The organism is Pseudoalteromonas agarivorans (assembly GCF_024518735.1).
GTDB classification, from domain to species: Bacteria; Pseudomonadota; Gammaproteobacteria; order Enterobacterales; family Alteromonadaceae; genus Pseudoalteromonas; species Pseudoalteromonas atlantica.
In genome coordinates this window covers 403700-461370 of record NZ_JANIGJ010000001.1, presented here as the reverse complement: position 1 = coordinate 461370, position 57671 = coordinate 403700, and the positions used below count along the sequence as shown (strand labels likewise).

Annotated in this window: 48 protein-coding genes and 2 tRNA genes (2 of these 50 running past the window's edge); 13 read left to right on the top strand and 37 right to left on the bottom strand. The window is 40.0% G+C overall.

What is annotated here, in order from left to right:
• Window positions 1-449, top strand: partial view of a flavodoxin FldA gene (gene fldA / locus NQT65_RS02015; protein ID WP_004586674.1) — the 3' portion only. The gene continues 79 nt to the left of window position 1, outside the view; only the last 449 of its 528 coding nucleotides appear in the window; its start codon lies beyond the left edge, outside the window; it ends in the stop codon at window positions 447-449.
• Window positions 450-636: 187 nt separating this feature from the next.
• The gene (fur, locus tag NQT65_RS02010; RefSeq protein WP_004586675.1) at window positions 637-1080 is read left to right on the top strand and encodes a ferric iron uptake transcriptional regulator; all 444 of its coding nucleotides are present in this window, start codon (window positions 637-639) and stop codon (window positions 1078-1080) included.
• A gap of 127 nt (window positions 1081-1207) precedes the next feature.
• On the opposite strand, the gene glnS is transcribed toward fur, so the two are convergent.
• On the bottom strand, window positions 1208-2872 hold the full coding sequence (glnS, locus tag NQT65_RS02005) for a glutamine--tRNA ligase (RefSeq protein WP_256850368.1): 1665 nt from the start codon (window positions 2870-2872) through the stop codon (window positions 1208-1210).
• Window positions 2873-3080: 208 nt separating this feature from the next.
• Between glnS and NQT65_RS02000 the strand changes: the two genes are divergently transcribed.
• Window positions 3081-4151 carry a DUF3083 family protein gene (locus NQT65_RS02000; protein WP_256850367.1) on the top strand — a complete coding sequence of 357 codons (1071 nt, stop codon included), beginning with the start codon at window positions 3081-3083 and terminating at the stop codon, window positions 4149-4151.
• Between the two features lie 62 nt (window positions 4152-4213).
• On the opposite strand, the gene sucD is transcribed toward NQT65_RS02000, so the two are convergent.
• The 8 genes from sucD to sdhC all read right to left on the bottom strand — a co-directional run bounded on the left by sucD (window position 4214) and on the right by sdhC (window position 14081).
• Complete coding sequence (gene sucD / locus NQT65_RS01995; RefSeq protein WP_004586678.1) at window positions 4214-5086, bottom strand: succinate--CoA ligase subunit alpha; 873 nt, start codon at window positions 5084-5086, stop codon at window positions 4214-4216.
• Entirely contained in the window at window positions 5086-6252 is a 1167-nt protein-coding gene (gene sucC / locus NQT65_RS01990; protein ID WP_004586679.1) for an ADP-forming succinate--CoA ligase subunit beta, read from the bottom strand. The genes sucD and sucC overlap by 1 nt, the downstream gene beginning before the upstream one ends.
• A gap of 177 nt (window positions 6253-6429) precedes the next feature.
• Window positions 6430-7953: a 2-oxoglutarate dehydrogenase complex dihydrolipoyllysine-residue succinyltransferase gene (gene odhB / locus NQT65_RS01985; protein ID WP_024033546.1), complete on the bottom strand. Its 1524-nt coding sequence runs from the start codon at window positions 7951-7953 to the stop codon at window positions 6430-6432.
• A 3-nt stretch (window positions 7954-7956) separates the two neighbouring features.
• Window positions 7957-10776, bottom strand: a complete 2820-nt coding sequence (locus NQT65_RS01980) for a 2-oxoglutarate dehydrogenase E1 component (RefSeq protein ID WP_004586681.1) — start codon at window positions 10774-10776, stop codon at window positions 7957-7959.
• Between the two features lie 89 nt (window positions 10777-10865).
• Complete coding sequence (locus NQT65_RS01975) at window positions 10866-11582, bottom strand: succinate dehydrogenase iron-sulfur subunit (RefSeq protein WP_004586682.1); 717 nt, start codon at window positions 11580-11582, stop codon at window positions 10866-10868.
• A 10-nt stretch (window positions 11583-11592) separates the two neighbouring features.
• Window positions 11593-13365, bottom strand: a complete 1773-nt coding sequence (gene sdhA, locus NQT65_RS01970) for a succinate dehydrogenase flavoprotein subunit (protein ID WP_004586683.1) — start codon at window positions 13363-13365, stop codon at window positions 11593-11595.
• Complete coding sequence (sdhD, locus tag NQT65_RS01965; protein ID WP_004586684.1) at window positions 13366-13713, bottom strand: succinate dehydrogenase, hydrophobic membrane anchor protein; 348 nt, start codon at window positions 13711-13713, stop codon at window positions 13366-13368.
• Window positions 13704-14081 carry a succinate dehydrogenase, cytochrome b556 subunit gene (gene sdhC / locus NQT65_RS01960; protein ID WP_084554498.1) on the bottom strand — a complete coding sequence of 126 codons (378 nt, stop codon included), beginning with the start codon at window positions 14079-14081 and terminating at the stop codon, window positions 13704-13706. Before sdhC ends, sdhD begins: the two co-directional genes overlap by 10 nt.
• Window positions 14082-14497: 416 nt before the next feature.
• Here sdhC and NQT65_RS01955 point away from each other — a divergent pair, with 416 nt between their 5' ends.
• From NQT65_RS01955 to NQT65_RS01945, 3 genes are all read left to right on the top strand, one after another.
• Window positions 14498-15784 carry a citrate synthase gene (locus NQT65_RS01955; protein WP_126007169.1) on the top strand — a complete coding sequence of 429 codons (1287 nt, stop codon included), beginning with the start codon at window positions 14498-14500 and terminating at the stop codon, window positions 15782-15784.
• Between the two features lie 110 nt (window positions 15785-15894).
• Window positions 15895-17121 carry an aminotransferase class V-fold PLP-dependent enzyme gene (locus NQT65_RS01950; protein WP_256850366.1) on the top strand — a complete coding sequence of 409 codons (1227 nt, stop codon included), beginning with the start codon at window positions 15895-15897 and terminating at the stop codon, window positions 17119-17121.
• Window positions 17122-17134: 13 nt separating this feature from the next.
• Complete coding sequence (locus NQT65_RS01945) at window positions 17135-17551, top strand: SufE family protein (protein ID WP_004586688.1); 417 nt, start codon at window positions 17135-17137, stop codon at window positions 17549-17551.
• A 1-nt stretch (window position 17552) separates the two neighbouring features.
• Here NQT65_RS01945 and tcdA read toward each other — a convergent pair whose 3' ends face one another.
• The 7 genes from tcdA to NQT65_RS01910 are packed head-to-tail and all read right to left on the bottom strand — an operon-like array spanning window position 17553 to window position 25014.
• Window positions 17553-18356 carry a tRNA cyclic N6-threonylcarbamoyladenosine(37) synthase TcdA gene (tcdA, locus tag NQT65_RS01940; RefSeq protein ID WP_004586689.1) on the bottom strand — a complete coding sequence of 268 codons (804 nt, stop codon included), beginning with the start codon at window positions 18354-18356 and terminating at the stop codon, window positions 17553-17555.
• Window positions 18357-19028: a TIGR01621 family pseudouridine synthase gene (locus NQT65_RS01935; protein WP_256850365.1), complete on the bottom strand. Its 672-nt coding sequence runs from the start codon at window positions 19026-19028 to the stop codon at window positions 18357-18359.
• 2 nt (window positions 19029-19030) lie between these two features.
• Complete coding sequence (gene kdsB / locus NQT65_RS01930) at window positions 19031-19792, bottom strand: 3-deoxy-manno-octulosonate cytidylyltransferase (RefSeq protein ID WP_256850364.1); 762 nt, start codon at window positions 19790-19792, stop codon at window positions 19031-19033.
• The gene (locus NQT65_RS01925) at window positions 19780-19977 is read right to left on the bottom strand and encodes a Trm112 family protein (protein WP_004586692.1); all 198 of its coding nucleotides are present in this window, start codon (window positions 19975-19977) and stop codon (window positions 19780-19782) included. The genes kdsB and NQT65_RS01925 overlap by 13 nt, the downstream gene beginning before the upstream one ends.
• Entirely contained in the window at window positions 19967-20947 is a 981-nt protein-coding gene (gene lpxK / locus NQT65_RS01920) for a tetraacyldisaccharide 4'-kinase (RefSeq protein ID WP_256850363.1), read from the bottom strand. The genes NQT65_RS01925 and lpxK overlap by 11 nt, the downstream gene beginning before the upstream one ends.
• Window positions 20944-22689: a lipid A export permease/ATP-binding protein MsbA gene (gene msbA / locus NQT65_RS01915; protein ID WP_004586694.1), complete on the bottom strand. Its 1746-nt coding sequence runs from the start codon at window positions 22687-22689 to the stop codon at window positions 20944-20946. Before msbA ends, lpxK begins: the two co-directional genes overlap by 4 nt.
• Window positions 22690-22749: 60 nt before the next feature.
• Entirely contained in the window at window positions 22750-25014 is a 2265-nt protein-coding gene (locus NQT65_RS01910; protein WP_256850362.1) for a DNA internalization-related competence protein ComEC/Rec2, read from the bottom strand.
• On the opposite strand from NQT65_RS01910, the gene NQT65_RS01905 reads away from it, so the two are divergent.
• The gene (locus NQT65_RS01905) at window positions 24994-25506 is read left to right on the top strand and encodes a DUF2062 domain-containing protein (RefSeq protein ID WP_024033538.1); all 513 of its coding nucleotides are present in this window, start codon (window positions 24994-24996) and stop codon (window positions 25504-25506) included. The genes NQT65_RS01910 and NQT65_RS01905 overlap by 21 nt on opposite strands.
• A gap of 137 nt (window positions 25507-25643) precedes the next feature.
• On the opposite strand, the gene NQT65_RS01900 is transcribed toward NQT65_RS01905, so the two are convergent.
• The 21 genes from NQT65_RS01900 to NQT65_RS01800 form a co-directional block, all read right to left on the bottom strand.
• Entirely contained in the window at window positions 25644-27380 is a 1737-nt protein-coding gene (locus NQT65_RS01900; protein ID WP_256845019.1) for a DUF3466 family protein, read from the bottom strand.
• Window positions 27381-27391: 11 nt separating this feature from the next.
• Window positions 27392-29302, bottom strand: coding sequence for an ATP-binding cassette ATPase Uup (gene uup / locus NQT65_RS01895; RefSeq protein WP_256850361.1), 1911 nt, complete (start codon window positions 29300-29302; stop codon window positions 27392-27394).
• Between the two features lie 13 nt (window positions 29303-29315).
• Window positions 29316-29552: a glutaredoxin family protein gene (locus NQT65_RS01890; protein WP_004586699.1), complete on the bottom strand. Its 237-nt coding sequence runs from the start codon at window positions 29550-29552 to the stop codon at window positions 29316-29318.
• On the bottom strand, window positions 29545-31662 hold the full coding sequence (gene rlmKL / locus NQT65_RS01885) for a bifunctional 23S rRNA (guanine(2069)-N(7))-methyltransferase RlmK/23S rRNA (guanine(2445)-N(2))-methyltransferase RlmL (protein ID WP_256850360.1): 2118 nt from the start codon (window positions 31660-31662) through the stop codon (window positions 29545-29547). Before rlmKL ends, NQT65_RS01890 begins: the two co-directional genes overlap by 8 nt.
• Window positions 31663-31751: 89 nt before the next feature.
• Window positions 31752-32282 (bottom strand): cell division protein ZapC, encoded by a 531-nt coding sequence (locus NQT65_RS01880; RefSeq protein ID WP_024033533.1) that lies wholly within the window; start codon window positions 32280-32282, stop codon window positions 31752-31754.
• 130 nt (window positions 32283-32412) lie between these two features.
• Window positions 32413-33423 carry a quinone-dependent dihydroorotate dehydrogenase gene (gene pyrD / locus NQT65_RS01875; RefSeq protein ID WP_138685646.1) on the bottom strand — a complete coding sequence of 337 codons (1011 nt, stop codon included), beginning with the start codon at window positions 33421-33423 and terminating at the stop codon, window positions 32413-32415.
• 117 nt (window positions 33424-33540) lie between these two features.
• Entirely contained in the window at window positions 33541-38382 is a 4842-nt protein-coding gene (locus NQT65_RS01870) for an NAD-glutamate dehydrogenase (RefSeq protein WP_256850359.1), read from the bottom strand.
• A gap of 213 nt (window positions 38383-38595) precedes the next feature.
• Window positions 38596-40917 (bottom strand): efflux RND transporter permease subunit, encoded by a 2322-nt coding sequence (locus tag NQT65_RS01865; RefSeq protein WP_256850358.1) that lies wholly within the window; start codon window positions 40915-40917, stop codon window positions 38596-38598.
• Window positions 40917-41912 (bottom strand): WD40/YVTN/BNR-like repeat-containing protein, encoded by a 996-nt coding sequence (locus tag NQT65_RS01860; protein ID WP_256850357.1) that lies wholly within the window; start codon window positions 41910-41912, stop codon window positions 40917-40919. Before NQT65_RS01860 ends, NQT65_RS01865 begins: the two co-directional genes overlap by 1 nt.
• 127 nt (window positions 41913-42039) lie before the next feature.
• On the bottom strand, window positions 42040-43404 hold the full coding sequence (locus NQT65_RS01855; RefSeq protein WP_024033529.1) for a DUF1329 domain-containing protein: 1365 nt from the start codon (window positions 43402-43404) through the stop codon (window positions 42040-42042).
• A gap of 13 nt (window positions 43405-43417) precedes the next feature.
• Window positions 43418-45511: a DUF1302 domain-containing protein gene (locus tag NQT65_RS01850; RefSeq protein ID WP_138685642.1), complete on the bottom strand. Its 2094-nt coding sequence runs from the start codon at window positions 45509-45511 to the stop codon at window positions 43418-43420.
• A 250-nt stretch (window positions 45512-45761) separates the two neighbouring features.
• Complete coding sequence (locus tag NQT65_RS01845; protein ID WP_024033528.1) at window positions 45762-45983, bottom strand: DUF2835 domain-containing protein; 222 nt, start codon at window positions 45981-45983, stop codon at window positions 45762-45764.
• Window positions 45984-48578 (bottom strand): aminopeptidase N, encoded by a 2595-nt coding sequence (gene pepN / locus NQT65_RS01840; protein ID WP_256850356.1) that lies wholly within the window; start codon window positions 48576-48578, stop codon window positions 45984-45986.
• A gap of 42 nt (window positions 48579-48620) precedes the next feature.
• Complete coding sequence (gene nhaC, locus NQT65_RS01835) at window positions 48621-50081, bottom strand: Na+/H+ antiporter NhaC (RefSeq protein ID WP_256850355.1); 1461 nt, start codon at window positions 50079-50081, stop codon at window positions 48621-48623.
• Window positions 50082-50262: 181 nt separating this feature from the next.
• The gene (prc, locus tag NQT65_RS01830) at window positions 50263-52287 is read right to left on the bottom strand and encodes a carboxy terminal-processing peptidase (RefSeq protein WP_256850354.1); all 2025 of its coding nucleotides are present in this window, start codon (window positions 52285-52287) and stop codon (window positions 50263-50265) included.
• 26 nt (window positions 52288-52313) lie between these two features.
• On the bottom strand, window positions 52314-52952 hold the full coding sequence (gene proQ / locus NQT65_RS01825; RefSeq protein WP_004586712.1) for an RNA chaperone ProQ: 639 nt from the start codon (window positions 52950-52952) through the stop codon (window positions 52314-52316).
• A gap of 15 nt (window positions 52953-52967) precedes the next feature.
• Complete coding sequence (locus tag NQT65_RS01820) at window positions 52968-53246, bottom strand: hypothetical protein (RefSeq protein ID WP_004586713.1); 279 nt, start codon at window positions 53244-53246, stop codon at window positions 52968-52970.
• Window positions 53246-53704, bottom strand: a complete 459-nt coding sequence (locus tag NQT65_RS01815; protein ID WP_004586714.1) for a free L-methionine (R)-S-oxide reductase MsrC — start codon at window positions 53702-53704, stop codon at window positions 53246-53248. The genes NQT65_RS01820 and NQT65_RS01815 overlap by 1 nt, the downstream gene beginning before the upstream one ends.
• A gap of 128 nt (window positions 53705-53832) precedes the next feature.
• Window positions 53833-54213, bottom strand: coding sequence for a hypothetical protein (locus tag NQT65_RS01810; protein ID WP_024033524.1), 381 nt, complete (start codon window positions 54211-54213; stop codon window positions 53833-53835).
• 779 nt (window positions 54214-54992) lie between these two features.
• Window positions 54993-55083 (bottom strand) — tRNA-Ser (locus tag NQT65_RS01805).
• A gap of 52 nt (window positions 55084-55135) precedes the next feature.
• Window positions 55136-55226: transfer RNA gene (locus NQT65_RS01800), tRNA-Ser, on the bottom strand.
• Window positions 55227-55477: 251 nt separating this feature from the next.
• Between NQT65_RS01800 and NQT65_RS01795 the strand changes: the two genes are divergently transcribed.
• The 6 genes in view from NQT65_RS01795 to NQT65_RS01770 are tightly spaced (at most 55 nt apart) and all read left to right on the top strand, a layout consistent with a single transcriptional unit that may run on beyond the window.
• Window positions 55478-56143, top strand: a complete 666-nt coding sequence (locus tag NQT65_RS01795; RefSeq protein WP_004586716.1) for a Bax inhibitor-1/YccA family protein — start codon at window positions 55478-55480, stop codon at window positions 56141-56143.
• 55 nt (window positions 56144-56198) lie between these two features.
• Window positions 56199-56552 (top strand): sulfurtransferase complex subunit TusD, encoded by a 354-nt coding sequence (gene tusD / locus NQT65_RS01790; protein ID WP_004586717.1) that lies wholly within the window; start codon window positions 56199-56201, stop codon window positions 56550-56552.
• Window positions 56549-56905: a sulfurtransferase complex subunit TusC gene (gene tusC / locus NQT65_RS01785; RefSeq protein WP_256845025.1), complete on the top strand. Its 357-nt coding sequence runs from the start codon at window positions 56549-56551 to the stop codon at window positions 56903-56905. The genes tusD and tusC overlap by 4 nt, the downstream gene beginning before the upstream one ends.
• The gene (tusB, locus tag NQT65_RS01780) at window positions 56902-57168 is read left to right on the top strand and encodes a sulfurtransferase complex subunit TusB (protein ID WP_054982589.1); all 267 of its coding nucleotides are present in this window, start codon (window positions 56902-56904) and stop codon (window positions 57166-57168) included. Before tusC ends, tusB begins: the two co-directional genes overlap by 4 nt.
• A 3-nt stretch (window positions 57169-57171) precedes the next feature.
• On the top strand, window positions 57172-57501 hold the full coding sequence (locus tag NQT65_RS01775) for a TusE/DsrC/DsvC family sulfur relay protein (RefSeq protein WP_004586720.1): 330 nt from the start codon (window positions 57172-57174) through the stop codon (window positions 57499-57501).
• On the top strand, window positions 57501-57671 hold the beginning of the coding sequence (locus NQT65_RS01770; protein ID WP_256850353.1) for a pseudouridine synthase. The gene runs 516 nt beyond the window's last position; only the first 171 of its 687 coding nucleotides appear in the window; it begins with the start codon at window positions 57501-57503; its stop codon lies off the right edge, out of view. The genes NQT65_RS01775 and NQT65_RS01770 overlap by 1 nt, the downstream gene beginning before the upstream one ends.

The following is a 57671-nucleotide window of genomic DNA, read 5'->3' as shown; positions in this document are numbered from 1 at the left end:
GTAAAAAGCTTGTGGCTGTACACGACATTGCAAAAAGCTCTAAAGAAGAGATTGCAGAGTTCGATTTAATCTTATTCGGTATTCCTACTTGGTACTACGGTGAAGCACAATGTGATTGGGATGACTTTTTCCCTGAGCTTGAAGAAGTAGACTTTGAAGGTAAGCTAGTGGCTATTTTTGGTTGTGGCGACCAAGAAGACTACGCAGAATACTTTTTAGACGCTATGGGTATGATCAACGATATCGTTACCGAGCGCGGTGCTATTGTGGTTGGCCATTGGTCTAGTGAAGGCTACGACTTTGAAGCATCTAAAGGTATGGCTGATGACACGCACTTTGTAGGCTTAGGTATTGATGAAGACCGCCAACCTGAATTAACAGAGCAACGTGTTAAAGCATGGTGCGCACAAGTATATGATGAAATGTGCTTAAGTGAACTAGCAGACTAACCTCCCCCCTTTTATCGCTAACTGTTTAAATAATTATCAAACAGTTAGCGACTTTAGAATTAATAGCAAAATTGATCAATTGTTCTTTGCACTCAGTGCTTAGGCGCGTTATCCTTGTTATTGCTAATGTGTCGTGTGCATCTGTAAGAGATGTCTAGTATAACCAAACAAATTTGAGACAGATTTAATGACTGATCATAACTTGGAACTTAAAAAAGCCGGTTTAAAAGTAACTTTACCGCGTATTAAAATCTTAGAAATTCTACAATCTCCAGATAACCAACACATCAGCGCTGAAGATGTATACAAAATTCTTTTAGATTTAGGTGAAGAAATTGGTCTTGCGACTGTTTACCGTGTATTAAACCAATTTGATGACGCAGGTATTGTAAGCCGTCACCATTTTGAAGGTGGAAAGTCAGTATTTGAACTTTCTGGCAGCACTCACCACGACCACCTAGTGTGTTTAAAATGTGGCAAAGTTGTTGAATTTGAAGATGACTTAATTGAACGTCGCCAGTTAGAAATAGCCGAAGAAAACGGTATTACACTAACAAATCACTCTTTATACCTATACGGTGAGTGTCAAGACAAAGCAGCGTGTAAAGCATTTAGCGATTCAAATAGCTAATAACGCGCTATGGTAATAAAAAAACCTGCTGTTGCAGGTTTTTTTGTGTTTAAAATTAAGCATTTAAACTCTGTTTAATACCAATTTGCAATAATAATATATTATGCAAACTGGTATTTTAAAAGCGTTACTGCTTCTCGATTTTAGCCCATGAATCTCTAAGACCAACCGTTTGGTTGAATACTAAATTTTCTGACTTTGTATCACGTGAGAAATAGCCAGTACGCTCAAACTGGAAGCCTTGAGCCGGTTCGGCTTTAGCAAGCGATGCTTCTAGTTTTGCATTTTCTAATACAACTAACGAATCAGGATTAAGTGTCGATTCGAACTCTTCAGCTGCACCTGGGTTTGATACATTAAATAAACGGTCATACAATCTAACTTCTGCATTAACCGACTCAGGCGCAGAAACCCAATGAATAACCCCTTTTACTTTACGACCGTCACTTGGGTTTTTACCTAGTGTCTCGTTGTCGTAAGTACAGTAAATAGTGGTAATTTCACCATTTTCATCTTTTTCTACACGCTGGGCTTTAATTACATAAGCACCACGTAAGCGTACTTCTTTATCAAGTACTAAGCGTTTAAATTTATTATTCGCTTCTTCGCGGAAATCTTCACGCTCAATGAAAAGCTCACGAGTAAACGGTACTTCACGACGCCCCATTTCTTCTTTATTAGGGTGGTTAGCTACCGACAATGTTTCTACTTTATCTGCATCAAAGTTTTCTATTACCACTTTAACTGGATCGAGTACTGCCATTGCACGTGGTGCGTTTTCATTTAAGTCTTCACGGATACACGCTTCAAGCATGCCCATTTCAACCATGTTTTCTTGCTTAGTCACACCGATACGTAAACAGAACTCACGTATTGAAGCCGGTGTATAACCACGACGACGTAAACCAGCAATAGTTGGCATACGTGGGTCATCCCACCCTTCTACATAGTTATTTACAACTAAGTCGTTTAGCTTACGCTTAGACATAATTGTGTATTCAAGATTTAAGCGCGAAAACTCAATTTGCTGTGGGTGGCATTCAAGGCTGATGTTATCAAGTACCCAGTCGTATAAACGACGGTTATCTTGAAACTCAAGTGTACACAATGAATGGGTTATCCCTTCAAGCGCATCAGAAATACAATGTGTGAAGTCATACATTGGGTAAATGCACCACTTGTCACCTGTTTGATGGTGATGAGCAAAACGAACGCGATAAATAATTGGATCGCGAAGCACCATAAATGAGCTTGCCATATCAATTTTAGCGCGTAGAACACACTCACCTTCTTTGAATTCACCCGCGCGCATTTTTTCAAACAAGGCGAGGTTTTCTTCTACTGAGGTGTCTCTGTATGGGCTGTTTTTACCCGGCTCTTTTAACGTACCGCGAAACTCGCGTGCTTGATCGGCCGTTAAAAAACAAACGTACGCTAAGCCTTTTTCAATAAGCTCTACTGCATAGCCGTATAGGGTATCAAAATAGTTTGACGAATATTTTATCTCACCACTCCAGTTGAAGCCTAACCACTGCACGTCTTCTTTGATAGAATTAACGTAGTTAATATCTTCTTTTTCTGGGTTTGTATCATCAAAACGTAGGTTACATAAACCATCGTAATCTTTTGCAATGCCAAAATTCAAACAAATTGATTTTGCATGGCCAATATGTAAAAAGCCATTTGGTTCAGGTGGAAAACGTGTATGCGTAGTTGCATGTTTGCCACTTGCTAAATCTTCATCAATTCGAGTTCTTATAAAGTTACTTGGGCGATTCTCAATTTCCGCCATAGGAGTGCGATCCTCTGAATATTCGTGATAACAAAACTAATGCATTATTACAAAAACAAACACTAACATACAGCAATAGATGCGGGTTTATTCTAGTTATTATGGCAATGGTGCATTAGTTTATTACTTAAATTTGTTTTAGCGCAATATTTGAGTCATGAAAGGCATTTATAGTACCTAAACTTAAGCTCCTTAAAAGGATTCAAAGATGGCCAGTTCTACACAACACAGAGTTTATATTCCAACAAATGCGCGAGCTAATCACTATTTACTCGCTGAAATAACACCCACTGATGACTTTTACACTAGTTTTAGCGATATCGATAGTTGCTATACCCGCATTGCCAAGCAACTATTTGCAAGCTGTGATGAATACGAGTTACATAATGTACATCTACTCGCTAACGACAAATTACCCGTTGTCAGATTTCATGATGAGTCGTATCAATTAGAAACAGCAAAGCAAATGTTGTTTTTTTACAACCCGCGTTACCACGAAGCGCACAAACTACACTACACCCCTACTTTTAAAAGTAAAAAAATTCGCTTGTTATTTTTAGCTACCGGTGATGATTTACGCGCAAGCTCGGCACAATTTCACAGCAGGGTGCAAAAAGTGTTAGATAATTTACAAACACAATTATTTATTGAACAACCCCAGTTTAAGCTTCGCGATCATCAGCATTTAACCTATGACTTATTTGCCAAGAGCAAAGGCTGTAACCAAAGTTACGGCTACAAACTTAGAAGCCTATACCCTCGTTATTTAGCTCGCCAATGTAAAATACCCGCCGAGCATGCAGAAATGACCTATGCAACCTTTTCTATACAGGTTTCGCGCGGCATTAAAACGCAATTTCAAAGCTTAATAAATAAAAATAATTACACTGAGTTTTATAACTACTTTGCCCAATCATTTAAAGGGTGCTGCGAGCGATACGAATTATCTCACGGCGCTATGGTTGCTAATGGTGCAAGGCCCATAGTGCGTAATAGCCAAATAGATAAAAATGATGGGAATGCAGAATTACAAAAAATAAGTTTTGATGTGAATGGCACAGCCACGCAAATACATATTTTTTTCAATGCTGAAAAATTAGTTGAGTCACTACATTTTGTGATTGTTGCCACCCATAAAGATAAACATGAAATGGGCTATGGCCGCTTTATGAATCAAGTAGAAAAAACAATACACGCTATGTGCTCAGAGCTGGCAATAAATAAAGAACGTCAAGATTTATCAGTACGGTTTTTTCAACACATTAGTTACCCATACTAATTTTTAAGCCAATAACAAAAAGGCTCGCAAATGCGAGCCTTTTTAAAGATTAAGCAAACTGATTACCAGCCTGTTTTCTCTTTAAGTGCTTTACCGATATCAGCAAGTGAACGTACAGTTTGTACGCCAGCAGCTTCTAGTGCAGCAAATTTCTCATCAGCAGTACCTTTACCGCCTGCGATGATTGCGCCAGCGTGACCCATACGCTTACCTTCTGGTGCAGTTACACCAGCAATGTAAGAAACAACAGGCTTAGTTACGTTAGCTTTAATGTACTCTGCAGCTTCTTCTTCTGCAGTACCACCAATTTCACCAATCATTACGATTGCTTCAGTTTGTGGATCTTTTTCGAACATTTCTAGCACGTCGATAAAGTTAGTACCTGGGATTGGGTCGCCACCAATACCAACACACGTAGACTGACCAAAACCAGCGTCTGTAGTTTGTTTAACTGCTTCGTACGTTAAAGTACCAGAGCGAGAAACAATACCTACTTTACCAGGCTTGTGGATGTGACCAGGCATGATACCAATCTTAGTCTCACCAGGAGTGATAACACCTGGACAGTTAGGACCGATCATACGAACACCAGAGTTATCAAGCTTAACTTTAACGTCAACCATGTCTAGTGTTGGGATACCTTCAGTGATACAAACAATTAGCTCGATGCCCGCATCGATAGCTTCTAAGATTGCATCTTTACAGAACGGTGCTGGTACGTAGATAACTGACGCTGTTGCGCCTGTTTCTTTAACTGCATCGCGTACTGTGTTGAATACTGGAAGACCAAGGTGCGTTTGACCGCCTTTACCTGGGCTTACACCACCAACCATTTGTGTACCGTACTCAAGCGCTTGCTCAGAGTGGAAAGTACCTTGACCACCAGTGAAACCTTGACAGATAACTTTTGTATCTTTATTGATTAATACAGACATTATTTGCCCTCCGCAGCAGCTACAACTTTCTCAGCAGCGTCTGTTAGTGATTCAGCAGCGATGATATCTAGGCCAGAGTTCTTAAGAACGTCACGACCTAATTCAGCGTTAGTACCTTCTAAACGTACAACTACAGGCACGTTTACACCTACTTCTTTAACTGCGCCAATGATACCTTCAGCAATCATGTCACAACGTACGATACCACCAAAGATGTTAACTAAAACAGCTTTTACGTTATCGTCAGAAAGGATGATTTTGAATGCTTCAGAAACACGCTCTTTAGTCGCGCCGCCACCAACATCTAGGAAGTTAGCTGGCTTGCCGCCGTGTAGGTTTACGATGTCCATAGTACCCATCGCTAGGCCTGCACCGTTAACCATACAACCTACGTTACCATCTAGTGCTACGTAGTTAAGCTCGAAGCTTGCTGCGTGAGCTTCACGTGCATCTTCTTGAGATGGATCGTGCATTTCACGGATTTTTGGTTGACGGTAAAGTGCATTACCATCGATACCGATTTTGCCGTCAAGACAGTGAAGGTTACCTTCGTCTGTGATTACTAACGGGTTGATTTCAAGAAGAGCGAAATCAAAATCGTTGAACATGTTGCCAAGACCCATAAAGATCTTAACGAACTGCTTCATTTGTGTAGGGTTAAGACCCAATTTAAAACCTAACTCACGTGCTTGGTAAGCTTGAGGACCCACTAATGGATCGATCTCTGCTTTGTGGATAAGCTCTGGAGTTTCTTCAGCAACAGTTTCAATTTCAACACCGCCTTCAGTAGACGCCATGAAAACAACTTTGCGAGAAGCACGGTCAACAACTGCACCTAAGTACAATTCGTTAGCGATATCTGTACAGCTTTCTACTAAAATTTTAGCAACAGGCTGACCATTTTCGTCTGTTTGGTAAGTAACTAAGTTTTTACCTAACCAGTTTGCAGCGAATTCTTTTACTTCTTCGATTGTTTTAACTAGCTTAACACCGCCAGCTTTACCACGGCCACCTGCGTGAACCTGAGTTTTAACAACCCACATATCACCGCCAATTTTTTCGGCAGCTGCTGCAGCTTCTTCAGGTGTATCGCAAGCGAAACCTTGAGAAACTGGTAAACCATATTCGGCAAAAAGTTGTTTTGCCTGATACTCATGCAAATTCATGATGCTTTATCCAATTTTTTATACTAAAAGAGCTGAATATTTATGCAAATAAACAGCTATCCCAAATTGCGCACCTAGTATAGATCCCAAGGCTTAACATGAAAACCCCAGTAACACCAAAGGCGCAAAAAAAAAGCTGTGAATTGTCATTCACAGCTTATATTTCATACTACTCGATTAAACATCCAGTAATAAGCGAGTTGGATCTTCAAGTAACTCTTTAATAGTCACTAAGAAACCAACAGATTCTTTACCATCGATTTGGCGGTGATCGTAAGATAGTGCCAAATACATCATAGGAAGAATTTCAACTTTACCATTTACAGCCATAGGACGCTCTTGGATTTTGTGCATACCCAAGATTGATGACTGTGGTAAGTTAATAATAGGCGTAGAAAGTAACGAACCAAATACACCACCGTTAGTAATGGTAAAGTTACCACCTGTCATATCGTCAAGTGTTAGTTTACCATCACGGCCTTTAAGGGCTAATTCACGAATACCTTTCTCGATTTCAGCAACAGATAGTTTGTCGCAATCTTTAAGTACTGGTGTAACTAAACCACGTGGTGTAGATACAGCGATGCTGATATCAAAGTAATTGTGGTAAACAATATCGTCACCATCAATTGATGCATTTACGTCAGGGAAACGCTTAAGTGCTTCAGTTACTGCTTTCACGTAGAAAGACATAAAGCCTAAACGAATACCGTGACGCTTCTCGAATACTTCTTGGTATTGCTTACGAAGGTCCATGATAGGTTTCATGTTTACTTCGTTAAATGTAGTTAACATTGCTGTTGAGTTTTTCGCTTCTAATAAACGATTAGCAATGGTTTTACGTAAGCGCGTCATTGGTACACGTTTTTGTGTACGGTCACCCATAGGTGCAGCAGGTGCTGAAGCAGCTTCTTTTTTAGCAGCTGGAGCAGGTGCTTTTAAGAAAGTATCAACGTCTTCTTTAGTTACACGGCCGTTTTTACCTGTGCCTTTAATTTTAGACGCATCAAGCCCTTTTTCAGCGATTAAACGACGTACAGACGGCGTTAACACATCTGAGCTATCGTTAGACTCACTTGCAGCAGGCGCTTCTTCTGCTTTAGCTGCAGGTGCCGCTGGAGCGCCGCCCGCTTTAACGTTACCAATAACTTGTTCGCCAAGTACAGTATCGCCTTCTGCGTTTAGTTGCTCGCCCATGATACCGTCTTCTTGAGCTACTACTTCAAGAACAACTTTATCAGTTTCAATATCTACCAAGTTTTGGTCGCGAGTTACCGCTTCACCTGGTTGTACATGCCATGTAGCAATTGTTGCGTCTGCAACTGATTCTGGAAGTACAGGTACTTTAATGTCCACTTCTTTACCTTCTGATGCTGGAGCTGATTGCGCCGCAGGCGCGTCTTCTGATTTTTCAGGTGCGGCTTCTTCTTTAGCCGGAGCACTGTCACTTGCTGGTGCTGCATCAGCATCACCAAGTAAACCGATAACTTGGTCGCCAAGTACCGTTGCACCTTCTTCTTGTGATATTTCAGTAATTACACCGTCATTTTGTGCAACCACTTCTAAAACCACTTTATCTGTTTCAATGTCTACTAAGTTTTGGTCACGGCTTACTTTGTCGCCTACACTTACATGCCATGTAGCAACGGTAGCATCTGCAACCGACTCAGGAAGAACAGGAACTTTAATTTCTGTGCTCATTGCTTATCCTTTCTTTTGTATAGTAAGCGCGTCTGCAACGAGCGCTTGTTGTTCTTTAGTATGTACTGACATGTAACCACACGCTGGAGATGCCGACGCCTTACGCCCTGCGTAAGTCAATTTAGCACCCTGTGGGATTGCATCAATAAAGTGATGTTGCGAACAGTACCAAGCACCTTGGTTTTGCGGCTCTTCTTGACACCAAACAAAATCAGTAACGTGTTGGTAACGTTCCATAATCGTGTCCATTTCTGCATGTGGGAACGGGTATAACTGCTCCACACGTACAATAGCAATGTTGTCTTGCTCAAGCTTACGACGCTCTTGTAATAGTTCGTAGTAAACTTTACCACTACAAAATACTACGCGTTCTACTTTCTCAGGGTTAATATCATCGATTTCGTCGATCATATTATGGAATACACCTTGTGAAAGTTCTTCAAGTGAAGATACCGCAAGTGGGTGACGAAGTAGTGATTTTGGTGTCATTACAATCAATGGACGACGAAGTGGTCTAACTGATTGACGACGAAGCATAGCGTAAACTTGTGCAGGTGTTGAAGGAACACATACTTGCATGTTGTGATCAGCACAAAGCTGTAAAAAACGCTCTAAACGTGCAGAACTATGCTCTGGACCTTGACCTTCATAACCATGCGGAAGCAAACATGTTAAGCCACATAAACGGCCCCACTTTTGCTCACCAGAGCTTAAGAACTGGTCAAATACGACTTGTGCACCATTTGCGAAGTCACCAAATTGGGCTTCCCAAAGGACTAATGATGTAGGTTCAGCTGTTGCATAACCATATTCAAAAGCAAGTACCGCTTCTTCTGATAAAACAGAATCAAATACTTCAAAAGTACCTTGGTCTTCACTTAAATTTTGAAGAGGGAGGTAAGTTGAACCATCTGACTGGCTATGTACTACAGCATGGCGGTGGAAGAAAGTACCACGCCCTGAGTCTTGGCCAGTTAAACGTATATCTGTGCCTTCAGAGGCAATTGTTGCATAAGCAAGTGTTTCTGCCATACCCCAATCTAGTGGTTTTTCGCCACTTGCCATAAGCTTACGGTCATCGTAAATCTTTTTAACACGAGACTGTGCTTTATATTGCTCAGGGAACTGCGCTACTTGTTCGCCAAGTGCTTTTAGCTTATCTACCGGTACGCTTGCGTCGTACTCAACATTCCACTCATGGCCAACATATTTTGCCCAATCAGATGAGTGCGAAGTTTCTGGCTGAATTTCTTCAACAACACAGTTACCTTCATCTAAGCCGTTACGGTATTCATCAGCTAATGCTTTAATTTCACTCTCAGTGAATGAGCCTTCAGACATAAGTTGATCAGCGTAAATTAAACGTGGAACCGCATGCTTTTTAATTTTTTGGTACATAAGAGGCTGTGTTGCATTAGGCTCATCAGCTTCGTTATGACCATGGCGGCGATAACATACTAAATCGATTACTACGTCACGTTTAAACTGGTTTCTAAAATCAAGTGCAAGTTGTGTAACAAATGCAACGGCTTCAGGGTCATCAGAGTTAACGTGGAAGATTGGTGACTGAACCATTTTAGCAATGTCAGTACAGTAATCTGTAGAACGTACGTCGTCTTGTTTTGAGGTTGTAAAACCAACTTGGTTATTTACAACAATACGGATACTACCACCACATGAGAAGGCATTTGTTTGCGACAAGTTAAATGTTTCTTGTACAACACCTTGGCCTGTAATCGCAGAATCACCGTGGATAGTAATAGGTAATGCTTTGCTACCTGAACTGTCACCTAAACGGTCTAAACGTGCTCTTACTGAGCCCATAACCACAGGGTTAACAATTTCTAGGTGAGAAGGGTTAAACGCAAGTGCCATATGAACATTGCCACCTTTGGTCGCAAAGTCAGATGAATAACCCATATGGTATTTAACGTCACCAGAGCTTAACGTGTCTTTGTGTTTACCAGCAAACTCATCGAATAACTCAGATGGGTTTTTACCTAACACATTAACTAATACGTTTAAGCGACCACGGTGGGCCATACCAATAACTGCTTCTTTTTGCCCGCTTTCGCCAGCACGGTGAATAAGTTCTTTAAGCATAGGAACTAACGCATCACCACCTTCAAGTGAGAAACGCTTAGCACCTGGGAACTTTGCACCTAAATATTTTTCAAGACCATCTGCTGCGGTTAATCCTTTAAGGATACGCAGTTTTTCTTCTTTAGAAAAAGTAGGTCGTGATTGAACAGATTCTAAACGCTGTTGTAACCAACGCTTTTCTTCTGTTGATGTGATGTGCATATACTCAGCACCAATAGAACCACAATAGGTGGTTTTAAGTGCCTGATATAGTTCACCTAAAGGCATAGTATCGCGGCCTACGGCAAACGATCCTACGTTAAATTCGCGGTCAAAATCAGCTTTAGATAAGTCGTGGTATTCTAGCTCTAAATCTCGAACACGCTCTCGTTGCCAAATGCCTAATGGATCTAGGTTAGCATTTTGGTGTCCTCGAAAGCGGAAAGCATTAATAAGTTGTAGTACTTTAACCTGTTTAAGGTCACCGCCACTACCCTCTGCTACCACTACCTCTCTATGCTTGTTTTTAGCAAGCGCCGCAAACTGTGAACGAACTTCTGAATGCTTTACTTCAACATCCACACCATCTACTTTTGGTAATTGTTCGAACACTTCTCGCCATTCTTCTGGCACAGAAGTCGCATCATCTAAATACGCTTCATAAAGCTCTTCTACATAAGCAACGTTGCCGCCGTTTAAATGTGAAGATTCTAGCCATGCCTTCATCACACCTTCGTGCATTTATAAGCCCTTTTCTTTAGCGCAGAAATTAATAGTTGTCATAACAAGATGGCTAATAAAAATATTAGCCATCTTACGTTACTAAGTGATTAAACCGCGCGGTTTAATAACATAGATTTAATTTGTCCAATTGCTTTGGTCGGGTTAAGACCCTTAGGACAAACGCTAACACAGTTCATGATACTGTGGCAACGGAACACACTGAACGCATCGTCTAAGTCTGCTAAACGTTCTTCAGTTGCCGTATCGCGGCTATCTGCCAAGAAACGGTAAGCATGAAGAAGGCCTGCTGGACCAATGAACTTGTCTGGATTCCACCAGAACGAAGGACACGATGTAGAACAACATGCACATAAAATACACTCGTAAAGTCCATCTAATTTATCACGTTCTTCAATAGATTGAAGACGCTCACCAGCCGCTGGCTGATCGTTAATTAGGTATGGTTTAACTTTTTCGTACTGAGTGTAGAACTGACTCATGTCAATAACAAGGTCACGTACCACAGGTAAGCCAGGTAAAGGACGAATTACAATAGTACCTTTGCCGCCTTTTTGCAGCGTAGATAATGGTGTAATACATGCTAAACCATTTTTACCATTCATGTTAACGCCATCAGAGCCACACACGCCTTCACGACATGAGCGACGGAATGATAATGTTGGATCTTGCTCTTTTAATAATAAAAGTGCATCCAATACCATCATGTCCTGACCTTCCTCTGTTTGCAAAGTATATTCTTGCATACGAGGTGCGTTATCAACATCCGGATTGTAACGATAAACTGAAAATTGTACTTGTGCCATCGTCTCGCTCCTAGTAGGTACGTGCTTTAGGTGGGAACGCTTCACGCGTCTTAGGCGCGTAGTTTACGTCACGCTTGCTCATTTCATCCGTTACCGGATTGAATACTGAGTGACATAACCAGTTTTCGTCATCACGATCTGGGTAGTCAAAGCGAGAGTGTGCACCACGGCTTTCAGTACGGAAGTTTGCAGCTACTGCAGTTGAGTAAGCTGTTTCCATTAAGTTGTCTAGTTCAAGACATTCGATACGCTGCGTGTTGAAGTCTGATGATTTATCATCAAGACGTGCATGCTGCAGACGTTCACGAATTTCTTTAAGCTCTTTTAGACCTGTCGCCATAGACTCACCTTCACGGAATACCGAGAAGTTAAGCTGCATACATTGTTGTAGGTCTTTTTTGATTTGAACTGGGTCTTCACCTTGGCCAGCCGTTGAATTTTCCCAACGGTTAAAGCGTGCAAGAGACGCGTCAATATCAGATGCTGTCGGTGCTTTAGTAATTTCAACTTCGTTTAGGTATTTACCTAGGAAGTTACCCGCAGCACGGCCAAATACAACTAAATCAAGTAATGAGTTACCACCTAGGCGGTTTGCACCATGTACAGATACACAGGCAATTTCACCTACTGCAAATAAGCCTTCTACTACTTTTTCGTTACCGTTAGCATCGATTTGTAGCGCTTGACCATTTACGTTAGTTGGAACACCACCCATCATGTAGTGACAAGTTGGTATTACTGGAATTGGCTCTTTAGCAGGGTCAACGTGTGCGAAAGTTTTAGCAAGGTCACATACGCCTGGTAGACGTAAGTTAAGCGTTTCTTCACCTAAGTGGTCAAGTTTCAGCTTAAGGTGTGGACCCCAAGGACCATCACAGCCACGGCCTTCACGGATTTCAGTCATCATTGAACGTGCTACAACGTCACGAGACGCTAAGTCTTTAGCGTTTGGTGCATAACGTTCCATGAAGCGTTCGCCATCTTTATTTAAAAGATAACCACCTTCACCACGACAACCTTCCGTTACAAGTGTACCAGCGCCTGCAATACCCGTTGGATGGAATTGCCACATTTCCATATCTTGCATAGCAACGCCTGCACGGGCTGCCATACCAACACCATCACCCGTATTAATGTGAGCATTGGTTGTTGATGCGAAAATACGACCAGCACCGCCGGTTGCAAGTACAACAGCTTTTGATTTGAAGAAAGTGATTTCACCTGTTTCAATCTCAATTGCTGTACAGCCTACTACATCGCCATTGTCGTTTTTAACTAAATCTAGTGCGTACCACTCAGAGAATACATTAGTTTGGTTTTTAACGTTTTGTTGGTATAGAAGGTGTAATAAAGCATGACCAGTACGGTCAGCTGCTGCTGCGGTACGTGCAGCTTGTTCACCACCAAAGTTTTTCGATTGACCACCGAAAGGACGTTGGTAAACACGGCCATTTTCAAAACGAGAAAATGGTAAACCCATGTTTTCTAATTCAGTAATAGCTTCTGGGCCTGTTTGACACATGTATTCGATAGCGTCTTGGTCACCGATAAAATCGGAACCTTTAACGGTATCGTACATATGCCATTCCCAGTTGTCTTCGTGTGAATTACCTAGCGCTACTGTAATACCACCCTGTGCAGATACAGTGTGTGAGCGTGTTGGGAATACTTTAGATATTAATGCACACGTTTTGCCAGATTCGGTAATGGCAAGAGCGGCGCGCATACCAGCACCACCTGCACCAATTACTACGGCGTCAAATTCACGAACAGAATATTTCACTTAAACACCCCATAAAACGATTAGACCAATAGCTACGTAAGCAACGGCCATCAGGTTTAATACAAAGCCTAAAACAGCGCGTAGTTTAGCGTTTTTAACGTAATCCGTTAAAACTTGCCAAAGGCCAATGCGGGTATGAACCATCATGCATACAAGAGTAATAAGTGTAAAACCCTTCATTGCTAGATTAGAGAATAGGCCTGTCCAGGCTTCGAAAGTGACTTCTGGCGTTGCTAAAAAATAGCCGATAATAAAAATCGCGTATGCGGTGATTACTAGTGCCGTGGTACGTAAAGATACGAAATCTTGTACACCATCACGTTTAAGAGTTGCTTGATTTAAGACCATATCCACACCCCTGCCAGTACGGCAAATACAACGCCAAGTGCCATTGCAATTTTAGCGCTAAGGTTACCTGATTCAAGTTCTTCCCAGTGGCCCATATCCATAATGATGTGACGGATACCACCAATAAGGTGATAACCCAATACAGAAAGTGTGCCCCAAGCTATGAATTTGGCAATGAATCCGCTAAACAGACCCTTGACGAATTCAAAACCTTCAGCTGAAGAAAGAGACTCAGACCAAGCCCAAATGACAAACGTTAAAGCAAAAAATAATGCAACACCGGTGACGCGGTGAAAGATTGATGCTTTAGCCGTTGCCGGCATAGATATAGTTGTTAGATCTAGATTTACAGGTCTTTGCTTTTTCACAGTTACTTGCCCATCTTGCTCACATTGGAGCTCATCTACTTGTTTTTCTAAAACCCACCAAAATTTCTGGTGGAACTATCAAAGTAAACGTGTCAATACAGCAAAAGTTCACAAATCTGCAAAAATTACGCTGTAAAAATATGTTTACCTAAATACAAAGCGGTTTAAAACCTCCGATAGTATATATACCCAAAGGTTGTTTTACAATTCTTGTTTAGTTAGAGACGTTTGCGAATTAGCCGATAGTATAATATTTAATTAATACCGAATATTTATTATACATATATGCATAATGTTTATAAAAATTGACTTTAACCCCCTCTTTCACGTTAAAATGCGAAGATGTGCTTAAAACAAGATTTCAGAACTTTAAAAATCTAAAAATCAGAATAGATATCTTAATAGGAGATACATAGATGGCAGATAAAAAAGCCACAGTCCATATTGATGGACTAGATCCAATCGAACTTCCAATTTATCAAGGCACTGCTGGCCAAGATGTGATCGACGTACGTACGTTAGGTTCACACGGTCACTTTACTTATGACCCAGGTTTCATGTCGACTGGCTCTTGTGAATCTGCAATCACCTACATTGATGGTGGTAAAGGTGTATTACTTCACCGTGGTTACCCAATTGAGCAATTAGCTGAAGACTCTAACTACATCGAGCTTTGTTACTTACTATTAAACGGTGAGTTACCAACTAAAGAGCAATACGATGTATTTGCAAAAGAAATCACGCATAACACCATGCTTGATGAGAAAATTGCTAACTTTTTCCAAGGTTTCCGCTTCGATGCTCACCCAATGGCAATGCTATGTGGTGTAGTAGGCGCATTATCTTCTTTTTACCACGAAGATCTTGATATTACTGATGCAAGCCAACGTAAAACAAGCGCGATTAAACTTGTCGCTAAATTACCGACTATTGCAGCTATGGCGTACAAAACAAACATTGGTCAACCGTTTGTTTACCCACGTAACGATTTAAGCTACGCAGAAAACTTCTTACACATGATGTTCTCTGTACCGGCTGAAGAATACAAAGTTAACCCTGTGACAGCTAAAGCAATGGATAAAATCTTCATGCTTCATGCTGATCATGAGCAAAACGCTTCAACGTCAACAGTTCGTTTAGCGGGTTCTTCAGGCGCTAACCCATATGCTTGTATTGCAGCGGGTATCGCATCTCTTTGGGGCCCTGCTCACGGCGGTGCTAACGAAGCATGTTTAAACATGTTAGAAGAGATTGGTTCTGTTGATCGTATTGATGAGTACGTAGCAAAAGCAAAAGATAAGTCTGATCCATTCCGTCTTATGGGCTTTGGTCACCGTGTTTACAAAAACTTCGACCCACGCGCTACAGTAATGCGTCAAACGTGTCACGAAGTATTAGAAGAGCTTAACATTCAAGATCCGCTTCTTGATATTGCAATGAAGCTTGAACAAATTGCCCTTGAAGACCCATACTTTGTAGAGAAGAAACTTTACCCTAACGTTGATTTCTACTCAGGTATTATCTTAAAAGCGATTGGTATTCCAACAAGCATGTTCACTGTAATTTTTGCAATGGCACGTACTGTTGGTTGGATCACTCACTGGGATGAGATGCTATCTCAACCTGGTCATAAGATCAGCCGCCCTCGTCAAATGTATACTGGTTACACTCAACGTGACTTCGTATCAACTGACAAGCGCTAAGCTTAGTTAGTTAAAAAAGGCCGCTTTTGCGGCCTTTTTTGTGCGCTTTGCTTGTCAATTTTATGAAACCGATTACAATCCCTGCCTAAATTTATAGATGTTGAATAGCCATGCCTTCTCAAGAGTTTGATATAACAAAAATTCGCAACGACTTCCCTACTTTAAACCAAACCCTTAATGGCAACCCTTTAGTTTATTTAGACTCTGGCGCAACCTCGCAAAAGCCACAGAGCGTTATTGATGCAACCACTCGCTTTTATAATTTAGGCAACGCAAACGTTCACAGAGGCCGCCACACTTTAAGCGAGCGCGCTACAGAGCAATATGAAGAAGCAAGATTAAAAACAGCGGATTACTTTAACGTAAATGCTAAAGAAATCGTCTGGACAAAAGGCGCAACGGAGGCGCTAAATTTACTTGCTCATGGCCTCCAAAGGCAAATTACTGGTGAAGATACGGTATTAATTACCCCCCTTGAGCACCACGCTAATATTGTTCCTTGGCAGGTATTAACGCAAAATACAGGGGCTACGCTATCTGCACTTCCCCTTGAGCAAAACGCGACGTTTAATATAGCGCGCTGTATAGACATGATCACACATACTAAAGCAAAGGTGCTGTGTATCAGCCAAGCGTCTAACGCATTAGGTAATATTACCAATTTAGCCCCATTAATAGCTGCAGCGAAAGCAGTCGGCACGTTAGTTGTTGTTGATGGCGCACAAGGAGCCATGCATTTACGCCCTAATTTAAAGCAGCTTGGATGCGATTTTTATGTATTCTCAGCGCATAAAATGCTTGGCCCTACGGGTGTAGGGGGCTTATATGGTCGCTATGAATTACTTAATGCGCTTACCCCGTATCAAACGGGTGGTGAGATGATAGATACTGTAACGCTTGAAAAAAGCACCTACAGAGACGCTCCTGCTAAATTTGAGACCGGCACCCCAAATATAGCCGGCGTCATTGGCTTCAGTGCAGCAATTGATTATTTATCAGCCCTAAACATACAACAGTTACAGCGCCATGAGCAGGCTATTTTTAATTATGCAGCTACACAGTTGAGTAAAATTAACGGTATTACTATTTATAGCGACCTAAACAACAATATTGGCACCCTTAGTTTTAATTATAAAAGTGAACACCCTTACGATTTGGCAACTTTGCTTGACGGATTTGGTATTGCAGTACGCAGTGGACACCATTGTACGCAACCATTAATGCACCATTTAGGGGTAAAAGGCACTGTTCGAGCAAGCTTTGCATTTTATAATACCCATCAAGATGTTGATAATTTGATCAATGCCTTGAAAGAAACGATTGAATTATTAGACTAATTTAGGATAACTCATGACAAATACGTTTAAAAACGTAGTAAAACCTATACAACAGGCGCAGTCTTGGCAGCAAAAATATCGCGAAATAATGCTTCTGGGCAAAACACTTCCCGCTTTAGCCGATGTACTTAAAACCGATGACGCGCTTGTGCCAGGGTGTGAGAGCAAAGTGTGGATGTTTATGGAGTTTGACGATAGCGAGAATCGTTTAGTAGTTATTGGCGACTCAGACACCCGCATTGTAAAAGGCTTATTAGCGATAATTTTAGCGCTTTATAATGGCTTAACACCTGAAGAAGTCGTGAATATTAATGCGTATGACGAATTTGAAAAGTTAGGCTTGATTAAACACCTTAGTGCATCACGAGGGAACGGAATAAAAGCCATGGTCGAGGCAATTCAAAGCATGGCAACTAACAAGCTCAATTAAACTATTGAGCTTGTTGTAAACGCTGTTTTTTATCTAAATATTTACGTACCGCTTTAGCCGCTACAAAAAAGCCAAAACTTCCGGTGATCATAGTTACCGAGCCAAACCCGTTATTACAATCCATATTCATTGTACCATCAGCATTTTGTTTAGCGTGGCATACACTGCCATCACTGCCTGGGTAAACAAGTTGCTCAGTTGAGTACACACAATCAATATTAAATTTGCGTTTAGGGTTGTTACTAAAATTATATTGTTTGCGTAAAATATAACGCACTTTAGCAAGTAGCGGATCTTGCGTGGTTTTAGCCACATCACCAAATGTTATTTGGCTAGGATCAGTTTGCCCACCCGCACCGCCAGTAGTAATAATAGGCATTTTATTGCGCTTACAATGAGCAATAAGCGCTGCTTTTTCTTTAACTGCATCAATACAGTCAATAACGTAATCAAAACCTTGAATATGCTCACGAATATTTTCAAGAGTAATAAAGTCATCTATCACAGTTACTTTACACTCGGGGTTTATCAGTTCGCAGCGACTTTTCATTGCATCTACTTTGGCTTGGCCAATACTGCCGCTAAGTGCATGAATTTGCCTATTTACGTTCGTCGCGCAAATATCATCTAAATCAATTAAAGTGATTTTACCCACGCCTGTACGTGCTAAAGCTTCGGCGGCCCAACTTCCTACACCGCCTATCCCTACTACACAAAAATGGGCTTGTTGTAGCCAGTCAAATTGTTGGTTACCGTATAGGCGTTTGATCCCGCCAAAACGAATATCTGTTACTTTTTCGCTCATTTACCAATCCAGTTGCCACGGCGATTGCCATGCTTGAAATTCTTGTTGATTAATTAATTGCTGGTACTCATCACCCGTAGTAGGTAGCAAAGAGCAATTAATTTGCTCCCCATGCCATAAAAAACTTAACGCATAGGCATGAAGATACGCCCGCTCAGCTGCGCTGCCACTATAAAGTGTATCGCCTAAAATTGGCGCCCCTAAACTTTTTAATGCTACTCTAAGTTGGTGGGTTTTACCCGAATACGGCTTTAAAATATACGCTCTAAACCCCGGCTTATAACTAAAAGAATAAAAGCGAGTAATAGCCGGGTTTTGCAGGGTCGGTAAAAGCTTAAACATGCCCCTGCGAGACTTAGCCATATCACCTTTTATCCACCCTTGCTTTTTTTTAGGTTTAGCATTGCTGATTGCTAAATAAAACTTGTTTATTGCATGCTCAGTGAAAAGAGACGTAAATTTAGCAGCGGCTTCTTTATTGCGACTAAGAATAATAAGGCCAGATGTCACTTTATCAAGGCGGTGAACAGCAAATAATTTTTCGCCGGTTTGCTGCTCAGCTAATACCACAAACCCTTTTTCACCTTCTGAGTGAAAATTAAGCCCCGCTGGTTTTTCAAATATATAAAAATCAGCGTGGCTAAATACTATGGGTAATTTACTTTTAACCATTATTAGGCTTGCTTAGCTTTTAGGTAGGCAATCACTTTTTCTAAATCCTCGGCCGTATCAACCCCTGCATGTGGTGTTACTTTGGCCTGCTCAATTTTGATAGCGTAACCATGGTACAACACTCTAAGTTGCTCTAGCGACTCAAGTACTTCAAGCGGCGATACACTTAGCTCAATATACTGCTTAATGAAGCCCGCACGATAAGCATATATACCCACATGGCGCTGAAAAGGCGTTATATCTAACACACTGTCGCTATTTAACATTGCGCTTCTGTCAAACGGAATACTGGCACGTGAAAAGTACAACGCATTTTTATTAATATCACTAACAACCTTCACGGCATTAGGATTAAACACTTCGTCTTGCTCTTCAATGGCTACACTTAATGTTGCCATTGGCGCGCTTGAATTATTTAGTAAAGTGGCAACTTGCGATACGTTTTCGCTGGCAAGTAATGGCTCATCGCCTTGTACATTGACCACTAAGGTTTCTGCGTCTAGCTTAAGTAAGTCAACAACTTCTGCTAAACGTTCGGTACCCGATTGATGATCTTCTCGCGTCATCAGTACATTGTTTGTGAACAATTTAACAGCATCAAAAACTTTTTGATGATCGGTTGCAATAACCACTTTACTTGCACCTGACAAACACGCTTTTTCATACACGTGTTGAATCATAGGTTTACCGCATATGTCAGCTAATGGTTTGCCAGGCAAACGGGTAGACGCGTAACGTGCAGGTATAACAACTACGAATTCCACTTATCAACCTCATCTTGAGATAGCTCGCGCGCTTCATTTTCTAAAAGTACCGGTATATCGTCGCGTACTGGGTATGCAAGTTTAGCTGCAGTACTAATAAGTTCTGCATTTTCTTTATCAAAACGAAGCTTTCCTTTACACACAGGACAAGCAATTATTTCAAGTAATTTTGTATCAAAGGCCATTGAGGATCCCTTTTTGTTTTAATAATAAATCTAATTTATGTATTACAGCGTCTGTAGGTTTTGCATTTACGGGTAGGTAGTACCAAGTATCTTTTGCAAAGTCTCTACATTTTACTGCATCTTTTTCTGTCATTAATACGTTATCATCATTAAATTGAGTAAAATCAGCCATGCTATAAGCATAGTGATCTCTATAATGATGAGTCGAAAGCAGCTGAATATTTTGACCCTTTAATGAATCTTCAAAACGTTGTGGGTTACCAATGGCACTTACCGCATGGCCTTTTTCAATTGTTTTATTCACAGGGGTATTGTTAGCAACGTGTTTAAGTGCACCAGTTTGCAAAACGTAGCTAAGGGATGCATCTCCCCCGTTTTCAATCACTAAATCAACGCTATTTAATCTGTTTGTGGTTTCGCGTAATGGACCTGCAGGCATAACAAAGCCATTACCAAATAGCCTTTGGCTATCAACAATGCAGCACTCTATATCGCGCGCCATTTTATAATGCTGCATACCATCATCTGAGATTATGACATCCACACAAAATTGCTGCTCTAATAATGTAATGTTGGCTTTTCTATCGGGTCCAACAACAAGCGGACATTTTAAGCGATTAAATAAAAGTATTGGCTCATCACCGGCTTGTGCACTTGTTACGCCGCGCTCTACCACCAGCGGGTAACTGTTGGCTTTACCGCCGTAACCTCGGCTGATAATGCCCACTTTTAGGCCTTGCTCTGACAAGTATTCGTAAAGCCATAATACAAATGGCGTTTTGCCATTTCCGCCCACACTTATATTGCCCACCACAATCACTTTAGATTTAGCTTTAAAAGGCGTGGCAAAGCCAACCTTAAAAAACCATTTCCTAATGCTTGAAATTAACCAAAAAAGCGCAGCTAATGGCAGTAAAAGTAGCGTTATAAAACTAAATGGTTTATACCAGCTTTGCTCTATTTTACTCACCCGTGCTCACCAAACTGCATTTTACATAGAGCTGAATAAGTACCATCTTTAGCTAATAAACTTTGATGATCGCCACTTTCAATCACCCGACCACCATCAATAACGTATATTTTGTCGCTGTTCTCAATGGTTGAAAGACGATGGGCGATTACTATAGACGTTTTGTCTTGCATTAGGGTATCAAGAGCTTGCTGAATTAGTTTTTCAGACTCTGTGTCTAAGGCTGAAGTTGCTTCATCTAAAATTAAAATAGGTGCATCTTTTAATATAGCGCGAGCAATTGCTATACGTTGACGTTGACCACCAGAGAGCATCACCCCGTTTTCACCGACCATGGTATTGAGTTGCTCAGGTAGGTCTTTAACAAATTCCCACACGTGAGCTTGTTTAACCACCTCTTCTAGCTGCTGCGGTGTTATTTCGCGGCTTATGCCATAACAAATATTATTGGCAATTGTGTCGTTAAATAACACAACTTGCTGAGATACTAAGGCAAACTGGCGGCGTAAATCGGCCAGTTTATATTTCTCAAGCGCAACGCCATCCAATAAAATTTCACTTGGTGCTTCTAAATCATAATAACGCGGTAATAAATTAGAAATAGTCGATTTACCCGAGCCTGAGCGCCCTACAAGCGCGATGCTTTCACCGGCTTTTATACTTATTGATAGGTTATTTAAAACAGCCTCATCTTTAGTTGGGTATTTAAAGGTAACGTTTTTAACCTCAATTTCGCCCTTCACTTTATCTACGGTGTAAGTACCTTTGTCTTTTTCAATTTCTTCATCTAAAACTAAAAAAATACTTTGCGCTGCAGAAATACCGCGCTGCATATCACTGTTCACGTTTGCTAATTGTTTAAGCGGGCGTAAAAGCATCATCATAGAAGAAATGAGTACCATAAAATCGCCAGAGCTGATTGTATCTATCATTGAAGGCATAGATACAACCCACAAAATAACAGCCATTGCACTTGCTGCAAGCACTTGAATTACCGATACGCTTAACGCTTTAGTGGCATCCATTTTAATACGTTGCTGACGATTATGATTATTGATTTTTGAAAACTGGTCGATTTCTTGTTTTTGCCCACCAAAGCCATGAATAACTTTGTGTCCACTTAGCATTTGCTCAGAGCTACGGGTGACCTGCCCCATTGCAGACTGTATATTTTTTGAAATGTGGCGAAAGCGTTTAGACACAAACGTTACAATAATTGCCACTAATGGAATGATCACTAAAAAAATCAGCGAAAGCTGCCAGCTGGTATAAAACATAAGGGCAAGTAAAAAAACGACAAAAGCGCCTTCTCTTACAACAATTAACAGTGCTTTGGTGATTGCTTGCTGAACTTGTTCTGTATCAAAAGTAATTTTTGAAATTAAATCACCTGTTGAGTTTTTATCATGAAACGAAACAGGCAAATGTAATATGTGTTCAAATAACTGCTGGCGTAACGAACGTACTACTTGCGAGCCTACATAGCTTAGGCAATACGAAGACATAAAATTAAACAGGCCACGCCCTATTACCAGCGCAATTACAACAAAAGGGGCATAAGCTAGCACTTCGCTATTACGTTGGTTTAGGCCTTCATCAATAAAGGGTTTCATTAATTGAATAAATAAAGCATCCATACCCGAATAGCCGATCATTCCAATAATAGCGACGAAGGCAACGCTTTTATAATCACCAACGTAAGAAATCAACCGTTTATAAATTTGTGTAGTACTTTGACTCATATTACTCTCGTTATACAATTACAGCCCTTATTGTATCCTTCAAACCGTTAAAACTAAACGTCAATCTTCTATAAACCAATAACTTTCGTTTTTGCGCGCCGTTGTCACTTTAAAGCTATCTTGATAAATACTTACCGTAATTTGCCCATCACGTGCCGTAACATACTGTTTAGCATTTATTGCTTTGTAGCGCGAAACCACTTTTTCACTGGGAAATTGCCATTGGCCTTGAAATGCTGTTGAGTGAATAACCGTATGCGGATTTACATGGTTGATAAATTCCGTGCTTGAAGACGTATCGCTGCCATGATGAGGGCTTAAAATCACATCGGCCTGTAATGAGTGAGTTTTAATAAGGCTCAGCTCACGTGCTTTAGAAATATCACCCGTTAATAACATAGTAAGTTGGGGTGATTTGATTAAAAGCACACACGAATTATCGTTTTCGTTATTAAATGTGCTATCAGCAAAGCTGCTAATGCGCAATCCATTAAAGTTATAATCTAAAGAGATACACTGTGTGGTTGTGCCGTGTGGGTGAAAACGCTTAAAGCTTTCACCAAATCCTGCATTAATAAAATGTGCTGCGCCCCCTGCATGATCGTTGTCTTGATGGCTTATTATTGCATCACTGACGGTTAAGTTATGTGTTTTCAAATAAGGAATTAACACACTGTATGTACGGCTAAAACGGTTAAAGTAACTCGGGCCAAAATCGTAAACCAGCGCTTGATTGTCTTTTTCGAGTAACGTCATTAATCCGTGCCCAACATCAAACACATGAAATTGCCAAAGAGGTTTTGGTAAATACAGATAATCTATTAATGTAACGCATAGAGGAATGAGTGCTAAACGTTTATAGGGGCTAAACCAAGCGATCATTATGCATAGATAAGCTGCAACTAAGTACAATGTACGCGGTTTAGCTATATCTAACCATCTGTAATGCCTAGGGATTGCATCCATATACTTAAACAATGTTATAAGTACACTATCGAATAATAAAATGATGGGCGTTATATCTACCACAGCACTTATTATCGTAAATAGCAGCAAAAGTGGCATAATCGCCACGCTTAATAATGGAATTGCCAATAAATTAATAACCAACCCAGCAATACTTACCCCACTAAAATAAATAAGGGTAATAGGCAAAAGCCCAATAAATAAAGCAAGCTGAATAATACACAGCGTTATAAACACGCCAAGCCAATTATATTTAGTTTTAGGAAGGTGCTTTATAACAAGGAAAATAATTGCAACCGCAATAAAAGAAAAATATAAACCTGGGTTTAAAACATTAAAAGGATTGATGAGTAATACAGCGACTAAAGCATATAGAATGCTTCGCCAGCGCAGTGGCTGTTTGGCAATAAAGTAAAGACCTAATACGCAACTTAACATAATAAATGCGCGAGTCGCTGAGAGTAAAAATTCACTTAAATACACATATATAAATGCCGCTAACCAGCCGATAAAACAATAAACAATAGTTAAATTAATAGACTGCAATACATTAATTTTCAAAATGTATGCTGTGTACTTACTCAGTAAATAAAAACAGCTGAATATAAGCCCTATGTGCAACCCTGAAATGGCTAATAAATGGCTGAGCCCTAAACTTTGCATTGTTTGTTTATTTTCAAACGACATCAGTGATTTATCACCACTAAGCAATGCATAATAAAGCCAGTTAAGCGTTGTTTTTTGATAAGTGTGTTTTAAAAATGACCTGTATTTATAAATTATTGAAGGTGAAGCCGTGTTATTAATGCGCAATTGCTTATTAAGTACTTTGCCTTTAAATAGTATGCGTTGTTTAAAGGCATGCACATTATTATCAAACACACCGATATTTTTAATTGTTCTGAATTTTTTCAGCGCTATTGTTGCCTCAAAAGTATCGCCCTGCTTAATAAGCTGTGCAGAATCGACACTTAACATGGCTTTAGGTGCTTTAAATTTGTGTATTTCATCCCCATTTAACTTTAATAACGTTGCTTTTATATACTGTGGTTGCTTTGCAGAGATAACGTCATCAACGAGAATTGTGGCAGGGTAAGCATAGTTATTTTCATCATTTGGCAATGTATAGCTATAAAACAGGTAAAAGTGCACAACAATGCAGCAAATAGCTAAAATAAACCCTAACAAAACATTCAAAAACGGCTTAAAATAGGCGCTCGCAATAAGGACAGATATTGTGATGACTGTAAATTCATGGGTTTGATAATAAAATACGGTTGAAATACAACCTATTACAAATCCAAGACTAATCCACACTGAAGTAAATGGTTGCTTGAAATGCCTAAGAAAACGATCCAACGATTTTTACCTGATCCTAATAAAATTAGGCATCATAAAACACTTAGAATATTCGGCCGCCTATTACAAGACGCCAACCTATGGCATTTAAACAGACGCTCTGCAAGGGGCGCATTTGCGGTTGGTTTATTTTTTGCGTTCATCCCTGTTCCTTTTCAAATGGTTTTAGCCGCTGCGGCAGCTATTGTATTTAGAGTTAACTTACCTATTTCTGTGGCATTAGTGTGGCTTACCAACCCACTGACTATGCCGCCAATATTTTACGGCTCATACCTTGTAGGTACGCTTGTTTTAAATCAACCAGAGCAGCATTTTGCATTTGAAGCCAGTTGGGCATGGTTCTTAGAAAGCCTTTCTACCATCGGTCCTGCATTTTTAATTGGCTCACTGGTGTGCGCTTCTGTTGCCGCTATTATTGCTTATTTAGGTATTGATATAATTTGGCGACGCTCTGTGCGCAAAGCCTGGTTAGCGCGAAATACTAATACGTAATAAAGCCAACTATTAAAGTGTTCAAATAGAATGACTTAATGAAGCAAATTGAAATAACTAATTAACGCCAAGCACTTTATTATAGACGAAAAAAAACCAACTTTTATAAGTTGGTTTTTTTATGAAAAGCAAAAAGCTTAAAATCTAAATACTCTGCGTAAGCCCACTAGCGGCAATAATAACAGTGTGTACCAAGGGAAGCTTGCTGAGCTTCTTTCATAGAGCTCTTCTTCTATGGGTGTACAGTCTTCTACTTCACCATCAATAGGTGTTAGTTTTACTGCAACAGCAACACTCTCGTACTCAATATTACCTTCAATATCGGTTTCTACATTACCAAAGGTATCGCGCTTTTCAACGGTTTTGGTAGCTACACCAAAAATTTCATTGTCTTCATTAATGACTTTAGCTTCAGCCATTGTGTAGGCGTAGTCTGTTTCACCATCTGTTTCATAACAAGGTAGTAAATCGTTTAAATTGGTAATTTTATCGTCACCAATTTTATATATAAACGCTTCTTTACGACGGCTGTTTTCAGATGTACCTACCTCGCCTTCACCAACAACATAACCTTGGTTATTAATATCATTACCATAAGCGCTTGAGCTATTAAAGTAACCGGTAGGGAAAACGGTATTGCCAGTACTTATATCGTGATAGAAAAACTGATCACGGATCGTGGTTTCAATACGCTTTGATGCATAACCAACAATTACATCGTTGTCATTGACAGCAAGCGCTTTACCAGAAAGCCAATCATCTTCTTGGTCTATAAAATTAAACACGTCACCATTTTTAAAATAAACAGGCATTGTTAAAATAGTGTCGTCATTTTTATAGTAACGAGCATTTGAAGAGCCCACCACTGTGCCATTATTATTTAGCGCAAGAGCGGTACTTGTAAAAGCAAAGTCATCATCTTCTTCTGGCGTTAAGGCAAGGCCAAGTATTTCAGTAGAAGTGATATTAAATGCTTCATCAAGCTCCCATTTTACAGCGCGCTCATCAAATACGCCGGTGGTTACACTTGAATTTAATAATTCAACACAGGTATTGGTTGGCTCGTCTTCGTTATCACAGTTATCTTCAATATTATCAAGTCTGTCTTCAGGAATACCTGTTGAAACATAACCAACAACAGTGTACCCGTCATTTGTTTTAACAATATCGTTAGCTCGGCTAGTACCGCCGTAATCGTCAAAGTCTGGAACTAACTCAACCTTTTGCGTTCCATCTTCAGAAATTACTATTCCGCGCTCAATAAAATCATGGGTAAACCATGTTTCTTCTTCATCTTCATCATCTGGCGTAAATAAAACTTTATCATATGGAGCCGCACTCCAACCAACGCTCACACCATCTTCGCTTACCGCATTATAAAAGTTACTAACCGAACGCGTTAAACCATCGTAATCTACCGACTCTTCATCAAACAGTATTTGTTCAGTAACTATGCCATCTTCAAACTTAATACCAACTACCGAGCTTAACTTTTGGTACTCGTAATCCGTTGGTCTGCCAGCTAAAAAGCTAACCATAAATGAATGCGCATCGGCGTTATTAAAAACCGCATCGTTATTTTCTATATCATCAAGTGTAAAAGTAATTTCTTTATCACTTAGCTCAAAGTTGTACTCTTCACTATCGTACGCATTTTCAATAACGCTTTCGGTAAAGTCGATATAGCTAATATCGATTGGTAAATTATACAATCCGTTGGCAGTACCAATAATGTGCCCGCTTTCGCTTACGTCAGTCACGTAAGAATGTTTAGCGCCGTCAAGAGTACCTAGTTCTGTTAATTCATAGGTTGCACTTAATGCAGATGTACTCAATGTCGCTAAAATACTGGCAGCGAGTAATTTATATTTCATTTTAATCCTTACTACTGATTCTGTAATTCTTCAAGTTCTTCCCAGCGCTCAAACGCGGCTTCAAGGTCAGACTCAAGTTTTGCTAAATGGTTCAATGCATTAGTGGTTACGTCGCTATCTTGTTTGAAAAAGTCAGGATCGCTCACTACAGCTTGCTGCGCTTCTACAGCGCCTTCAAGTTGTTCCATTTTATTGGGTAGTTGCTCTAATTCAAGTTTTAATTTGTAAGAAAGCTTAGTGCTTTTGTTTTCAGGCTTTGTCGCGGCTACAGGCGCAGGTTTAACGTCTTTTTTTGGTGCTTGTTGCTGTTTTTCCTGCTCGGCTAAATAACTTAAATAAGCTTGGTAATCGGTGTAACCCCCTACCATATCGGTTATTTTTCCATCACCTTCAAACGCCCAAACACTACTACACGTATTATCAATAAATTCACGGTCATGGCTTACTATAAGCACAGTACCCTGATACTGATTAATAATTTCTTCGAGTAACTCTAATGTTTCAATATCCAAGTCATTGGTTGGCTCATCGAGTACTAAAATATTTGAGGGTTTTAGAAATAGTTTTGCAAGTAAAAGCCTATTTTTCTCACCACCAGAAAGTGCTTTTACAGGTGTACGCGCACGTGCCGGTGGAAACAAAAAGTCTTGCAAGTAACCAAGTACATGACGAGAACGCCCGCCCATCATTACCTCTTGTTTACCCTCTGCAACGTTATCTTGAACAGTGGCCTCTTCATCAAGCTTTTGCCTATATTGGTCAAAGTAAGCAAATTCTAAATTAACGCCTTGTTTAACATGGCCGCTATCGGCTTCTAAATCACCAAACAGCAGTTTAAGTAAGGTAGTTTTACCAATACCATTTGGGCCTACTAAGCCAATGCGGTCACCGCGCATAACAAGGGTAGAAAAATCATTAGCAATCACTTTATCTTTAAATGCATGATTAAGGTGTTTTGCCTCAAACACTAACTTGCCCGATCTGTCAGCCGTTTCAATATTAAAATCGGTTTTACCTACTTGCTCTACACGGGCTTTGCGCTCAACACGTAACTGTTTAAGTTCACGTACACGGCCTTCGTTACGAGTACGACGGGCTTTAACCCCTTGGCGTATCCAGGCCTCTTCCTCTGCTAAACGCTTATCAAAAAGGGCATTTTGTGATTCTTCTACTTTTAAGTCATGCGCTTTTTGTTCAAGGTAGGTCGCGTAATCACCAGGGTAAGAGATAAGTTTACCGCGGTCTAAATCTAAAATACGTGTTGCAACAGCACGGATAAACGCACGGTCATGCGATATAAATACAATACCGCCTTTAAATTCTTTTAAAAACTGCTCTAGCCATTTAACACTGTCTACGTCTAAATGGTTTGTTGGTTCATCAAGTAACAATAAGTCAGGCTCACTCACAAGAGCACGTGCTAAAGCAACTTTACGCAACCAACCACCTGAGAGCGACTCTAATTTAGCATCTGGGCTAAGCTCTAAACGCGTTAGTACTAATTGAATACGCGAATCAAAACGCCAACCGTCACACGCTTCTAAATCGTTAGATAAACGCTCAAGCTTATTTAGCAGTTTGTCGGTACAATCGGTTTGTAACTGCGTGCTCACATGATGATAATCAATCAGCAAATTAGCAATATCAGGCATACCCTGCGCTACATAATCGAATACTGAGCCATTTGCTCCTTTAGGAGGATCTTGCTCTAAGCGAGATATTTTGATCCCGCCAAGCTGGTTAATTTCACCATCATCTAAAATAACTTGGCCATCTAGTACTTTTAAAAGTGTAGATTTACCCGCCCCATTTCGCCCTACAATACAGACGCGCTCACCGCTTTCTATCACTGCATCAGCATCATCAAGTAATGGGTGCGTACCATAAGCTAACTGCGCTTTTTGTATTCTAATTAAATCCATAAATACTGCTCTTTTATTCTTGCGCTAAAAATTCATGCACTGTTTGTGCATCAAACGGCCAATACAAATGGTGGCCGCTTTTGCTCTCAAATACCGGAATACTTAACTGAAAACGCGCTATTAGCTGCTCATCAGTGAGTATATCAATTAATTTAAGCTCACTATTTTTATCCAAAACCGATAATAAAACCTGCTCGGCTTGCTCACATAAATGACAGCCATCGGTGTGGTATAAAACATAATTAGCCATGGGTAATTAACCAACTGTTGTGTATTTTTTTATTACGTTTGAAATCAGGTGATAACGTTTTTTCTGAAATATTTTCAGCTTTTAACCCTAAACCCATCAAACCTACTTCATCCATTACAAAACCACGTTTGTTATTAGAAAAAATTAATGTACCCGACGGACTCAAGATTTTTTTAACCCAAGTAAGTAATTTTATATGATCGGTTTGCACATCAAACGCGTCTTTCATTCGTTTAGAATTAGAAAACGTAGGCGGGTCTAAAAAGATTAAATCGTATTGGCCTTGTGCGTATTCTAGCCATTTTAAACAATCAGCTTGCTCAAAACGGTAGCGGGTATTGCTAATATCATTTAGCGCAAAGTTATCTTGGCCCCACTTAAGGTAGGTTTTTGATAAATCAACGGTGGTAATTGCTTTTGCACCCCCTAATGCCGCGTGCACAGAGGCTGTACCAGTGTAGGCAAATAAGTTTAAAAAGCGTTTGTCTTTTGCATTTTGCTGAATATAACGACGCGCTAAACGATGGTCTAAAAACAGCCCTGTATCGAGGTAATCAAACAAGTTTACTTTAAACTTAGCGCCAAATTCTTCCACCACCATAGTGCGGTTTTGTTTAGCCATTGGGGTGTACTGCTCTTCCCCTTTTTGTTTTTTACGCACTTTAACAACAATGTTTTCAGGCGCTATACTTAGCTGCTGTGCAGTTAAGCTAATCACATCTTGAAGACGCTTTTCTGATGTTTTTTCGTCAATTTCTTTAGGTGCTGCGTATTCAAAAATAACAGCAGAGTCGCCGTAAATATCAACCGCTACGTTGTATTCAGGAATATCAGCATCGTATACGCGATAAGCTTTTACTTCGTTTTGTTTAAGCCAATTTTTTAGGCCTTGTTTGTTCTTTTTCAAACGATTAGCAAAAGACATTGAGCCTTCAAAATTAAGAGCCGGTTTGTCATCGCTTGTCAGGCTTACCTGTTTATCATCTAACTGATATAAATTTAGTTCTACATCTAATGGGCCGTTTTTAAATTTATAACGCTTTTGTTTAACCAGTTTTAACAGCTTAAATAGGCTTTCATCCATGCCTAGTAACGCAAGCTTCCAATGATTAAAGTGCTTTTTAAACCCCACGCCCATGCTGCGGTGTAAGTTTACCAGCTCAGCCATAGAGCCAATACGCTCGCCGTACGGTAAGTTAGAAATAACCACCCCGGGTAATTTAGCAACAGAGGTAAGCTTAGTTGCATCACTTTGCTTAAACTTAATAACATTACCCAGCTCTGCTCGCTCGGCATTGGCAATGGCTTTATCAAGAACTTGTGCATCGTAATCGTGGCCAATTAACCACAATTTAGGATCGGTAATTTGCTCAATTAATTCTTCACGCAGTTGTTTAAATTTGGCCGCTCTAAAACTAGGTAAACGCTCAAAAGCAAACCCTTCTCTAAATAAACCAGGTGCTTCGTTACGCGCCATGCCCGCCGCTTCTATTAAAATAGTGCCGGCACCACAACATGGGTCAAATAAAGGCTGATTTACATTTTCAAGCCAACCACTGCGTTTAATAATCGCGGCCGCTAAGTGCTCTTTAATTGGGGCTTTACCTTGGCCTTGGCGATAACCGCGCTCAGACAAACGAGGACCCGAGTAATCAATGTACAAAGCCACACCATGGCGATTTAAACGCGCCACAACACGCACATTGGCATCTTGCTTATCTACATTTGGGCGCTGTTCGTATAAATCGTTAAAGTAGTCAACAATTGCATCTTTAATTACCAAGCCTGAAAACTGGGTATTTTTTAAAGAGTCGTTGGTACCATTAAAATCAACAGCAAATGTTTGGGTAGGGCCAAACCATTCTTGCCATGGCTGAAAACGAGCAAATTTATACAGGCTATCTTTATCATTAACGCCTTCTTTTTCTTCAATAAGCATCAGCACACGTGTTGCATAACGAGTTGATAGACAAACCTTTTGCGCCAATGTTGAATCTGCCTCAAAGCGAACAGAACCCACAGTTTGTTTAGACACGACGGCGCCTAATTCTGTTAGTTCATCAACAAGTAAATTTTCGATTCCGATAGAAGTAAGTGCGATAAATTGCAAAGTAATAACCCTTAATAGCTAATTGCGCAGGATTATAACATAGGTTGGCTGACAAACACTTGATAAACGCAGCTCGATTTGTAAATTTGCTAAGCTGATTTAGTGTGATATTGCTCAAGTAATAAAGGGTGAACACGATTGTTTAAAACGCGGATAACTTCAAACTGTTCAAGAGACAAATTATCATCAAGTTTGAATGTTTCGTTAAGGTTTAGGCAAATTGAAGCATCAGGGCAATGTTCAACAATTAAAAACTCACCGGTTTGTGCTTTTGAGGTAAGTTTAACGATGGCTTCTGTACTTGGCTGGGTGCCTGTGTACTCTTCAAAAAACCAACTTTTAGCCAGTACCGGTTTTAAATGAAATTTTACAGCGGTGGCATTGAGCGCAATTTGGCAAATTTGTGCAGGCTTATACAGCTCAAAACCATCTAAGTAGTTATATACCTGTTCATAAAAAGCAGCATCTTCTAAGCTAAAACGCGGGTTTTCAAATACACAGTCGGTGAGTTGTCTTAATTTATACGGTGTACATAATTGCATATCGTCATTTAAATCAAGTAGTAAGCGGTTTTTATTTGCACATGCAATCCACTGCCATTGTTTTGTTGCTTGTAACATTTGCCTCCTCCTTGTTTAAAAATTTATTTTTAATTAAGACATTAATACTAGATTATAACGGCTTTTGACCATTTTTAAAACATTTGTTTAGAACATTTATTGAACGATCAAAAGCTTACATAACTGATCCTTATAAGGAATCAACGATCGATTTTACCAATTGTGGCCCTTTGTAGATGAACCCAGTATAAACCTGCACTAAATTTGCGCCTGCATTTAGCTTTTCTTGAGCAGATTGTGCATCATCAATACCGCCTACACCAATAATTGGTAATTTACCTTGTGTTAAACGTTTAAGTTCGCTAACAACGTGTGTAGAGCGCGCTCTTACTGGGCTGCCAGATAAACCACCCGCCTCATCGGCGTATTGCTGACCCATTACTGCACTACGTTCAAGCGTAGTATTTGTTGCGATTACGCCATCAATTTGATTCGTTAATAGTGACTCGCTAACCTGCTCAATTTGGATTTGATCAAGATCTGGCGCTATTTTAACCAGCATAGGTACTTGCTTATTATGCTTGGCAATTAAATCGAGCTGTTCATTCTTTAAACTTTGCAGTAAATCATCTAACGCGGCGCCATATTGTAAATCGCGCAGCCCTGGGGTATTTGGAGATGAAATATTGACCGTAATATACGAAGCATGCTCGAACACTTTACGCATACAATGAATGTAGTCGTCTTTACCTTGCTCATTTGGGGTATCTTTATTTTTACCAATATTAATACCTAAAATACCGGTGTACTTGGCATTTTTTACGTTATTAACTAAATTATCGACCCCTTTATTATTAAAGCCCATTCGGTTAATAATGGCATTTGACTGCGGTAATCTAAAAATGCGCGGCTTATCATTACCTGCTTGCGGGCGCGGGGTAACTGTGCCAACTTCGACAAAACCAAAGCCCATTTGGCTAAAGGCATCAATACACTCTGCGTTTTTATCTAAACCTGCAGCCAAACCCACAGGGTTTTTAAACTCAAGGCCTAAAAAATTAACGGGTTTGTTTTGTAGTTGTTGTGACCAAGCTGCGTTTAAAGGGGTGTGTGCAAAACGGCGTAAATTATTAAGCGCAAACTCATGTGCCCATTCAGCATCTCGGGTGAACATAAAACGGCGGGCTAAATCGTAAAACATGAATTGTTCCTCTTTAAATTACAGACAAAAAAATACCTCAGACTAGGCTGAGGTATTGTATAACAATTTTAACAATTAACTGATTATTTACTGAATAAATAACCAATTAAAGCTAAATTATTTTCCTGATGTATCACAGTTATGGCTTAACAACATTAATTCGCGCAGTGCAACTGAGAACTTAGCAAAGTCGTGACTTTGCGAGGTTTTAAATTCAGCTAACATTTGCTTCCAACGCTGTAGCAGCAGATCTTGGCTGGCCATCCACTGATCGATTTGATTATCAACATCGTTTTCGTCACCTTCAAAGCTGTTTAGCACAACATGAGAAAGCGTACGTTGTTGCCAATCAAGCTCTTCACGGTACGACGCACGGGCAAGTGCTTGCCAATGGTTAGAAACAGGCTGGTTAGTAATTTGATCTAAGAACCAGTGTAAGCCCATACGCGAGCCGAGTTTAAAGTAGGTATTAGATACCATCGCCACACTGCGGCCTGAATTATGCGCTATTTCAGCAATATCCATTACAGAGAACAGGCTAGAAAGGTCAATAATACGCTTAGCAATTTGCTTAGGTACACCTTTTTCAACTAGCTCATTTGCTTTACCAGTTAAACATTCGTGTTCTTTGTCTTGCATGTACGTATTTAAGTTTTCGCTTAAATCTTTAAACGTTGGTGCAAAGAACTCGATAGCTTGTTCAATTGTTTGTGCTTTATTACGATGACGCAAGAACCAGCGTGTTGCACGACGAACAGTACGACGTAATTGGTACAGCATTTCGGTTTGAACTGCTGCTGGGATTTTATTATCTAGCGCGCTGATTGATGACCAGGTTTCACGCATTTCAAAAATCTCACTTGCAATTGAGTAGCACATTGCGATTTCAGCTTCGTTAGCACCGGTCTCTTCGTTCATGCGTACCATGAAGTTTAAGCCCATGTCATTAACGATATTGTTCGCCAGTTTTGTTGCAATGATTTCTTTGCGCAGTGGGTGATTATCCATCGCGTCGTTAAATTTTTCGCGCAGTGGACGCGGGAAAGACTTAACTAGTAGCTGACGGTAGTAAGGGTTTTCAGTAATTTCATCTGTTACTAAAGACTCTTTAAGCACCATTTTAGCGTACGAAACTAATACTGAAAGCTCTGGACGTGTTAGGTCTTTACCTGCTGCAGCGCGCTCTGCCAACTCTTCATCAGTTGGTAAAAACTCGATTGCACGGTTTAGCTTGCCTTCTTTTTCAAGGGCATGAATAAAGCGGATCTTCTCTTTAAGAGTTGATGCACCTTTAGACTGTGTAATCGACAATGTATGTGTTTGACGGTAACAATCTTTAAGTACAAGTTCAGATACTTCGTCGGTCATAGAGTAAAGTAACTCATCACGTTGTTTACGTGTTAAATCCCCTTCTGAAACTAAGCCGTTAAGTAAAATTTTAATATTTACTTCGTTATCTGAACACGCAACACCGCCTACGTTATCAATAAAGTCGGTATTTACACGCCCGCCTTTGGCTGCAAACTCGATACGCCCTAATTGGGTTGCACCTAAGTTACCCCCCTCACCTAATATTTTAGCGCCTAGGTCTTTACCGTTTATGCGCAGCGCATCGTTTGCACGATCCCCTACATCAGCGTCTGTTTCGTGGCTGTTTTTAATGTAAGTACCAATACCACCGTTCCACAGTAAATCAAATTCCATCATTAATGAGGCTTTGATCAACTCGTTCGGTGTCATGCTTGCTTTTTTAGTGCCAAGCATTTTTTTCATTTCTGGGCTTAAAGAAATCGATTTAGCTGCGCGAGAGAAAATCCCACCACCCGCTGAAATCAGATCTTTATTGTAATCTTCCCATGATGAACGAGGCAGGTTAAACAAGCGCTCACGCTCTGGGTAAGAGGTCGCTGCATCTGGTGTAGGGTCTACAAATATGTGCATATGGTTAAACGCGACTTGTAAACGAATGTGCTTAGACAATAACATGCCGTTACCAAATACGTCGCCGGCCATATCACCAATAGCAACCACAGTGAAGTCGGTAGTTTGACAGTCAATATCCATTTCACGGAAATGACGTTTAACAGACTCCCATGCACCTTTTGCTGTTATGCCCATTTTCTTATGGTCATAACCTACTGAACCACCTGATGCAAACGCATCACCTAGCCAGAAGTTGTATTCGTTAGCAATACCGTTAGCAATATCAGAGAAGGTAGCTGTACCTTTATCGGCTGCAACTACTAAGTATGGGTCGTCTTCATCGTGACGCGTTACATTAGCTGGCGGTACAATTTCACCACGCTCAATGTTATCGGTAATGTCTAATAAACCACGGATGAAAATTTTGTAACACTCTTGACCTTCTTTAATAAAGGCTTCGCGTTCACTTGGTAGCTGCTTACATACAAAACCACCTTTAGAACCTACCGGAACAATTACAGTGTTTTTAACTTGTTGCGCTTTTACTAAGCCCAGTACCTCAGTACGGAAATCTTCACGACGGTCTGACCAACGAAGGCCACCACGAGCAACTTTACCACCACGTAAATGCACACCTTCTACACACGGAGAGTATACAAAAATCTCAAATGCTGGCAGCGGAAGCGGCATATCAGGAATTAAGCTAGGCTGTACTTTAAACGACACGTAAGATTTAAACTGACCTGTTTCATCTTTTTGGAAGTAGTTAGTACGCAGTGTTGCCACAATCATATCTACGTATAAACGTATAATACGGTCATCATCAAGGTTCGCTACGTTTTCAAGCTCTAAGTAAATTTGTGCACTTAATTTCTCAAGTGTTTTAGGGCTTGCAGGGCTTTTTACTGAGAATTTTTTAGCAAATAAGTTAACTATTTGCGCAGCAATATGCGGGTAATTTGCAAACGTGCTCTCAATGTAGGTCTGCGAGAAGGTAACCCCAATTTGGCGCATGTATTTTGCATAGGCACGTAATATAGAGGCTTCACGACCTGTTAAACCACCCATTAATACTAAGCGGTTAAAGCCGTCGTTTTCAAGGCGGTTGCCCCATACATTAGTTAATGCAGCGCGAAAACGAGCAGAAATCTTATCAAAGTCGGCCATTCCTTTGCTGTCAATCAGCATAGAGAAGTCCATGATCCAATTGATACGACCATCACTTGTTTTAACAGAATATGGCGTTTCACCTATAACGCGTAAACCAAAGTTTTCTAGCATTGGCATAACATCAGATAAGTGAATTGGCTCATCTTTATGGAACAAGCTTAGGCGTACAATATTGCTGTTAGCTTCTTCTTGCGGACGGTAGAACAGCATTTCTAGCTTGTTCTCGTCGTTTAACAATTCTAGTTTCTCAATATCTACAACCGCAGCACTCGGTAGTACTTCATCTTTGTAAGAGCGTGCAAACGCGTTGCAATATTTACGATTTAGCTCATTACCGCGGGCTTCCCCTGCTGACTCTAACAGTGCAGATTGTAATTTATCTTCCCATGTACGAGCAGCTTCTACTAGGTTGTTTTCGATGTCTTTCACGTTATATTCGATATTGTTATCGGTCACACGAACGGTGTAATGTGTACGCGCCAGTGTTGACTCAGAGAAATAGGTAGTAAATTCGACTTTTTCGTCAGAATTAAAGGCGTTAGCTAAAATGTCTTGTGTTTCTCGGCGCAGCGCTGTGTTATATCGCTCACGCGGAACGTACACCATACAAGAGAAGAAACGTCCGTAGGCGTCTTTACGAACAAACAAGCGACACATGTCACGCTCTTGAATTTGTAAAACACCCATTGCTACTTCAAGTAACTCGCTTTCGCGAGCTTGAACTAATTCATCACGTGGGTACGTTTCTAAAATATTAAGTACCGCTTTGTATGCATGGGTGCCTTTAGCAAAGTCACACATATCCATAATGCGGTTAATTTTAGTTTTTAGAACAGGCACATCTGCTGCGCTGTTATTGTAAAAGCTTGATGAAAATAGGCCGATAAAACGGTCTTCACCAACCACATTGCCTTCATCATCAAAGCGTTTAATACCAACGTAATCTATGTACGCTGGGCGATGAACGCGCGATACAGAGTTCGTTTTTGTTAATACTAATAAGTTACTGCTGAGGGCTTCTTGGCGAGCAAATTCTGGTAATTCAGATAATAAACGTGTGTGTTCATCGGTTGAATTTTTCATCAGGCCAAGGCTTGTGTCCATTTTACCTTTTAACTGGTAATCACCCTGTACAGGGGTAAGCTCGTACTCGCGATAACCCATTAAAGTAAAGTTATCTTTAGCCAGCCAATCTAAAAACTCTACGGCTTCAGATACTTCGTTTTTATTTTTATTGTGCTTACGTTTGGGTACTTCTTTAGTAACAGAGACTAATTTTTCGCGAATTGGCTGCCAATCATCTACCGCAATAGAAACATCAACCAATACTGATTCGAGCTCTTTTTTGAAAGAAGCAATAACAGATGCATCGGTTTGGCGGTCAATCTCAATAAAGAACACTGTTTTAGTAGAGGTCGATTCTTGCTCTGCTTTTAAATTTGATAAACCAGAAATTTTAGCGTTATTGTCACGCTGAATTTTTAGTGGGCAGTGAAGTAATAAGTGAGAAGCTATATTTTCACGGGTCATAGCCATACGAACAGAATCGACTAAAAATGGCATATCTTTAGCAATAATTTCTACAATTGTATGTGATGACTGCCAGCCATCTTTTGCTACTTCAGGGTTGAAAACGCGAATTACTGCGTCGTCCGTGGTGTTTTTTTCTAGTGCATTCCAAAGGCTGAGTGCAGCACCGTATAGGTCACTATCATTGCGATTTGCCAAATCCTCTTTAGACATATTGCTGTACAAGGCTTTGGCGAATTTCTCAACGAGTAACACATTATCAGCGTGAACTTTTTTCTGGATAAGCTTACAGACATTATCTAGGATAACCGAGGCTTGGCCTTCATTTCGTGTCATTGTATGTTCCTTAATCTATTACTGCTTTTAGTTAAGCAGAATATTTGTACAGCCATTTATTAGCGTGGAGTCAGTTAAATTCTAACCCTTTTAGCGCTAATAAACAGCCTTTTCGATGAAAACATTTTAAGCATTTCAGCTATTTGGTCATCTATTCACAAAATATAGATATAAATGACCATTACAGGTCATTTAGGAGCACAATTATTCATTTTATTTTTTCTGGTCGGTCCACAGCAGACTACCAATTGCGGGTAATAGCAGTACCGCACCTAACATATTTACTAAAAACATGAAGGTAAGCAGTATTCCCATATCTACTTGAAACTTAAGATCAGAGAATATCCACGTACTAACACCTATCGCAAGGGTAATACCGGTAAACAATACAGCACTGCCACGCTCAACAAGGGCATTACGGTACGCCACGCTCAGCGGTACGTTTTGCTTAAGTTGGCCCATCATCGAAGAAAGTATATAAATACCGTAATCCACACCAATACCTACACCTAAGGCTATAACAGGTAATGTAGATACCGTTAAGCCAATTTCTAATTGCACCATAAGTGCTTGTGCAAGAGTTGATACAATATACAGAGGTAATACCACTGCAATTGTCGCTTTTACGCTCTTAAAGCTTAACAAACACAAAATAATAACTGCGCCGTAAACGTAAAGCATCATCGGAATTTGCGCCGCGGAAACAGACTCGTTTGTTGCCGCCATCACCCCTACAGGCCCAGACGCTAACTTAAAGGCTAACTTGTCTGTGCCTTCTTCTTTTGCAAATTGCTTAACACGTTGAATAACGGTATCGATTGTATTTGCTTTGTGATCATCTAAAAATATAATCACCGGCATGACTGAGCAATCACCATTGAGTAATCCTGTGCTTGTTTCTACACGGGCTGTTGATTGCACTAAGCTGGCTGAATTACGCGGTAAGCTTTGCCATTTTAAGTTACCTTCGTTGTAACCTGCGTTAACCGACTGCGCCACAGAGCTTAAACTAACCGCCGATTGTACGCCTGGCACGTTTTCTACCTTGTACTGAAAACGGCTAATGCGCGCCATCACATCGTGCTCTGTACACGCCGCTGGGTAAGCCTCAACAATCACTTTTAAAATATCCGACGAAATGGTGTATTTGTCCGATATTAAAAAAGTATCTTGATTGTAGCGAGCATCTTGATGCAGCGAAGGCGCACCTGCATGTAAATCACCAATTCGCATTTTATCTGCTTGCCAGTAACCTAATGCAAATAACACCAGCGTAAAACCAATAATCATTCTTGCGGTTTTAGGGTCTGTGGCTTTTACTAATAAATCGCGTATCACATCTAGCATATTTGGCTTTTGCGCATCGCCTGATTGAATATGCACAGTGTTGGCAAAATTCATATACGAGGCCCACACTGGCAATAAAATTAAATTAGTAAATATAATAACCGCAACACCTAAACTTGCTGTGATCGCAAGTTCACGAATAATACCTATATCAATAGTCAGCAGGGTTAAAAAGCCCACCGTGTCTGAAAGCAGCGCAATACCACCAGGTACAAGTAATGCTCTAAAGCTTGATTGACAACAAATGCGGGTACTTTTGCCCTCGCCTACTTTTTTACCAATGGCGTTGATCATCTGCACGCCGTGGCTTACACCAATCGCAAATACTAAAAACGGCACCAATATAGACATAGGGTCGAGTCCAAAACCTAAACTCGACAGCAAACCCATTTGCCAGATTACGGCAATAATTGAACACGCTATAGGTAGAATGGTGAGCTTTAAACTGCCACAAAATAGCCAAACCATAATAAAGGTAAAACCAATGGCAATAGCAAAAAATAGCACAACGCCTTTTGCCCCTTGAGCAATATCGCCGGCCATTTTGGCAAATCCAATAATATGAATACTGACTTTATCTGTACTTAAAGGCTCTCTTACTTGCGTTTCTAATTTATCTGCAAATGCGAGTGTATCTAGCTTTTGCTGAGTTTGCGGGTCGGTTTCGAGTAGCTGCGCGGTCACCATGGCACATGAATAATCACTGGCAATCATTCGCCCTACTACTTTTGCTTTTTCAATGTTTTCTTTAACTACCGCTAAACCTTTTTGGTCAGCTTTAAAGTTTGCAGGAATGATTGGGCCGCCAGCAAAACCATCTTCAACAACTTCGACAAAGCGCGCACTGGGCGCAAAAATAGAGTTAACTAATGGGCGGTTTACACCAGGAATAAAATACAGTTGATCGTGTACTGCTTTTAATTGGGTGAAAAATTCGGGGTTAAAAATGTTGCCACTGTCATCACACACCGAAATTAAAATGCTATTTGCGCCACCAAATTGTTTTTCGTGTTTGGTGTACACTTTCATGTATTCGTGATTCAGCGGAATATTTTTGTTAAACGAGGCGTCTAATTCAATATGAGTGGCTTTATAGCCTAAAAAACATGTGATTAGCGCAAAAGCGATCAACATGATAGTACGGTGTCTAAACACCGCCTTTTCTAAAAAATCTAAAAACGTATGCATTAAGGGTTCAACTCCTTCACTTTAATGCCATCTTCTGTTGCCATGACCAATTTATTATTAATTATTACGCCATCAAGAATAGCTTTACCATCGGGGCGTTGTTCATGTGTAAGTAAGCCGTCTTTTAAATGAAAGATCACACCACTATTTGCCAGCAGTAACCAATGTTCATTATTATAATTTATAATGTTATTAACCGTGGCCGTTTTAACATTTTCAAAATGTTGCCATTGTTGTTCATTTTTATTTTTAGCAAATACATTTCCTCTGAGCCCTGCCACAATCTCTTGCTGCGCATCTGATGCTACCGCAAAAAAAGAACCTGGGTAAATTTCATCAAGGCGTTGCCATGTTTGGCCATTATCACTGCTTTTGGCCATTAACCCCATTTCACCGACTAACATCAAACCACTGTCTGTTTTTTCAATACGATTAAAATGAGGGAGTATAGATGCTGTTTCAGCCTCGTAGCCTTGAGGATCATTTTCTTTTAAATCATTCAAATACTCTCTGTCTTCACTAAACAGTAAAGAATCTAAAAAGCGTTTATGCCAGTGCTTGCCGCCATCACTGGTTTGATAAAACATGCCATAAGCACCCACAGCAAAACCATTTGAGTCATCTTCAAAGTAAATATCTAAACACGGCTTATCAAGCTCTGGCTTTGCTTGTTGTAATTGCCAATTTAAACCACCATCGGTGGTATTAATTATGGTGGCATCGTGCCCGCATGCCCACCCATGAGTTTCATTAGAAAAATCGACAGCCGTTAGCAATACCTGTGTAGGGACGCTTTGCGCTTGCTGCCATTGCTCAGCGTTTTTGCTTGTTATTACCGTACCGTGCTTACCTACAGCCACTAAACCTGCACCTGTATTGGTAATATCAGTTAGTAGGGTTTTATTTGCGTTGATTGCGCTAATAGCATACTGAGGTGCATCTTGTGCAATACTCGCACCGCTTATGATCAGGCTGGCATATACCAAATACTTCATAAATTTTAATCGCCTTGAACTGAAGAATTGTTTGTCTGTTTGCTGAGGAAAATCCTGCGTGTCGTATAGACAAACGCGATGAGAAAGAAAAAAGCAGCTAACGGGCTGTTAGCTGCATATTACGTTGTTATCTACCTTCACGGCGTAATGCGCTTGAAGTAAATTCGTTATCGTTAAACGACTCTGAAAAGTCGTACATTTTTTCTTGGTTATCTAAACCAATAGCTAAGTAACGGCGCGAATTTAAATCATGATACACTTCTAAGGTACTCCACTGCGTAGGTACTTCGTAGTAGTTTAAGCCATATGCCATTGCTACACGATAAAGCTGGTCGCGATTATCATAAATATCGGTCACTTGTACTTGCCAACTATCTTCATCAATATAAAACACGCGTTTTTTATAAATATGGCGTGTATCATCTTTTAAGTTAGCTTCAACAACCCATACACGGTGCTTTTCATAACGCGTATGCTCTGGATTAATGTGGCCTGGTTTTAAAATATCGTCGTACTCTAGTTTATCACTGTGTAGCTTGTAGCTATTGTACGGAATATATAGCTCTTGCTTACCTTTTAACGTCCAGTTGTAACGGTTAGGTGAGCCATTGAACATATCAAAATCATCGGTAGTACGTAAGCTATCTGCGGCTGTGCCTGGTGCGTCATATGCAACATTTGGTGCACGACGAACACGACGCTGACCTGAGTTATATGTCCACGCTTGGCGAGGCGTTAAAATTTGATCCATAGTTTCGTGTACAAGTAGCGCTGTACCGGCAAGGCGTGCTGGCTCTGTCACCTTTTGCTTAAATTTAAACAAAATGTTTGAGTCTTGAAGCTCTGCAGGAGTCGCTTTAGGATCTGAATATTTAACCAATAGTTGTTCATCAAAGCCTACATAATTGTACGAACCCGATGCGGTGGGTGCAGCTTGTCCACCAAAACGCTCTATTGATTGTCCACGATAGCGTAATAAGTGATTCCAAATAGCTTCTAAGCCAGATTTAGGTATAGGAAATGGAATACCAATTGCGGTATTTTTTATTCCGTTGCCACCTTCAATAAGCTCAGCCGTTGCAGCAAACTCTTTTGTTGCATCGTATACAAACTGTGGGTAAGACGCAGAGCGGCGCGTTTCATAAACAGGCATTTTAAACGTATCTGGGTATGCTTCAAATAAAGCAATTTGGCCAGGGCTTAAGTTAGCTTTGTACTTATCAAGGTTTGTTTTATCAATTGTAAACAACACTTTGTCCGCAGAATACGGGTCTAAATGGTGCATCCCTGGTTCATAACCTTCTGGTGCAGATGTAATACCGCCATTCCACGCTGGAATTGACCCATCAGCATTGGCTGCTTTTTCTGCGCCAAATGGCGTTAAGTCTTGTCCTAAACGTGCAACTTCTTCAGCGCTCATTTTTGCCATTGCCGCTGAACTTAAAAACATGCTACACAAAGCGGTAGCGATGAGGGTAGGTTTTTTAATCATACTAATATTACCCCTAAATTGAATATTTTAAATTGAAAGAAACGTAGTCACGATCTGAGAAAGTATTGATATCGCCACCACCCCAAAATGAGTTGTAGCTCACATCAAGTGACCATGCATTTTGGTAATTAAAGTTCATCGTTACACCCAACGATTTACGGTCTTCAATAAACAAGAACATAGGATCAGGTGTGTTACCGTTTACATCATGAGAAAATACAAATCGTGGAGAGAAGTTAATACCATTGTAAAGGTTAAAGTAATCACCTTTAGCAATTAGGCGGTAACCCCAAGATGATGCCGTTGCAAACGACTTTTCTTCTGGGCCATTAGAAAGGCCTAGTTGTAATGTTGTGTAGTCAGTCGTGCCTGGGCCGGTGATCACACCGCTTCGACCTGTACCCGACACATTTAAACGCATTTCGTCGTAATCAGGCATATCATGAATTTTCACAGCACCTACTTCACCTACTACAGCCCAACTATCAGCACCTAATGACGGGCCAAATAAATGTGTTGCAGTAAACTGAATTTGTGATGTGTCGCGTTCAATATAACCTTGTGCAACTTCACCTGCCGCTACAGAGCTAATCGCATCACCAAAACTCATTTGCGAAATACCCGCAAAGTCTGGGCGAATACCGGCAAGCGCCAATTGTTCAGGCATGGCGGTATAAAGTAGCTCTACATCGTCTATTTGTAGTGGTTCGTCTTTACGAAATGCAAACTCACCAGCAAACGCAGTTTCGCCAATTGTGGTGTTAAAGCTTAAACCGTAAAGTTTAATATCTTCTGGGTAATCATTTTCTGCTTTTGAAAACGCAATTAAATCTGCTACGTTGTCATCTGTAATTTCTGTTGTTGCAATCATCGCTAGGTCTTGTGCGATGGCAGCTTGCGAAAAGTTAGATACACGACCAGAAATTAGCGGACGTCGACTATGGTAGTTAACGTGGTATAACGCCACTTCGGTGTCGTTCCACTCTGGTAAAAATACACCTAAACGTAAACCATATTGGCCGCCGTCATCTGGCTCTGTTTTACCGTTATCGCCTTTACCTTTAAGTGCAACTTTAGTTGGATGAGCTAAATACATGTTTGCAAGCAGGGCTTGGCCTTCAGCACTTGTTGGGTCAATACCCTGTGCTGCGGCTACCTGAGCAAAATTAGTATAAAGGTTATTAAGGCTGTCGGTTAAAAAGGCCATATCAATGTCAGGGTTTGAAGTAAAACCTAACTGTACATTTTGCTGATAGCCGTTTTCTGCTGCAAAGTCATTGGTAGAAAAATAAGTACCCGCAGCCGGTAGGCGTGTTTCGTGCCATTGGTACTGATAAAAACCTTCTAAAGTAATATTTTCAGTGATCCCTAATGACGCCCAAAGCATACCTACAGGAATAAATGCTTCTTTAAGCTCAGCTCCTGGCGCTTTTAAGCGGTCAATGTCGACCGGGTTTACGTTAATACCATGAGAGATAAGTGTACTCTCACCCCAGTTAACTACTTGTTGACCAAGGCGAATTGACAGCGGGTTGTTGCCATCGTTTAAGTCAAAATTTGCCCAAACGTAAGCATCTAATAAACGGATGTCGGCACAGCTTTGCTCTTTTGTGTCGTCATCATCACATGGATCTACGCCTTGTCCTGAGGTTGGGTTAACGTAGGCTCTATCACCATCCATTAACTCAAAATCGTAAAAGTACATAAAACGTGTGAATAAGCCGTAGTTATCTTTGCTAATTGAAAGGTCGTGTGTTCCTTTCAATAATTTTGAAAACGAATCACCGCTATCAAAATTAAGATTACCTGCATCGCCATTATTAGAGTAAGAACCTGGTTGAGCCCAAACATCTTGAGAAGAATAAATTGTATTTAATGAAGGATTATACCCAGTCCAATCAAATGCAGGATTATTGCTTTTACCAATAATGTCGAAATCTCTGTCTTCAACACGGACGCTTTGACCATAGGAAAAAGTTGAGTCGAAGGTGACATCAAAGCCCCCTACCTCAAAATTTGCTGCATTCGCTGCTGCAGATAAACCTAAGCTTGCGGCTGCTAAACCTATAGCTATTTTGTTTTTAACAAAAAGCGATCTTCTTATCATTGTGTATCCCCCCTGTCGTGGGTAATTATGTGTGATCAAGTTATTGTTTTTAGTGTAATCTTAACGATAGAAGCGATTATAAAAAATTACAAATGGTCGCGTTCAATCAATTTTTATATTTTTTGAGCTGACGTTTACGTATTGGTAAGACGTCATACCAGATAATTTATACACGTAAATTAACAATAGAACAAATTGAAATTAACAAAAAGATAATATTTTTATGTATCTATAACATAAAAACAGCAGGTTAGGCGATACGTTCGAGGCGAATAAATTTATTCTCGGGGGTAAGTAAAAGTCTAAAACGCCCTCTTATTCCAATAGATGAAATGTAAGGGCGTAAGTGCGAGGCGGCAAAACGTATTGTTTTACCGTTATCCTCAACCACTTGTACTGAGCTAAAACGACCATGGTAGTAGTCCATGCATTTGTTATAGCTCAGGTGTAAAGAAAAGTAATACTCAATCATTTAATTAAGCGCTTTTTCAACCTTTTCATATAAATCAGCACTTAATCCTTCAAGGTTTGCTAAGCGTTGCAACTGTGCTTTCATTGCTTGAGCGCGGGTTGTGTCAAAGCGTTTCCACGACATGAAAGGCGTTAACATTCTAGAGGCATTTTGCGGATTAATCGCGTTTAGTTTAATAAGTAAATCACCTAATAATGCGTAACCTTCACCATCTTTTCGGTGAAATTGTGCGGTATTAAAATGACTAAAGCTGCCCACTAATGCGCGTACACGATTTGGGTTTGAAAAATCAAAGCTAGGATGCGCGTACAACGCTTTTATATTCTCAATAGCATCATCACCGGATTGCATAGCCTGCAGCGCAAACCATTTATCCATAACTAAAACATCATGACGCCACTGGCTATCAAAATGATCTAACAACGTTGTTCTTAATGGGTGTGATGCTTTTACTACCGCACTTAATGAGGCTAAAACATTGGTCATATTCGGTGAATCTGCCGATTCTTTAATAAAGCGGTCAACTTGCTCAGAAGGTATTTTAGCTAAGTAATGTAAACAAACACCTTTAAGCGCTCTTATAGCCACTGCATCTGGATTTATACTGCCATCATCTACTAACGAACTGTAACAATGTAAAAGTTCATCAGATAATTGCTCGGCAATCTGTTGCTCAAACAACCTTGTGATTGTAATGATTTCGTCAACAGGAATTATGTCAAACTCAGCGGCAAAGGTGTCAAAGCTTGGCAGTTTTATAAGCTCTGCTACCAGTGCTAAATCGCCACTTTGTGCGCTTATTAACACACGTAGTGCATTAATAACGTTTTCACTTAATGTTGCGTGTTCAGGTGCGTTAGCTGCTTGCTTAACTGCATTAATAAATAATTGCTGCTGCGCATCCCAACGCGAAAAATCGCTGCGCGCAAAACGCATAATATGCAGTAAATCAGGTTCTGAATTTTGCTGGCTTAAAATACAGGGCGCTGAAAAATCTTCAAGTAACACAGCCACTGGGCGAGCAGGTATTTGATCAAAGTAAAACGTTTGCGTTGGCGCAGTTACGTTAAGCACGTGGTCGCGTTTTTCACCTTGATAAGTAAGTGCAATACTTTGCCCATTTTCATCTAATAATTCGATGGCAAATGGAATGTGCAGGCTCTTATTATCTGGCTGATTTAGCGGAGCTGATTGCTCAATTGTTAAAGTATAAAGTTGCTTATCGTGATCATAGTGCTGTGTTGCATTTAATCGTGGTGTACCTGATTGGCTATACCAACGTTTAAATTGCGTTAAATCTATGCCTGAAGCATCACTCATTGCAGCAACAAAATCATCACAGGTAACCGCTTGACCATCATGGCGTTCAAAGTAAAGCTGCATCCCTTTTTGAAAGTTAACCTCACCTAACAGGGTGTGCATCATTCGGATAACTTCAGCCCCTTTATCGTACACCGTTACGGTATAAAAGTTATTCATTTCGATAACTTTTTCAGGGCGAATTGGGTGCGCCATTGGCCCCGCATCTTCACTAAACTGATGTGTGCGCATTACTTTAACGGCATCAATGCGGTTAAGTGCGCGTGAGCCTAAATCGCTACTAAATTCTTGGTCTCTAAATACTGTGAGCCCTTCTTTTAACGATAGCTGAAACCAGTCTCTACAGGTAACACGGTTACCCGTCCAGTTATGAAAATACTCATGACCAACAATCGACTCTATCGTGTGATAATCTTTATCGGTGGCGGTTTCTTGGTTAGCCAATACGCATTTACTATTAAATACATTTAGCCCTTTGTTTTCCATTGCTCCCATATTGAAAAAATCTACGGCAACAATCATGTAAATATCTAAGTCGTATTCTAGGTTAAAGCGTGTCTCATCCCAATGCATGGCTTTTTTTAATGAGTTAATTGCATGTGGTGTTTTAGATAAATTACCTTTATCAACAAATAACGCAAGCTCAATTTCGCGACCACTTTTTGTTGTGTAAGTGTCTTTTAGTACATCAAAATCACCCGCTACTAAGGCAAATAAGTAACTTGGCTTTTTAAATGGGTCTTGCCATTTAGCAAAATGGCGGCCATCAGCTGTTTCACCACTGTCAATTTGGTTACCATTTGACAGTAAATGCTTAAAGCTTTTATCAGCAATAATCGTCACATCATACGTGCTTAACACATCAGGGCGGTCTAAAAAGTAGGTTATTTTTCTAAAACCTTGCGCTTCACATTGCGTGCAATACGCACCACCAGATAAATACAAGCCTTCTAAAGAGGTATTTGTATCAGGAGAAATTTCAGTAACAATTTTAAGCTGGCATGTGTGAGGTAAATCATTAATGATTAGGTGCTCACCTTCAATCTTATAATTAGTATAAGCAACATTGTCTACTTGCAGCTCCACTAATTGTAAGTCTATGCCATCTAACACAAGCGCTGAGTTTTGATTTGTTGTTCTTTTAAGTGTTAGTAGCGCCGTCACTTTTGTATTTAGTGGTTGTAAGTCAAAAGTGAGTTCAGTGTGCTCTATAGAAAAATTAGGCGCAGTGTAGTCTTTTAAGTATTGCGCTTTTGGCTTTGCTGAAACAGTCATAGTTACTCCAACTAAAGCTCCTTAAAAAGGAGCTATTTAGATTTAAGCAGATTGCTTGGGTTCAATGCGTAAAATTTTAATGCCTACGTACGCATAAATAATGGCTAAGAAAGGGTTAATTAAATTAAAGAAAGCATACAAGGCATAGTCAAATGGGTTTATTAATAAAACGCTTTGCATGTACGCACCACAGGTATTCCACGGAATTAGCGGGCTTGTTATTGTGCCGCCATCTTCTAAAGTACGCGATAAATTAACGGGCTTTAAGCCACGCTTTTTATATTCTTCTTTAAACATACGACCTGGCACTACAATAGCAATGTATTGATCAGCCGCTATTAAGTTTGTGCCCACACAAGTAGCAATGGTTGATGTAATAAGCGAGCCCGTGCTTTTTGCAATTTTTAAAATGCTCTTAACAAAAATATCTAATAAGCCGGTTTTTTCCATAATGGCACCAAACATAAGAGCCGTCATGATCAGCCATGTTGTAGTTAACATACCTGCCATTCCGCCACCACTGAGTAGTGAATCCATTTTGTCATCACCCGTGTCGATGCTAAAACCATCGAAAAAAGTCGTCCAAATAATTTTAAAATAACCAACCAACTCACCCTGAGAAAGGTCGATTTGTGTCGCAATTAAGTCAGACTGAAACAACATTGCCCACACAGCACCAATCACAGCGCCAATTGAAATTGCCGGAAACGCTGGCATTTTTTTAATAGCTAAAACTAGCAGCACAATTAATGGAATTAACATTTCAAAGCCAATATTAAAGTTTTGCTCTAAAATCGCTGTTATTTCGTCAATCCTGCCGGCTTCGTTAGAAGCCGTTGCATTAAAGCCCATAAATATAAAAATGATTAATGCAATGACAAAGCTAGGAACAGTAGTCCATAACATGTGATGGATATGTTCAAATAAATCAGCTCCTACAACAGCCGGTGCTAAGTTAGTAGTTTCAGAAAGCGGACTGAGTTTGTCACCAAAGTAAGCACCCGAAATAACCGCCCCTGCCGTCACAGTTTGATCAAGCCCTAACCCGGTGGCCACCCCTAAAAGCGCCACACCTATGGTGGCAGCTGTGGTCCAAGAGCTACCTATACTCATTGCAACAATGCCACAAATTAAGCAGCTTGCGGCGTAAAACCAGCTTGGGTTAATAACCTGTAAGCCATAGTAAATGAGCGTTGGCACGGTACCCGACAACAACCAAGTACCAATTAAGGCGCCCACCATTAATAAAATTAAAATAGCCCCCAATGATAAGGTAATACCTTCAATCATGGCTTCTTCAAGCTTTTTCCACGTATAGCCATTTTTTAGCCCTATTAGTGCCGAAGCAAAGGTGGCAAATAATAACGCTATTTGGTTAGGACCTGATGACGAATTATCGCCAAATAAATATACCGCTGCGCCTAAAAGGCAAATTAAAACAGTGATAGGAACAAGTGCATCAAAAAACGAGGCGGGTTTAATCGGTTTTTCTAAAGGCTTCAAAATAGTGACTCCTGCACACCACATATCGTGGCGTGGTTATTTATTATTTTTAGCGTATCAGTGCTTTTTTTAAGCCACAGTAATGTAACTCAATTTAGTAATTCGCGATTATAGCAATTTAGCGAAATTTAGGTAACAAAAAAGGCGCAAAAAGCGCCTTTTAAACGGGGTAAACACGTGTTTATTTTTTAGCGATACGGCCAAAGTTAATGTAATCTTGAGTGATCAGTGCTGCCTCTTCTAAGAAAGGGTCAAGCTCTTCAATTACCTCAGGTACATCATCTAGGTTTTCTATTGGCTCTTTACCTAAACGCTTTAAACGCTCATTAGTGCGCGCTAGAGTACGTGCTTCATTTTCATCTTTTTCTTTAATACGGTCTGCTTCAACTAAAGAAATAGTTTTGCGGTCTTTCTCTTCATTGTAACGGGCAATATCATCAAATACGTAACCAAACTCTGGCTCTGACTTAATACGTACTTCGTGCTGTTTTTCAAGATAAGTGATTACAGGCGTTAAATTACCCTGCCTATTATACTTAGCTCGTACTATGCTATCCCACGGCAATGCATTATCTTGCTTGCTCTCGCCCCATTCTGCTGGGTCTATCGCCGAAGGGAATGAAATATCAGGAATAACCCCTTTATGCTGGGTACTACCGCCGTTTATACGGTAAAACTTAGCAATCGTGTATTGTACGCTACCTAAGTCGTTGTCGTATAAATCGTACGCACGACCTAAGCCTTTGTGCTGCTGAACCGTTCCCTTACCAAAGGTTTGCTCGCCTATAATTACTGCGCGGCCATAGTCTTGCATTGCGGCGGCAAAAATTTCAGAGGCTGAAGCACTGTAACGGTCAACTAAAACAGTTAATGGGCCATCGTAGTAGGTAATTCCGTCACGGTCTTTTTGCTCTTCAATACGGTTATTTAATGTATGAATTTGAACAACCGGACCTTGGTCAAAAAACAAGCCTGATAGCTGTGTAGCTTCATATAATGATCCTCCGCCATTTTGGCGCAAATCAATAATAATACCGTCTACGTTTTCTTCTTTAAGTTTAGCTAATTCAACTTTAACGTCTTTTGAAAGATTGTTGTAAAAGCCTGGGATCTCAATAACACCAATTTTTGAAGTTAAATTTGAATAACTCGCTTCAAATACTTCAGATTTAGCCGCCCTATCTTCTAAGCGAATTTTATCACGGGTGATTTCAACTACTTTAGGCGTGCCATGTGCATCAGAGCCTTTAAGATACTGTAAACGTACCTTAGTGCCTTTAGGACCTTTGATTAAATCAACTACATCATCTAAACGCCAGCCAATAACATCAACAAACTCTTTTTGATCTTGGGCAACACCAATAATTTTGTCGTCAGCTTTTAGCTGCTCTGTTTTATCGGCAGGACCACCTGGTACTAAGCTACGAATAACGGTGTAATCTTCATCTGGGCTTAAAACGGCGCCAATGCCTTCAAGCTCTAAGTCCATATCCATTTTAAATTGTTCTGCGCGGCGCGGCGATAAGTACGACGTATGCGCCTCAATGCTTCGCGCTAGCGAGTTCATTACAATTTGAAATGCATCTTCTGAATTTGTTTGCACTAAACGTTTTTGTGCATTTTTATAACGCTTAGTAAGGACCTCTTTGATCCCTTCCCAATCTTTGCCTGTCATTTTTAAACGTAAGGCATCGTATTTAACGCGTTCACGCCAAATTTCATCAAGCTCAGCTTGCGATGCTGGCCATGCTGAATCTTCACGGTCAAAAAAGTATTCATCGTCTTTATCAAACGTCATTTCTTTATCGAGTAGTGATAAAGAGTAATCATAACGTTCAAAACGGCGCTTTAAGCTTAAGTTAAAAATATCAAACGTAAAGTCAAGCTTACCGGTGGTAATAGCATTATCAAAATCGTTGCGGTATTTTTCAAACGCAGCAATGTCGCTTGCTAAAAACACACTTTTATTAAAATCAAGGGATTCGATATAACGATCATACACTTTGCTAGAAAGCGCATCGTTAAATCGAACCGGTGTATAGTGTGAACGAGCAAATAAGTTAGCCACTCGTTTGCTGGCAGTGCCATGTTGACTTTCTTGTTTAAGTACAGGCAAGTCTTCAAGTTTTGCCGCTTCCACGGAAGCGAATAAAGAACCCGAAAACAGGGCAGCAACTAACGGAATGAGCGTAAACTTTTTACTCATACACAACTCCTTAATTTATTTACAACTTAAATAATGTATAAGCTGTCAGCTTTGGTTTTAACTTGCATGCCAGTTACTAATTCAACATGAACTTCGTCTTTGTTTACTTCAGTAATTACCGCATTTACAAGTGCTTGGCCAAGTTTAACCTTAACCTTGTTATTAACCTTGACCTCACTTGCAGGTAAAGGTTCAACTTTTCCTGAACGTTTAGCAGGGGCTGCTTTAGCTGGTTTGTTAGCTTGTGCATTGTTTTTGCTAGCGTGGGCTGGTTTTTTCTTGAAAGATTTAGAATCTGAATCTTGGCGTGGACGCTGTTGTTTTTTGCGTTTTGCCATTTTAGCACGGCTTTCTTCTAGTGCTTTTTGAGCGTGGTCAATGTGCTCTTGCTCAACTTTTTCACCTTGATTGCCATCAAGATCAATACGAAACTCTGACTTAGTCACAGCTTCTAAATAACGCCAGTTAGACGTGTATTTTCTAAGCGCTTGACGTACTTGAGTCTTACTTACTTTTTCAGACCCTTCGATACGCTCGGCAATATCTTTAAAAATACCGACTTTAAGCGGTTTAATACCGTCTTTTTGTTTAAAACATTGTGGAAATTCTTGATAAAGAAATTCCAGCACTTCATTAATATCTTTTAGCTTGTTTGTGGTTTCCATTTTAGAACCTATTTTTCACATCTTTTCATCAAGGGACGAGTCAACGTAGTGTATTACCCAGTCGATTAACTCTTCGAAGTCGGCTTCAAGTACAGCCAAATCACCTCGAAGGTGTTCCCAAATACCATTTATTATTTCATCGATTGATTCACAATCTAAATCATCTGGAAGTTTATCCCAGGCTATGTGAATCAAATCATTGAGCGTTTCCGCTACATGTTCTTCTTCCCCTTCCCAATCGCCTACATCTTGTACTGCGAATAGGTAGTCTTGAACATTTAGCAAGTCTTTCATTATAAGCTTGCCTCTAAGCATTTAACTAATGCTTCAAGACCTGCTTGGTCATCAGTATCAAATCGACCAATAGTTGGGCTATCGATATCAAGAACAGCAACTATTTTATCATTTTTCATGATAGGTACAACAATCTCAGAGTTAGACGCTGCATCGCAGGCTATGTGGCCATCAAACGCATGTACATCTTCGATTAGTTGAGTTTCTAACGTTGCTGCAGCCGTACCACACACCCCTTTACCAACAGGGATACGAATACACGCTGGATTACCTTGAAAAGGCCCAAGCACTAATTCACTTGGCGAATCCATAAAGTAAAAGCCCGCCCAATTTACATCTTCTAAAGAGGTAAATAGTAGCGCACTTACGTTAGCCATATTAGCAATGACATTAGATTCACCAGCAATTAGTGATTCAGTTTGCTTAACTAATGACTGGTAAAAATCGTGCTTTTGCATACCAAACTACTTCTTATTAAACAGACAGTAGCTAAAGGTACTCTTTGTCGTGAAAAATTGAAACCTTTTACAGGCAAAAAAACAGAAATAGCGCCGTTTTTCAGTATGCTTGATTAATATTTCTGCAATTATTTTTTTGATGTTTTACGCAGGCCAAATAAAAATAGTCCTGCGGCAAAAGCGGCCATTACACTATTAATTAAAAATATCTCGCCTGTTGTAGCACTGAGTAAATAACTAAATATTGCACCACCAAGCAGCCCAAGCGTTAATACTCCTGAATAATTCACTTTTGCATACTTAAACATAAGCAAATAACCCGGTACGACAAAAGCGGCCATAGTAAGCCCAACAATATGTGCGTTCGCAATTGCACTCATCAGTAGTTGTAAAAAAATGGTAACCGCATCGCCATTCATAGTGAGCCCATAATAAAGGCCAAGTAAACTACCAACAATCACAGGGGATAATAAAGAAAGCGCGACACTTTTGGCTAGTTGATGTTTCATATAAGTTCCTAATTACACACTACAAACATTATCTTAAGCATGCACCAAGTTCTTAAGGTTAGAAACAGAGACTATGGTCGTAATTTATGATGGGAAAACAAGCACTCTTTAAACTGCTGTAACTAGGCATTTTAATTTCATAAAAATATACCTTAGCGTTTATAGCAAAGGTATTTAACCCCCTTTGCAAGGTTGATAATTTGAAGATTTAATTTATGTTGGGCTGTTTAGTGAGTGGGTTTAATAATGTTTTGCAAATGATTTTAATAAATGGTTTTGCAAACTAAAAGCAAACACACATTGAGCTGCCAGCCCACACTTACTTTGAGCTGCTTAGTCGCCTATAAGACAAAGTTCACTACCTTATAGGCGCTATCGTCAATAAAACCTAACCTTTAGATTTCAATATTAAATACGTTCTTCAATTAATGACTAATTTACGCATAGCCAGCGTCGTAGGTATACAGCACAGCAAAGCTGCAAAAGTGATGATGTATAGTTAATTGTGTCAAAAGGTTGAAATACAAATAAAACAAACAACGTTATCCATGAGCATCATTGCACGATAAACAATAGGTTTTCTTGAAGGTAAATCATCCTTGAGCCACAACATACTATTTTAAAATCTAAAAAATAAAAGTAGTACATCAATATGTTAATAATCTATCAATAGCGGCTAATAGCAAACCGAAATGGGGAAATAAGCGAGGAAACCTAAGGTGGCCTGATAATAAAGCGTAAAAACAAAAAAGCCCGCTAAAAAGCGGGCTTTGATATAATGGTGGAGAGATAGGGATTTGAACCCTAGATGGGCTACAAACCCATGCCGGTTTTCAAGACCGGTGCATTCGACCACTCTGCCATCTCTCCGAAAGTGCTATAAATTACAAGTAAGAGTGTACTCATAATTATTGTAATAAGGTGGTGGAGAGATAGGGATTTGAACCCTAGATAGGCTACAAACCTATGCCGGTTTTCAAGACCGGTGCATTCGACCACTCTGCCATCTCTCCGCACGGCCTGCATAATAGGGAAACCCATTGGCTTTGTGAAGCTTTTTTTTAAAAAAATTGTTTAAGTGCTTAAAAAACAATTAATTTGTTTAAAGATAAAACAAATAATTTCTTTTTGATGCTTTAATGAACTTTAATTAAAAAATAACACTCTATTGATCTACAAAGGTTTGCCCAAACATATAAGAGTTGGTAATCTAATTTTAGTTAAATTATCGAAACAAACATGTTTCACTTAAAGGAGCTCTACAATGGCATTTAATCATTCGTACAATACCGCTAAACCGGTAATGTCGACCATTGAAACAAACAAGGTACTTAAAAACACCTATTTCTTACTGGCCATGACATTAGCATTTAGTGCTGTTACGGCGGGTATTTCAATGGCATTACAATTACCTTACTTTATGGGAATTGTGTTCACACTGGTTTCGTTTGGTTTATTATTTGTTGTAAACAAAAAAGCAGACTCAGCCTCAGGCGTGTTTTGGGTGTTTGCTTTTACAGGCTGTATGGGCGCAGGCCTTGGCCCACTACTTAACTATTATGCAGCTATGCCTAATGGCCCTATGCTTATTATGCAGGCGCTTGGTTCTACTGCATTAATATTTTTTGGTCTATCGGCTTATGCATTAAACACTAAAAAAGACTTCTCATTTATGGGTGGTTTTTTAACAGTAGGCTTACTAGTGGTTATTGTTGCAAGCATAGTTAACATCTTCATTGGCAGCTCGCTAATGTTTATGGTGCTTAACGCTGCTGTTGTGTTAATTATGTCTGGCTTAATCTTATTTGATACTAGCCGTATTATTAATGGCGGCGAAACTAACTACATTCGCGCGACGGTCGCTCTATACTTAAACGTATATAACCTATTTACTTCTTTACTGCACCTTCTTGGCGCAAGTGATGACTAATTAAATAGTTCTGTTAAAATAGCCCCTTTATTGGGGCTTTTTTATTGGAATTGTTTTGGCGCGATTTGTTCTTTCTTTACATACTCCTCCTTCAGATCATGACTCAACGCAACGTATTATAAAGTTTGCGAATGCATGTTTAGCACAAGGCCACACCATAGATGCGATATTTTTGTATCAAAATGGGATTTATCACGCGTCAGCTCACTTTGAGCTAGCCTCTGACGAGCTGCAAATTCCTACGCAATGGCAACAACTTGCAGATAAAAACGTCAACTTAATGCTATGTATTACTGCAGCAGAAAAACGAGGCTTAAACACAAGCCAAACAGGTGTGTTTACTGTAGCCGGGCTTGCAGAATTTGCCATGCTAGCGAGTGATGCAGATAAATGGATACAGTTTAAATGAAAAACGTTTTAGTAATGAGCCAATCCAGCCCCTTTGATGAGCTTAATACCCGCGATGCCCTAGACATGGCACTAATATTTGCCGCAGTTGATCAAAATATTAGCTGGCTATTTAGCGGCCCTGCAGTGCTTGCTTTAAAACATAATCAATCAACACAGCAACTTGGTGTAAAAAATTTTTTTAAAAACATCAAAACGCTTGAAATCTATGAAGTAGAAAACATATATGTATGTGAAAAATCGTTACTAGATTATAACTTAAGCAAATCTCAATTAATTATTGATTCAACCAGCCTCAATTACACTGAGCAACAGCAGCTGATCGGCCAGCAAGACTTTGTGGTGAACCTATGAGTACATTACATATTTTTTCAAAGCCACTGGCTTATTACGACTCTACTCAGCTGGAAAACCTAATTAAAGACACCGATAAAGTACTCCTTGTCGGTGATGCCTGTTATGCCGCTAAGCAGTATTTTCAATTAAACGATTCGTTATTGTTGCTTTTAGAGGATGCGCAGGCACGCGCAGTTAAACTAAGCCCAGGCCAAACACTTATTAATTACGATGAGTTTGTTGCCCTTACTCTATCTACTAACCAATCTATTACCTGGTAATCCATGCTTGAATTTAATAATCAACAAATCGACACTGATAAACAAGGCTACTTGCTAGATTACACCTTGTGGACAAAAGAGTTAGCCCCCATTATCGCTGAGCAAGAAAACATTATCTTGAGTGAACAACACTGGGAAGTAATTAATTTTGTGCGCAATTTTTACTTAGAATATAACACCAGCCCAGCAATAAGAATGCTTGTTAAAGCCATGGCTAAAGCGCTTGGCGAGGACAAAGGCAATAGTATTTATTTGTATAAATTATTTCCCAAGGGGCCTGCAAAACAAGCCACAAAAATTGCCGGCTTACCCAAGCCCGCTAGGTGTATTTAATGGCGAACAAACCAATGCATAATCGCGCAAGTAAAAGTACCACTAAACGAACCACTGGTAGAACTTACTCACGCAGTGCGCTCACTAAAAAAAGTACAACTTCGCGTGAAATTAAACCCGCTATAGCGCCTAAAGATAGAAAAATTGTTTTATTTAACAAGCCTTACGAT

Excerpts from the sequence above, each read along its gene's own strand:
- fur (WP_004586675.1), top strand. The coding sequence starts at position 637 with ATGACTGATCATAACTTGGAACTTAAAAAAGCCGGTTTAAAAGTAACT.
- glnS (WP_256850368.1), bottom strand. The coding sequence starts at position 2,872 with ATGGCGGAAATTGAGAATCGCCCAAGTAACTTTATAAGAACTCGAATT.
- NQT65_RS02000 (WP_256850367.1), top strand. The coding sequence starts at position 3,081 with ATGGCCAGTTCTACACAACACAGAGTTTATATTCCAACAAATGCGCGA.
- sucD (WP_004586678.1), bottom strand. The coding sequence starts at position 5,086 with ATGTCTGTATTAATCAATAAAGATACAAAAGTTATCTGTCAAGGTTTC.
- sucC (WP_004586679.1), bottom strand. The coding sequence starts at position 6,252 with ATGAATTTGCATGAGTATCAGGCAAAACAACTTTTTGCCGAATATGGT.
- odhB (WP_024033546.1), bottom strand. The coding sequence starts at position 7,953 with ATGAGCACAGAAATTAAAGTTCCTGTTCTTCCTGAGTCGGTTGCAGAT.
- NQT65_RS01980 (WP_004586681.1), bottom strand. The coding sequence starts at position 10,776 with ATGCACGAAGGTGTGATGAAGGCATGGCTAGAATCTTCACATTTAAAC.
- NQT65_RS01975 (WP_004586682.1), bottom strand. The coding sequence starts at position 11,582 with ATGGCACAAGTACAATTTTCAGTTTATCGTTACAATCCGGATGTTGAT.
- sdhD (WP_004586684.1), bottom strand. The coding sequence starts at position 13,713 with ATGGTCTTAAATCAAGCAACTCTTAAACGTGATGGTGTACAAGATTTC.
- NQT65_RS01955 (WP_126007169.1), top strand. The coding sequence starts at position 14,498 with ATGGCAGATAAAAAAGCCACAGTCCATATTGATGGACTAGATCCAATC.
- NQT65_RS01950 (WP_256850366.1), top strand. The coding sequence starts at position 15,895 with ATGCCTTCTCAAGAGTTTGATATAACAAAAATTCGCAACGACTTCCCT.
- NQT65_RS01945 (WP_004586688.1), top strand. The coding sequence starts at position 17,135 with ATGACAAATACGTTTAAAAACGTAGTAAAACCTATACAACAGGCGCAG.
- tcdA (WP_004586689.1), bottom strand. The coding sequence starts at position 18,356 with ATGAGCGAAAAAGTAACAGATATTCGTTTTGGCGGGATCAAACGCCTA.
- NQT65_RS01935 (WP_256850365.1), bottom strand. The coding sequence starts at position 19,028 with ATGGTTAAAAGTAAATTACCCATAGTATTTAGCCACGCTGATTTTTAT.
- NQT65_RS01925 (WP_004586692.1), bottom strand. The coding sequence starts at position 19,977 with ATGGCCTTTGATACAAAATTACTTGAAATAATTGCTTGTCCTGTGTGT.
- msbA (WP_004586694.1), bottom strand. The coding sequence starts at position 22,689 with ATGAGTCAAAGTACTACACAAATTTATAAACGGTTGATTTCTTACGTT.
- NQT65_RS01905 (WP_024033538.1), top strand. The coding sequence starts at position 24,994 with ATGCCTAAGAAAACGATCCAACGATTTTTACCTGATCCTAATAAAATT.
- NQT65_RS01900 (WP_256845019.1), bottom strand. The coding sequence starts at position 27,380 with ATGAAATATAAATTACTCGCTGCCAGTATTTTAGCGACATTGAGTACA.
- uup (WP_256850361.1), bottom strand. The coding sequence starts at position 29,302 with ATGGATTTAATTAGAATACAAAAAGCGCAGTTAGCTTATGGTACGCAC.
- NQT65_RS01890 (WP_004586699.1), bottom strand. The coding sequence starts at position 29,552 with ATGGCTAATTATGTTTTATACCACACCGATGGCTGTCATTTATGTGAG.
- NQT65_RS01880 (WP_024033533.1), bottom strand. The coding sequence starts at position 32,282 with ATGTTACAAGCAACAAAACAATGGCAGTGGATTGCATGTGCAAATAAA.
- pyrD (WP_138685646.1), bottom strand. The coding sequence starts at position 33,423 with ATGTTTTACGATTTAGCCCGCCGTTTTATGTTCACCCGAGATGCTGAA.
- NQT65_RS01870 (WP_256850359.1), bottom strand. The coding sequence starts at position 38,382 with ATGACACGAAATGAAGGCCAAGCCTCGGTTATCCTAGATAATGTCTGT.
- NQT65_RS01865 (WP_256850358.1), bottom strand. The coding sequence starts at position 40,917 with ATGCATACGTTTTTAGATTTTTTAGAAAAGGCGGTGTTTAGACACCGT.
- NQT65_RS01860 (WP_256850357.1), bottom strand. The coding sequence starts at position 41,912 with ATGAAGTATTTGGTATATGCCAGCCTGATCATAAGCGGTGCGAGTATT.
- NQT65_RS01855 (WP_024033529.1), bottom strand. The coding sequence starts at position 43,404 with ATGATTAAAAAACCTACCCTCATCGCTACCGCTTTGTGTAGCATGTTT.
- NQT65_RS01850 (WP_138685642.1), bottom strand. The coding sequence starts at position 45,511 with ATGATAAGAAGATCGCTTTTTGTTAAAAACAAAATAGCTATAGGTTTA.
- NQT65_RS01845 (WP_024033528.1), bottom strand. The coding sequence starts at position 45,983 with ATGATTGAGTATTACTTTTCTTTACACCTGAGCTATAACAAATGCATG.
- pepN (WP_256850356.1), bottom strand. The coding sequence starts at position 48,578 with ATGACTGTTTCAGCAAAGCCAAAAGCGCAATACTTAAAAGACTACACT.
- prc (WP_256850354.1), bottom strand. The coding sequence starts at position 52,287 with ATGAGTAAAAAGTTTACGCTCATTCCGTTAGTTGCTGCCCTGTTTTCG.
- proQ (WP_004586712.1), bottom strand. The coding sequence starts at position 52,952 with ATGGAAACCACAAACAAGCTAAAAGATATTAATGAAGTGCTGGAATTT.
- NQT65_RS01820 (WP_004586713.1), bottom strand. The coding sequence starts at position 53,246 with ATGAAAGACTTGCTAAATGTTCAAGACTACCTATTCGCAGTACAAGAT.
- NQT65_RS01815 (WP_004586714.1), bottom strand. The coding sequence starts at position 53,704 with ATGCAAAAGCACGATTTTTACCAGTCATTAGTTAAGCAAACTGAATCA.
- NQT65_RS01810 (WP_024033524.1), bottom strand. The coding sequence starts at position 54,213 with ATGAAACATCAACTAGCCAAAAGTGTCGCGCTTTCTTTATTATCCCCT.
- NQT65_RS01795 (WP_004586716.1), top strand. The coding sequence starts at position 55,478 with ATGGCATTTAATCATTCGTACAATACCGCTAAACCGGTAATGTCGACC.
- tusC (WP_256845025.1), top strand. The coding sequence starts at position 56,549 with ATGAAAAACGTTTTAGTAATGAGCCAATCCAGCCCCTTTGATGAGCTT.
- tusB (WP_054982589.1), top strand. The coding sequence starts at position 56,902 with ATGAGTACATTACATATTTTTTCAAAGCCACTGGCTTATTACGACTCT.
- NQT65_RS01775 (WP_004586720.1), top strand. The coding sequence starts at position 57,172 with ATGCTTGAATTTAATAATCAACAAATCGACACTGATAAACAAGGCTAC.